The sequence below is a fragment of the Streptomyces sp. NPDC047525 genome (genome assembly GCF_040643025.1).
Taxonomy (GTDB): Bacteria; Actinomycetota; Actinomycetes; order Streptomycetales; family Streptomycetaceae; genus Streptomyces; species Streptomyces durmitorensis.
This window is the reverse complement of record NZ_JBEYTL010000001.1, coordinates 725,501-777,834: the sequence shown is the minus strand read 5'-3', so window position 1 is coordinate 777,834 and position 52,334 is coordinate 725,501. Positions and strand designations below refer to the sequence as shown.

Genomic DNA, 52,334 nt, shown 5'->3' with positions numbered 1-52,334 from the left:
TGATGTCTCTTCCGGGTCTTGGGTTCCACTGAAGGCGCGCCGCACGGGGCGCGGGGAGGAAAGACGGAAGAGGGGACGGCGGGGCTCTGGCCCGCCTCGCGCTCACGCCGAGGCCGGGCGCCTCACTCGTACGTGGCCCATGGCCGACCCGGCAGTCACCCGAGTGACCTTAATGCGCGCCACGAGGCGGGGCAATGCCGTTTCGGCCGCGCCCCCGCCGGCACAGCACCGCGCCTGGCCTGCGGCACACCATCGGCGGGCGCGCGTTAGCCTCGTCCAGGACGAGGCGGCAGTGGAAGGGAGACGGGCGTGGCGGAGCAGCGGCGGCGTTCCCGGCGGCGGGGGCAGGGTGAGCTGGAGGCGCAGGTCCTTGTCGCCCTGCGCGAGGCGGAAGGTCCCGCGACCGCGGGTTGGGTGCAGGAGCGGCTCGGCGGTGACCTCGCGTACACGACCGTCGTGACGATCCTGACCCGGCTCCTGGAGAAGGGTGCGGTGACCCGCGAGCGCGCGGGCCGCTCCTTCGCGTGGACACCGTCGTCCGACGAGGCGGGACTCGCGGCGCGCAAGATGCGCAAGGTGCTCGACGGCGAGCGCGACCGCGAGGCGGTCCTCGCCAGCTTCCTCACCGCCCTTCCGCCGGGCGACGAGCGGCTGCTGCGCGAGCTTCTGGGTCAGGCCGAGGCGGAGAAGGACGTCTGAACCGTCATGGGGATGTTCGTCCTTCTGCCGCTGGTGCTTCCGCTGACGGCCTGGCCGGTCGCCCGGCTCGCCGAGCAGCGTCTGCATCCGCGGACCGCCACCCGGCTGCTCACGACGGTCGCCGTGGTCATGGCGCTCGCCAGCACCCTGTGCCTGGGCCTCCTGATGGTCGTCGGCACGGCTCAGCTGCCCGGCAACCCCCTGCCGGACGGCTGGTCGGACCCGGAGGTGCGCGCCGCGGTCCCGTACGACGAGGTGGCCGGACGCCTGGCCATTCCCGGTCTGCTCGCCGTGGCCGTGGCCTGCGGCAGGACACTGTGGCGCCACCGCCAGGTACGCCGCCGCGCCCACCGCGCGCTGGCAGGCCTGCCCGGCACCGCCGTCGCCGTCCTGCCCGACGACGTGCCCTACGCGTACGCGCTGCCCGGCGGCGCCCGCGACCGGGTCGTGGTCACCACCGCCCTGCTCGACTGCCTCGAACCCGGCGAGCGCCGCGCCCTGTTCGCCCATGAGCGCGCCCACCTCGCGACCCGGCACCACCGCTACCTCCTTGCCGTGCAGCTGGCCGCCCGCGCCAACCCGTTCCTGCGCCCGCTGCGCACAGCCGTGTCCTACACGACCGAGCGCTGGGCGGACGAGGACGCGGCCCACGCCGTCGGCGACCGCAGGACCGTGGCCCGCGCGATCGGCAAGGCGGCCCTGCACTCCCGGGGCGCCCCGGCCCCGACCCTCGCCGGACTCGCGGCACCCGGGCCCGTGCCGCGCCGGGTCGCGGCCCTCCTGGGCCCGGCTCCCGCGGCGCGCAGCTGGCCGTCCCTGTTCACCGCGGTGGGGCTCGCGGCGTGGGCGGCGGCGGCCGGGGCCGCGGCCTCCGCCATGTCGTCGGCGAACTCCGCCGTGACGATGGTCCTCATCCTGCACGCGGCCACCCCGCTCTAGGCGCTCCGGTTTGCCGTTCCTTTACAGTGGCTGTAGAAGCACCACCGCTTCCACGCCACCGCCCCCGTACGACACTTCGTACGGGTACGAGAAGGAGCCACGGACCCGCAATGGGTGAGCCTCCCAGTACGAACCGTGCCATTTCCCGCCCGCTGTCCGAGCGCGAGGGAACGGGGGTGGCACGGTGACCGAGATCCTGCTTCTGCTGCTCGCCCTGCTCCTCACGCTCGCCTGCGCGCTGTTCGTCGCGGCCGAGTTCTCCCTGACCACCGTCGAGCGCGGTGACCTGGAGCGCGCCGCCGAGGCGGGGGAGCGGGGTGCCGAAGGCGCCCTGAAGGCGGTCCGGCGCCTGACCTTCCAGCTGTCCGGCGCCCAGCTCGGCATCACCGTCACGTCACTGGTGATCGGCATGCTCGCCGAGCCGTCCCTCGCGGCGCTCCTGAGCGGCCCGCTGGAGGCGGCCGGACTCGGCGGCGCCGCCCCGACCACGGCCACCCTGCTCGGCGTGGCCCTCTCCACCGTGATCCTCATGGTCGTCGGGGAGCTGGTGCCGAAGAACTGGGCGATCTCCCGGCCCCTCGCGGTCGCCAAGGTGGTGGCGGCGCCGCAGCGTGGCTTCACCGCCGCCTTCGGGCCGTTCATCCGGCACCTGAACAACACCGCGAACCACGTCGTACGCCGCTTCGGCCTCGAACCCGCAGAGGAGCTGGCCTCCGCGCGCACCCCCGAGGAACTCGTCGCCCTGGCCCGGCGCTCGGCCGCCGAGGGCGCCCTGGAGGCGGACTCCGCCGAACTGTTCGTCCGTACGCTGCACTTGAGCGAACTGACCGCGGAGAACGTGATGACCCCGCGCGTCGACGTACGGGCCCTCGAAGCGCACGCCACGGCCGCCGACGCCGCGAACCTGACGCACGCCACGGGCCTGTCCCGCTTCCCGGTCTTCCGCGACAGCCTGGACGAGGTCATCGGCACCGTGCACATCCGCGACGTGCTCGCCCTCGCCCCCGAGGAACGGCAGCTCACCCCGGTCACCGACCTGGCCACCGAGCCCCTGCTCGTGCCCGACAGCCTGCCCGCCGACCGGCTCCTGGAGCGGATGCGGGAGACCCGCACGATGGCCGTGGTCATCGACGAGTACGGCGGCACGGCCGGTGTGGCGACGGTGGAGGACATCGTCGAGGAGGTCGTCGGCGAGGTCCGCGACGAGCACGACCCCGTCGAGGTCCCCGACCTGCTGCCCGCGCAGGCGGCCCCGGACGGCCGCACCGTCTGGGAGGCCGACGGCGGCGTCCGCATCGACCAGCTCGCCGCGATAGGGCTCACCGCGCCCGAAGGACCGTACGAGACCGTGGCGGGACTGATCGCCACCCGGCTGACCCGCATCCCCGCCAAGGGCGACGCCGTCGAACTCGACGGCTGGCAGCTGGCCGTCCTGACCGTCGAGCACCACCGCGCCGACCGGATCCGCATCACCGAACCGGCACTCCAGGTGCCCCGCCAGGCCGTGGAGGAAGTGCGATGACCACGCTCCAGCTCGCCATCGGCGCCCTGACCCTGCTCACCAACGCGTTCTTCGTCGGCGCCGAGTTCGCCCTGATCTCCGTACGCCGCAGCCAGATCGAACCCCGCGCCCAGGCGGGCGACAAGCGCGCCCGCATCACCCTGTGGGGCCTGCAGCACATCTCCGCGATGATGGCCACCGCCCAACTCGGCATCACCGTCTCCTCGCTGGTGCTCGGCGCGGTCGCGGAACCCGCCATCGCGCACCTCCTGGAGCCCGCCTTCGAGGCGGTCCACATCCCGCACGCGCTGGTGCACCCGATCGCCTTCGTCATCGCCCTGACCGTGGCGACGTATCTGCACATGCTGATCGGCGAGATGATCCCCAAGAACATCGCGCTCGCCGCGCCCGCCAGGACCGCGCTGCTGCTCGGCCCGCCGCTCGTGGCCCTCACCCGCGCCCTCAAGCCGGTCGTCTTCGGCATCAACGCCTTCGCCAACACCCTCCTGAAGCTGCTGAAGGTCGAACCGAAGGACGAGGTCGAGTCCGTCTACACGGACGACCAGCTCGCCCGCATGGTCGTCGACTCCAGCGCGGCAGGGCTCCTGTCGGCGGCCGACGGCGAGCGGCTGCGCGACGCCCTTGAGCTCGGCACCCGGCCGGTCGGCGAGATCCTCGTGCCGACGGCCGAGATGCGCACCGTCGAGCACTCGATCACCCCGGCGCGCCTGGAGCGGGTGGCCGCCGACGCTGGCTTCTCCCGCTTCCCGGTGACCGGACCCGACGGCACCCTGCTCGGCTACCTCCACATCAAGGACACCCTGGGCATCGCCGAGCGGGACCGGCCCTTCCCGCGCGGCGTCCTGCACGTGGTCACGCGGGTGCACATCGACACCCCGCTCGACGACACCCTCACCGCGCTGCGGGCCGCGGGCAGCCACCTGGCCGCGGTCACCGGCGAGAGCGGCACGGTGCTCGGGTTCGTCACCATGGAGGACGTCCTGTCAGAGCTGGTCGGTCCTTCACCGGCGACGGTCAGCTGATGCATGGGCGGCGCTCATCTGACTCACCGGCGGCACTCAGCTGATTCTCAGGTGGCGCGACTGTACGCGCGGGGGCTTCGGTGGCTAGGGTGCCCGTGATGTTCTACACAGGTGTAGCACCCGCATTCAACGTAAGACGCGAGACCGCGGGCCCGGGTTCCCCCGGGAGGTCCCGTGAGTGAGCCTGTCCGGTCGATGAACCAGACCGGGGCACTGCGGGCGCCGCTGCCCGCCGCGCGCAGTGCCCCTCCGGCGGCGCCCTCGGTGCCCACCGTGGCGCCGAAGCCGCCGGTCAAGAGCCGGGACTCGTTCTTCGACAACGCCAAGTACCTGGCGATCGTGCTGGTCGCGATGGGGCACGCGTGGGAGCCGCTGCGCGGCGACAGCCGGGCGGCGGCCGCGCTCTACATCACCGTCTACACCTTCCACATGCCGGCGTTCATCGTCATCTCCGGCTACTTCTCGCGGAGTTTCGACGCGAGCCCGGGTCGCCTCAAGCGCCTGGTGACGGGGATCGCGGTGCCGTACGTGATCTTCGAGGTCGCGTACACCTTCTTCAAGCGCTGGGCGGGCGACGACCCGACCTATCCGATCAGCCTGCTCGACCCCTGGTACCTCACCTGGTTCCTGGTCGCGCTCTTCGTCTGGCGCCTGACCACCCCGCTGTGGAAGGTCGTGCGCTGGCCGCTGCCGATAGCGCTGGCCATCGCCGTGCTGGCCTCCGTGTCGCCGGACATCGGCGACGACCTGGACCTGCAACGGGTGCTCCAGTTCCTGCCGTTCTTCGTCCTCGGTCTGTGCCTGAAGCCCGAGCACTTCCAGATCGTGCGCCGCCGGGAGGCCCGCATCCTGGCGCTGCCCGTCTTCGCCGCGGCCCTGCTGTTCGCGTACTGGGCGGCGCCGCGCATGAACGCCGCCTGGTTCTACCGCAGGGACAGCGCACAGGAGTTGGCCGCGCCCGGCTGGTCCGGGGCCGTGATGACGCTCGGGATGTTCGGCTGCTCGGCGGTCCTCGTCGCGTGCTTCTTCGCCTGGGTCCCCGGCCGCAGGCTCTGGTTCACCGCGCTCGGCGCGGGCACGCTCTACGGCTATCTGCTGCACGGCTTCATCGCCAAGGGCTCCCGCTTCTGGGACTGGTACGAACTCGACTGGCTGCACACACCGCTCGGCGAGATCACGGTCACGCTCGGCGCCGCGACCCTCATCACCGTGCTCTGTACGCCACCGGTGCAGCGCCTCTTCCGGTTCGCGATGGAACCCGACATGGAGTGGGCGTTCAAGAAGGACGCGAAGGCCGTGGCCCGCGGGCGGGGCGGCGCGCACCGGCGCTGAGGTTCAGCCTGGCGCGGGCCCGAACCGGCGCCGGTACGCCGAGGGAGTCAGCCCCGTCTCGCGCCGCATCAGGGCGCGCAGATTGGCGGTGGTGCCGAGACCGCTGCGCCGGGCGACCGTGGCGAGGGGCGCCACGCCCCGCTCGATCAACCGGCAGGCCAGCGCCAGGCGTTCGCCGGTGAGCCAGGCCAGGGGAGTGGTGCCCAGCTGGGCCTGGAAGCGGCGGTGCAGGGTCGCGGGGCTGAGCGCGGCCCGCGCCGCGAGGTCCGGCACGGACAGGGGTGAGTCGAGCCGTTCCTGTGCCCAGACGAGGACCGGCGCCAAGGACTCGTCGGGCACATCGGGCACCGGCCGCTCCACGAACTGCCGCTGACCGCCGTCCCGATGGGCGGCGAAGACGAGACGGCGGCTCACCGCGTTGGCGACCTCGGCGCCGTGGTCGCGGCGGACCAGATGCAGCCCGAGGTCGAGTGCGGCGGCGCTGCCCGCGGCGGTGAGGATGTCGCCGTCGTCGACGAAGAGCACGTCCGGTTCGAGCCGTACGCCGGGGAAGCGGGCCCGGAAGTCGTCCGCCCACTGCCAGTGCGCGGTGGCCCGGCGCCCGTCGAGGACCCCGGCCTCGGCGAGCGTGAAGGCACCGCTGCAGAACCCGACGAGCCGGGCCCCTCGGGCGTGCGCCCGGCGGACGGCGTCCAGGACGGCCGGGCGGCGGGGGACCTCGATGTCGGGCCGGTTGGGCACGATCAGCGTGTCCGCGGAGTCGGCCGCGTCAAGGCCGGCGACGCCGGTGAGCGTGAAGAACCCGTCCCGCATCAGGGTGCGCGGCTCGGGCGAGCAGAGGCTGAACTCGTACAGCTCACGCGCGAGTTCGGGCCTGCGAAGCCCGAACACCTCGGTGGCGCAGCCGAGCTCGAAGGGATTGGAGTTCGCGTCGACGATGACGACGACGCGGTGCAGGGCCCGTCCCCCGGCAGCTTGAGAGGATCCTTGCGACATGAGCTATTCCTACCACTCACGGAGCGGGCGGCGAACGTCGGACGCTTGACCCATGAGCAACGAACCCATCGCCCTCAGCAAGGCCCTGGCCTCCTTCGACGCCCTGTGGAGCCCGCGCATCGTGACCCGCGTCAACGACTACGACGTACGCGTGGCCAAGGCGGAGGGCGACCACCTGTGGCACGTCCACGACGACACGGACGAGTTCTTCCTGGTCCTGGACGGCGAACTGCACATCGCCCTGCGCGAGCCGACCGGCGAACGCACGGTCACCCTCCCCAAGGGCGCGGTCTTCACGGTCCCGCGCGGCACGGAACACAAGCCGTCGTCCCCGGCCGGCGCCAAGATCCTCCTCTTCGAGCCGACCGGCACCCCGACCGTCGGCGACCGCCACGACGAGGTCCCGGCCCACGTCGACGCGACGACGGGGCACGGGCTCGACCTCTGAGCGCGACCCGTCGACCTCCTGGGCAACGGCACGCGACAGCGGTATGCCAGGTGTTGACCCGTCAACCACGAGAGGTGGGGTCAGACATGTGGACCGCTGGATTCTGGAAGGCCACCGCGGAGCGCGCGCTCCGTACCTTCGCGCAGTCGCTCGCCGCCGTCCTGGTCGCCGGGGCGACGACGCTTCTGGACGTCGACTGGAAGGCGGCGCTCGCCACCGCGGGGATGGCGACGCTGCTCGCCGTCCTCACGGCGGTCGGTGCCGCGAACGTCGGGGCGCGCGGGCCCGGCATCACGGAGACGCCCACCGCGCGCCCCGACGCGACCTAGGGCCGCTCGTTCGGATCAGGCAGGACCACCCGGCCCGCCTCGACCGAGAACCGATCGCCCCGGAACCGCTCCCGCAGCCTCCGGTCGTGCGACACCACCACCAGCGTGCCCCGGTATCCCGCAAGCGCCTCGTCGAGCTCCTCGACCAGGGCGGGGGAGAGGTGGTTCGTCGGTTCGTCGAGCAGGAGGAGGTCGGCCGGGCGCGTCACCAGGCGGGCGAGCGCCAGGCGTCGGCGCTGCCCCACGGAGAGCCCCTTCACCGGCACCACCAAGTCCTCCTCGCGGAAGAGGCCGAGGGACAGGAGTGCCTGCGCGTGATCCTCGGGCAGCCCAGGGAGGCCCGCCGCGAAGGCGTCGAGGAGCGGCCTCGTCGTGTCCTCGTCGTTGATGTACTCGATCTCCTGCGGCAAGTAGCCGATACGGGAGGGGAGTTGGGCATCCCCCTGGTCCGGGGGCAGCACCCCGGCCAGGACACCGAGCAGCGTCGACTTGCCCGCGCCGTTCGCCCCCGTCACCAGCGTGCGCGAACCCGGGTCGAGCAGCAGGTGGTCGACGGCCAGGCGTTCGCCCACCGTGATGTCGGTCAGTTCGACCGGGCGTACGAAGGGGTGGTCGCCGCCCTCGATGCCCTCACCGGCCGTGAAGTGCAGCGGGTCGGGCGGGCGCGGCACCGGATCCGCGTACAGCCTGCGCAGCCGCTCGCGCGCGTTGCGCACGAGGCCGGAGAGCTGGCCCTCCACCGACCGCTGGTGGCCCGCGAAGCGAGGGCTGTCGCTCATCCGCCAGCCGGTCGCGAGGCGGTCGGAGCCGCCCTTCGCGAGCCGCTCCTGGCGCGCGACCTCCTCGCTCCACTCCCGGTAGCGCTCCTCCCAGCGACGGCGGGCCGTGGCGCGCTGCTCCAGATAGCCGTGCCAGCCGCCGCCGAAGCGGGCCACGGATCGGCGGTCGCCGTCGACCTCGACGATCACATCGGCGACCCGGTCGAGGAAGACCCGGTCGTGGGTGACGGCGACGACCGTGCCCCGGTGGGCGCGCAGCCGCTCCTCGAGCCAGCCGAGCGCCTGGTCGTCCAGGTGGTTCGTCGGCTCATCCAGCAGGAGCAGTTCCGGTTGCGGGGCAAGGACACAGGCGAGTGCCAGGCGTGCGGCCTCGCCGCCGGAGAGCGACCCCAGCGTGCGGGAGCGCTCCAGGTGAGGGACGCCGAGACCGTGCAGCGCGGCGTCGAGGCGCGCGTCGGCGCGGTAGCCGTCACGTGCCTCGAAGGCGGCGATGAGGTCTCCGTACGCGGAAAGCCCGTCCGGGCCCGCCGCGCCGAGCGCGGCCTCCGCCTCCCTGATCCGCCGCTCCAGATCCCGCAGTTCGGCGAGCGCGTCGTCCACCGCGTCCTGCACGGTGGAGTGCGGCGGAAGGAGCAGGGTCTGCGCGAGATATCCGGTGCCGCCGTCCGAGACGACGGCCACCTCGCCGTCGGCGGGCGCGAACTCGCCCGCCATCAGGCGCAGGAGGGTCGACTTCCCCGAGCCGTTCTCACCGATGACACACGCCTTCTCGCCGGGCCGCACCGACAGGGAGACCCGTTCGAGCACAGGGCGCTGCGGATATCCGTACGACACGTCGCGCAGGACGAGTTGACTCACGGCGCGCATCCCCCTCGCTTGAGATCTTCCGAGACCTTCTGAGACCTTCTGAGACCTTCTGGGATCTTCGGCTTCAGCTTCAGACGGGCTGACCGAACAGCTCCCGCAGTACGTCCTCCATCGTGACCATGCCGGCCAGCCTGCCGTCCGAGCCGAGCACCGCCGCCACGTGCGTCCGGCTGCCGCGCATCGCGGTCAGCACGTCGTCCAGCGGCGTGGTCTCGCGGACCTGGGCGATCTTGCGCATGTCCGGCACCCGGAACGGCAGATCGCGCGGCATCCGGTCGAGCGCGTCCTTGACGTGCAGATAGCCGACGATGCGACGGCCGTCGTCCACGACGGGGAAGCGCGAGAAACCGGACTCCGCCGAGAGCCGCTCCAGCTCCTCGGGCGTCACGCCCACCCGGGCGTAGACCACGCTCTCCAGCGGGAGCACCACGTCCCTCACCGGACGGCGGCCCAGCTCCAGGGCGTCGTGCAGCCGCTCCTGGGCGCGGTCGTCGATCAGGCCCGCGTCACTGGAGTCCTTGACCATCCGGGCCAGCTCGTCGTCCGAGAAGGACGCGCTCACCTCGTCCTTCGCCTCGACCCTGAGCAGTTTCAACAGGCCGTTGGCGAACGCGTTGATCGCGAAGATGACCGGGCGCAGCGCCCGCGCGATCGCGACGAGCGGCGGGCCGAGCAGCAGCGCCGTGCGCACCGGCTCGGCCAGCGAGATGTTCTTGGGGATCATCTCGCCGAGCAGCATGTGCAGATACGTCGCCACCGCCAGGGCGATGACGAACGAGATCGGGTGGACCAGACCGTGCGGCACCCCGACGCCGTCGAACATCGGCTCCAGGAGATGCGCGATCGCGGGCTCGGCGACGATGCCGAGCACCAGCGTGCACAGCGTGATGCCGAGCTGCGCCGCGGCGAGCAGCGCGGAGACGTGCTGCAGACCCCACAGCACGCTCTTGGCGCGCCGGTCGCCGTCCTCGGCGTACGGCTCGATCTGGCTCCTTCGTACGGAGATGAGGGCGAACTCGGCGCCCACGAAGAAGGCGTTGACGACGAGGGTCGCCAGGCCGATCAACAACTGGACGGCGATCATCGCTCCTCCTCCAGGTGGTCGTCGTGCAAGGGTGCGTGCAGCAGGACGCGGGCCGCGCGGCGGCCGCGGGCGTCCACGACGTCGAGCCGCCAGCCGCCCACCTGGACGCTGTCGCCCTCGGCGGGGATGCGGCCGAGCTCGGTCGCGACGAGCCCGGCGAGCGTCTCGTACGGCCCGTCCGGCGCGCGCAGGCCCACGCGGGCCAGCTGGTCGGTGCGGGCCGAGCCGTCGGCGGAGTACCGCGTGCGGCCGTCGTCGTCCGTGCCGTCGGCGGCGATGTCGGGCGTCTCGTGCGGGTCGTGCTCGTCCCGCACCTCGCCGACGACCTCCTCGACGATGTCCTCCAGGGTCGCGACGCCGGCCGTGCCGCCGTACTCGTCGATGACCACGGCCATCGTGCGCTTGCCGGAGAGCCGGTCGAGCAGGCGGTCGACGGTCAGCGACTCCGGTACGAGGAGGGGCTCGCGCATCAGCTCGGCGACGGGGAAGCGGGCCCTGCGCTCGGCCGGTACCGCGAGGACGTCCTTGATGTGCGCGACGCCGACGACCGAGTCGAGGTTGCCGCGGTAGACGGGGAAGCGGGACAGGCCCGTCGCCCGGGTGGCGTTCGCGACGTCCTCGCAGGTGGCCATCACGTCGAGGGCCATGACCTGGACGCGCGGCGTCATCACGTTCTCCGCGGAGAGGTCGGCGAGGTTCAGGGTGCGGACGAACAGCTCGGCGGTGTCCGCCTCCAGGGAGCCCTGCTTGGCGGAGTGCCGGGCGAGCGCCACCAGCTCCTTGGGGCTGCGCGCGGAGGCCAGCTCCTCGGTGGGCTGGATGCCGAAGCGGCGCACCGAGCGGTTCGCGGTGTTGTTCAGGTGCGCGATGAAGGGGCGGAACAGGGAGCTGAACAGGCGCTGGGGCGTCGCCACCCGTTTGGCGACGGCCAGTGGCGAGGAGATCGCCCAGTTCTTGGGGACCAGCTCGCCGACGACCATCAGGAAGACCGTCGAGAGGGCCGTGCCGATGACCAGGGCCACCGAAGAGGCCGCCGACGAGGGGATGCCCATGGAGCGCAGCGGGCCCGCGATCAGCTTGGCGATGGAGGACTCGGAGAGCATGCCGACGACCAGATTGGTGACGGTGATGCCCAGCTGGGCCCCGGAGAGCTGGAAGGTGAGGTTCTTGACCGCCTTGAGGGCGCCGGCGGCGCCGCGCTCACCCCGTTCGGAGGCTCGCTCCAGCTCGCTGCGCTCGACCGTCGTGAGGGAGAACTCGGCCGCGACGAAGACGCCGCAGGCCAGCGAGAGCAGCACCGCCACGAGGAGCAGGAGCACTTCGGTCATCGGGTCACCTCCGTCCCATGATCGGGCAGGGACCGGGGGAATGCGCGATGTCGGGTACTGGGAGGCTCGCCCATGGGCGGACGCTCACACCTTTCGTTGACGTTCGAGTGGTCCGTCCATATTAAAGGACCAGCAAAGTCCACTCCTGCGGACTGTTCGCGGGTACCCGCGGAGCGGCCGCTCAGTCGGTGAGGTGCTTGACCCAGCGGCTCCACTGCGGCTGGGGAGCGTAGCCCGCGGCGTGCCATGTGTGGTGGGCCGGCTCGTTGCGGTCGAGGACCATGGCGTCGCCCCTGCGCCCGCCGAGGCCCAGGAAGCGCTCCTCGGCCGCGGCGAGCAGCGCCGAGCCGATGCCCTGGCGGCGGTGGTCCGGGTGCACGGCGAGGCGGTAGAGGTGGCAGCGCCAGCCGTCGAAGCCTGCTATCGCGGTCCCGGCGATGCGGCCGTCGCGCTCCGCGAGCAGCAGGGCATCGGGGTCCCGTGCGACGAGGCGGGCCACTCCGTCGCGGTCGTCGCTGATGCTCGTCCCCTCCGCGGCTTCGCGCCAGAACCGCAGCACGGTGTCGATGTCCGAAGGGGTCGCGCAGCGGATGTGGAGATCACTCATGGGGAGATGAAAGCAGTGCGGCCGCCTGTCTGGCGAGCGGTTTCCGACGGCCCGGCCGGTGCCCTCCGCCCGTGGGCGGAAACCTGCCTTGAAAACTTTTTCTAGAAAATGGCTCTAGAAAGGGTGATGGTTGGGCGAGAATCTCGGTCATGGTCAATCGTGAGTCCGAGCCGGTGCATCAGCCGGTCCCCGGCAACCCCTACGTCCTGCCGGTGCCCCCCACCGGCAGGACGCGCAGAATCGGCGTCGCCATCGGCGCCGGCGCCGTCGCCCTGGTCCTGATCGGTGTGGGCTTTTACGCCGTCACGCACAAGGATGGGGGCGGGAGCGGAAACGGTTCCCGTGAGCCCGTCGCGGGAGCGACACGGGAGTCGCCGGACGGCGGGCGTGAGTCGGCAGGACCGGATCGGGACGCCGGTGCGGAAGGCGACGCGTCGGCCGCCGTGATTGACGTCAACGCGGGGCGCAAGCCCGGTGAGGCCAAGGCCTGGGTCGCCATGAACGACATCGAGCTGCCGGGCAAGGGCGCGCAGCTCCAGGACCTCTGGCACGTGCCCGGCATCGTGGCCCAGGCCGAGTACGACGAGGTCAGCGGCTACCGGACCTCGGACGGCTCCAGGGCATGGACGGTGTCGGTGCCGGGCACGGTGTGCGACACCCCGGTGAACCCCACACCGGACGGCAAGGTCGTGGTCGCGTACACGAAGCGGAAGTCCGAGCGGAACACGGCGTGCGACCAGCTGCGGATGATCGACCTGAAGACCGGTGAGAAGGGCTGGCACAAGGAGCTCGTCGACCACGGCTTCTGGGACGACACCAGCATGACCCACGTCTCCATCACCGGCAGCACCGTGCTGGTCGACCAGAGCGCCACCATGCGCGCCTACCGGATCGGGGACGGCAAGCGGCTGTTCACGACCGAGCGGGAGCGCGAGGGCGGTTGCTCCCTCGACGGCGTCGCGGGCGGCTCGCGGCTGCTCCAGGTGGAGTCCTGCGCGCCGGGCAGCCCCGGCACCCACGGCCGGCTCAAGAGGCTCGACCCCCGCACCGGCGACGTCAAGTGGACCTACCGGACGAAGAAGGGCTGGAGCATCCAGAAGGTCCACTCCGTCGACCCCGCCGTGGTCGTCGTCCAGAACCGCGAAGAGATGGACAAGTGGGCCGTCGTCGCCGTCGACGGCAAGGGGAAGCAGCGCTCCTGGATCGGCGTCGACAAGGGACCGCACAAGTTCGCGATGTGCGCCGGGGCGGGAGACTCCGGCGAGGGCGTGCAGAACTGTCCGGGGGCCGCCGTCGCCGCGGACACGCTCTACATGGCGACCGAGCCCAAGGACGGCATCCTCGGCCCGAACAAGATCGTCGCGTTCGACCTCGGCACGGGCAAGTCCAAGTGGACCGGTGCGGTCGGGGGCGGGCGGCAGATCACGCCGGTGCCGGTGGCCGGTTCGGCACGGCCCGGGGTGATCGGCTACGCACGGGCGCAGGACGGCAAGAACGGGCAGACCGTGCGGTTCGGTCCTCGTGGCGGCAAGCCGGACGTGCTGCTGCGGCACACCTCGTCGGCCCAGGGCATGGAAGCCGGGATGTACGCCGGCAACACCCTGTACGCCGACGGCCGGTTCTTCGTGACCCCCACGCGCCTGTCCGGCAAGGGCCACGGCGGCAAGGGCGAGGAGGGCAACGCCCGCATGCTCGCCTTCGCCCGGTGAGGCCCGTCGCCGGGCGCCCCCGTGCCCCCGTCGATGAGGCCCCGGCCGCGCAGCAGACACCCGTACCCGTACCCGCAACAGCAGTGGAGCCACGATGACGCAGCCCGCCCCGCCACCTGAGCAGTCCCCGCAGTACCCGCAGGGCCCGCCTGCGCACGGTGCCTTCGGGCCGCCGCCGCAGGGACAGCCGCCGCAGGGACAGCCTCCGCAGGGGCAGACCCCCGGCTTCGGCCCGCCAGTGGCCCCGCCGCCCGGTGGCTTCGGCCCGCCGCAGCCCTATCAGCCGACACCGCTGCCCGCCCCGCCACCGGGCGGCGGCGGAGGCAGACGGCCGGGGCGCCGCACCGCGATCGTCGTCTCCGTCGTCGCCGCGATAGCCCTGATCGTCGGCGGCGGAGTCTGGTACGTGGCTTCGTCCGGCGGCGGTTCGAAGGAAAAGACGGCGGCCAAGCCGGGCGGCGACGGCGCGGCGCCCAAGTACGAGAAGCCCCAGGAGGACGTGCCGACGGATCCCAAGGCCTTCTTCACGACCAAGGCCCTGCAGCCCAAGTTGCCCAAGGGGGAGACCACTTGGAAGGCGGAGGGGTCCTGGCTCACCGACAAGGTGTACGCGAAGGCCTCGGTCGAAGCGATCGTCGGCGTCGACGCCACGTCGGGGAAGGGGCTCTGGCGGCTGCCGAAGCCGGGGGAGTCGTGCGCGGGCTCCCCGGACCTGGGCAAGGGCAACATCGCCGTCGTCGTCACCGGGTCCAAGGTGCACGACGACAGGGGCTTCAAGGACGCGTGCACCGAGGTCACCGCCTTCGACGTGGACACCGGCGAGAAGCTCTGGACGAAGTCGATCACCGTCGGGTATCAGAAGGACAAGACCGTGTTCAACCAGGTCACCATCAGCGGTGACACGGCGGCGGTCGGCGGTCTGTACGGCGGCGCGGCGTTCGACCTGCGCAGCGGGAAGGTCCTGTGGGAGCCGAAGCAGGGGGAGAAGTGCCACGACGTCGGCTACGCCGGCGGCAAGCGGCTGGTGGCGGTCAATTCCTGCGGTGAGTTCGGCTCGGAGCGCTACCGCGTCGAGGTCCTGGACCCGCGGACGGGCGCGTCGAAGGGCGGCCACAAGCTCCCCGACGGCGTCACCTCTCCCAGCGTGATCTCCGTCCAGCCGGTGGTCGTCGCCGTGGACTCCGGAAAGATCAGCGGATCGGGCGCGACGGACGTCTTCGCCTTCGAGGAGGGCAGCGATCGGCGCACGAGGATCGCGCTGCCCGACGACAAGTACCTGCACGAGTGCGGCACCGCCTCCATCGTCCAGGACTGCCGGGGCATCACGGTGGGCAACGGCAAGCTGTACGCCCCCACCGAGCAGCGCGACGGGACCAAGGAGTACTCCTCGACGAACGACATCGTGGCCTTCTCCCTGGCCACCGGGAAGACCACGGGGGAGCGGGTCTCGGCGGGCGACCACTCGCCGATCTTCCCGATCCGGATGGACGGCGGGAACGTCCTCGTCTACAAGAGCAGCCCGGTCACCCAGGTGGTCTCCCTCGACGGCAGGACCCTGAAGCAGGAGAAGGTGCTCCTTGACGCCACGACCCGGCCCAGCACGCTGTCACCCCTGCGGTCCGAGCTCGTCTTCACCCACAACAAGCTGTTCGTCAGCTCCGACCTGCTCGCCCAGTACTCCGGGAGCAAGGAAACGGTCATGATGTACGGCTTCGCCGCCAAGTAGCCCGCGGGGCCCGGCGGCACGAGCGGCCGGGCCCCCGCCCGGCGCTCACTCGTCGCCCAGCTCCTCGATGACCGGACCGAACGCCTCGAGGTACGGCTCGAGGACGGTGATGTACGAGAAGCCGTACCGCTCCCGCTGGGCGCGCAGCTGGTCGGCGATCTGCCGGACGGTGCCGACCAGCAGGAGCGGCAGGTCGAGCGCCGCGTCCTCGGTGAGATGCGGGATGTAGTCGAGGAGGGGCTTGATCGCTCTCCGGCGGTCGCCGGTCACCTCCACCAGCTGGGTCAGCAGGTTCAGCTCCGCGGGTTGGGAGCGGCCCGCGGCCAGGCGCCGGTAGGTGGCGATCCGCTCGTCCAGCTCCTCGGGCGTGAGGTGGCTCATCTTCCCGCTGCTGTCGCCTGGCGCCGCCTTGGCGCCGGTGAACGCCGCGATGTCGGCGTGCTCGGCCGTCAGCTTCAGCATGCGGTCGCCGTTGCCGCCGACGAGGAGCGGCGGCCTGGGCCTCTGCAGAGGCTGCGGCTGGTGCTCGTCGGAGCCGAGGAGCCTGTCCAACTCCTCGATGGTGCCCCGGAGATGGTCCACGCGCTCACCGGGCGTACCCCAGGGCAGGCCTGCCACGTCATGCTCCGGTCTGACGTATCCCGTGCCGAGCCCCAGCTCGAGGCGGCCGCCCGTGAGCTGGTCCGCGGTCGCCACCTCGCGGGCGAGCAGCGTGGGGTTCCAGAACCCGGCGTTCAGGACGAACGTGCCGACGCGGGGCCGCTCGGTGGCCTCGGCCGCGGCGACGAGCGAGGGGAACGGTGAGGGCATGCCGAGATGGTCGGCCACCAGGATGACGTCGTAGCCGAGCGCCTCTGCCCTGCGGCACTTCTCGCGCCACTCGTCGCCGGTGGAAAGGGCGACCATGCTGACCCCGAAACGGAACGGGCGAGCCATGAACTCTCCTCACGGGTATGGACAGTTGGGCACATCGGCCCCAGTCCATCACTCATGCGCGATGGCCGCCAGCACATTCATGCGCGATGCACGCAGCGCGGGCAGCAGCGCCGCGGCGAGGCCCACGACCACCGATCCGATCAGCACCGCGATCACCGTCGTCCAGGGGATCGCGAACGCCGTCATGCCCTGCAGCGCGAGCACTTGCTGCGCCGCGACGCCCCACACCAGGCCGAGCGCGAGCCCCAGCATGGCGCCGAACACCGCGATCACCACCGACTCGAGGCGGATCATCCGGCGCAACTGCCGCCGGGCGAGCCCGATGGCGCGCAGCAGACCGATCTCGCGGGTGCGTTCGACGACCGAGAGGGCCAGGGTGTTGATCACGCCGAGGACCGCGATGATGATCGCCAGGCCGAGCAGCGCGTAGACGAGGTAGAGCATCACGGCGATCTGCTCGCGGATCAGTTCCTTGTAGTCCGCCTGGTCGCGGACCTGCACCTGCGGATACGGGTCGAGGGTCTTCTCGAGCCGGTCGCGCAGCGTGTCGGCATCCGTGCCCGAGGCCGCGTTCACGTACAGCGCGGAGTCCTGCCCGCCCGGCACGTACTCCTCGACCGTCTCCATCCCGAAGAAGAGCCCGCCCTCGATGCCGAACCCCTCGGATCCCGGCTGGTCGGTGAGCGCGCCCACCGTCAGTTCTGTCTTGCGCCCGCCGGGGAACTCCACGGGCAGCTTGGAGCCCACCCGCGCCTTGTGGTCCCGCGCGAAGTCCCGCTGCATGGCGATGCTTCCGGGCGCGAGGGCCTGAGCGGTGCCGCCTTCGACGTACGTGACGCGGGCGACGTCGTCGAGGCGCGGGTCGTAGCCCGCAGCGGTCGTCTCCACGCTCTTGCCGTCCGGCATGGACACCTTCACGGGCGCGAACCGCTGGCGCACGACGAGCCCGGCGCCGTCGGTGTCCCGCACCTTCTCGGTGATCTCCTGCGAGAACGGCATGAAGTTGCTGTTCTGTACGACGAAGTCGGCGCCCAGCGTCTTGTCGATCTGTTCGTCGAACGACTTGGTCATCGAAGCGCTCGCCACCGACATGCCGCTCACCAGGGCGAGGCCCACCATCAGGGCGGCGGCCGTGGCACCCGTGCGGCGCGGGTTGCGCAGCGCGTTGCGCTGGCTCATCCGGCCGACCGAGCCGAACAGGGCGGGGAACGCGCCGCCGAGCACGCGGATCACCGGGCGGACCAGGAGCGGTCCCGCGATCACGGTGGCGATCAGGGTGAGGACGAGGCCGAGTCCGAGCAGGGACGCGGCCGAGGAGGTCTTCTCCGCGGTGGCGCAGCCCACGAGCGCGGCCGCGCCCGCCGCCGCGACGACCGCGCCGACCGCGGCGCGGATCCTCAACGGCCGTCCCACGCCCGCGATCTCCGCGTCGGCGAGCGCCGCCATCGGCGAGACGTGCGCCGCGCGCCGTGCGGGGAGGTAGGCCGCGACGAACGTGACGCCGACCCCGACGACGTACGAGACGACGGGAGTTCCCCACCCGATGACCATCTCGGTGGACTTCAGGTTCATCCCGAACAGGCCCATCAGCTCGATGAGCCCGGCCGCGAGCCCGATCCCCGCCGCGAGGCCGACCGTGGAGCCGACCACGCCGAGCAGGACGGCCTCGGTGAGCACGGAGCGGCGGACCTGCCTGCGGTCGGCTCCGAGCGCGCGCAGCAGGCCCAGTTCGCGGGTGCGCTGCGCGATCAGCATCGAGAAGGTGTTGACGATCAGGAAGATGCCGACCAGGACGGCGATCCCGGCGAAGCCGAGCATCACGTACTTGATGACGTCCAGGAAGCCGCCGAGTTCGGACGCCGCCGACTCGGCCTGTTCGTCGGCGGTCTTGAGGTCGTAGCCCGAGCCCAGGTCGGCGGCGATACGGCGCTTGAGCTCGGTGTCGCTCACGCCGGGGTCGGCGTCCACCGAGATGCCCGTCGCCGCGTTCTTGTCGCCCAGGAGCTCACGCTGGGCGGTCGGGGTGTCCAGGAAGACCAGGGCCGCGCCGGGGTTGGTGGTGGTGAAGGTGACGATGCCGACGACCTCGACCTTGAAGGAGCCGGGCGCGGCGAGCACCGTGAGGGTGTCGCCGATCCGCACGTCCTTCTTGTCGGCCGTGTCCGCGTCGAGCAGCGCCTGGTCCTTGCCGCGCGGGGCGTGTCCCGAGGTCAGCTCGACGGGGCTGCGGTCGGTGACGTACCAGTTGGTGGCGATGGTGGGGGCGCCGGTGGTGGAGCCCACCGGGTCGTCCTTGCTGTCGACGACCGTGAGGTTCTCGACGGCCGCGTCGATACGGGTCCTCGCCACCCCGTCGACCTCGGCGAGGCGTCCTGCGAGCTTGGCGGGGACCGTCGGTGTCTGCCCGGACGGCACCGCCTCGTCGAGGTCCTCCTTCGGCTCGACGGTCACATCGGCGGACGTCGAGGCGAAGAGGCGGTCGAAGGTGCGGGCCACCGTGTCCGAGAAGATGAGACTGCCCGCGACGAACGCGACCGAGAGGATCACGGCGAGCGCGGAGAGCAGCAGCCTGCCCTTGTGTGCGAGGAAGCTCCTGAGTGTCGCCTTCAGCATGGCCGCGGACCGCCTCAGTCCCGGTCCGGCGTGCTGTCGGCGCCCTGGGCGCCGTCGGCCCCGGGAGGACTCTCCTGTTCGGGTCGGCTCTCCTGCGGCAGCGCGTGGATCACGTCGAACCGCTTGAGGCGTTCCAGGACCGACTCGGCCGTCGGGCGCGGCATCTCGTCGACGATGCGGCCGTCCGCGAGGAAGAGCACCAGGTCGGAGTGGGCGGCGGCGCCCGGGTCATGGGTCACCATGACGACGGTCTGCTCCAGTTTGTCCACGGCGTCACGCAGGAAGCCGAGCACTTCGAGACCCGCGCGCGAGTCGAGGTTGCCGGTCGGCTCGTCCGCGAAGATCAGCTCGGGGCGCGACGCGAGCGCCCGCGCACAGGCCACGCGCTGCTGCTGGCCGCCGGAGAGCTGCGCGGGCCGGTGCTTGAGGCGGTCGCGCAGGCCGAGCGTCTCGATGACGTACTCCAGCCATTCACGGTCGGGGCGCTGGCCCGCGATGTCCATGGGCAGCGTGATGTTCTCGAGGGCGTTCAGGGTGGGGATGAGGTTGAAGGACTGGAACATGAACCCGATGCGGTCCCGCCGCAGCTGCGTCAGCTCCCGCTCCTTGAGCCCCGTGATCTCGGTGTCGCCGAGCCACACCTGACCCGCGGAGACGGTGTCGAGCCCGGCGAGCAGGTGCATGAGCGTGGACTTGCCCGAACCGGACGGGCCCATGACCGCCGTGAACCGGCCGCGTGCGATGTCCACGTCGACCGAGTCGAGGGCGAGCACAGCTGTCTCGCCGGAGCCGTACGCCTTGGTCAGCGCGCGTGCGCGCGCGGCGACCTTGATGGGCTCCGCAAGGCCTGGGGCCGGTGCCGAAGCAGGTGTGGACAAGGCCGCCTCCTGGGTCGTGGCCGTTCCAACTCCCTTAATCCTGCCGAGAGTAGAGGGTCGGGGCGGGGGCCGGTATCCCTCCAAGGTCGTGAACCGGAGACGTATGTAAGGGGCACTGGCCGGGTCCTCCCGCGCGCCCCTGCGCCCTCCGGTGCCCTCTTGCCGGTGCTAGCGCCGCGGCGCTAGCTTGAAGGCATGGCGAAGACCCAGCTGAACGTGCGGGTGGACGAAGGCACCGCCCGGGCCGCGCGTGAGCGCGCGCTGGCCCGCGGGATGAGCGTGAACCGCTACATCGAGGAACTGGTCAAACAGGACGCCGGCGAGGTCGGCCACACCTTTGTCGAGGCCGCAGCCGATTTCATGAAGCAGTACGAATCCGTCTTCGCCGAGGAGTTCGGTCCCGAGCGCGAGGGTCGTCGTTAAGCCCTTGAACCTCAGAATCGATCTTGCCTGGCTGTTGATGGTCGCCGAACACAAGACGCCGGGAGACCCACAGGTCACCGACTGGGGTGCCCTGGTGGCCGCCGTCAGCCGGCACGAGGCGGAGATATTCGGCATGCCCGTCTACGAAAGCCCGCACGACCGCGCCGCCGCCCTGCTCCAGGTCCTGCTGCACATCCCCGCCCTGGAACGCTCCAACGCCCTCTTCGCCTCGTCCGCCGCCTACGCCTATCTGGTCGCGAGCGGCCTGAAGGTCGTCACCTCGCCCGAGCAGGTGCGCGAACTGGCCCGGCTGGTGAAGGAGGACGGGGCGAGCGTGCGCGCCATCGCGGACGAGCTGCGGAAGTGGAGCCTTTAGCCGCCGGGGGAACGACCGGGAGAACGACCGGGGGAGCCGCAGCCCGGCGGGAGCTCACAGGTCGGTGGCCCGCGGGTGGCGCGGTTCGTACAGGCCGACCTCGCCGCCGCCCGGCAGCCGGAAGCGGGTGAGCAGACCCCACCCGGCGTCGGTGACCGGCTGCGTGAACCGCACGCCCTTGGCGGTCAGTTCACGCACCGTCACCTCCACGTCGTCGCACATCAGATAGAGCTCGTGCGACTCCGGCCCCGGGGTGGGATGGACCGCGGCCTCGGCAGGCGGCAGCCTGAAGATCAGCCACCCGCCGCCCGCGTCGACGTGGGGGTACTCCAGTACGTCCCGGAAGAAGGCCCGGTCCGCATCGGCGTCATTGCTGTAGATGATGAGGTGCGCGCCATTGATCATGCGGCGAGGATAGGTTCGGTGGGAGAGAGCCGCACTTCAGGAGGACGCCCATGCCTGCCGCCATCCAGCCGATGATCATCACCCCTGATCTCGACCGCCTGCTGCGGTTCTACCAGGAGCTGCTCGGGGCCCGTGAGGTGTCGAGAACTCCGGAGGAGGGGCCCGCGTTCTTCGTGGACCTGCGCATCGGCGACTCGGAGCTCGGCGTCGTCTCGGACACGAGCGTGCCGCTCGACACGCCCCAGCGGATTCTGCTGAGCGTCGCGGTGGAGGCGGTGGACGACCTCCTCACGCGGGTGGAATCCCTGGGCGGCGAGACGCTCGGGCCGGCCAACGACATGCCCTGGGGGCAGCGCGTCGCGCACGTCAAGGACCCGGACGGCAACGCGGTCAACCTCACGCAGCTGATCTGACGCCCGGAACTCCGCCGGTGCGGCGGCGCGGGGCGGATCAGTCGTTCTCCGGCCGCCGTGCCGTGCCGAGCACGCAGTAGGAGGTGGGCAGCCGCGGTCCCTTCGCCGGTACCAACAGCCTTCGGTACGGGCCGAGTTCGAAACCAGCGGCGCGCAGGGCGCCCAGGGTGTCCCGTGCGACGTGACAGCCGCCGAAGAGCAGCGGCCACACCGTGCGGTCCAGGGCGCGCTGCGCGGCCGCCATCCCCGAGCCCGGAGCCACGCCGTGCTCGAAGAACCGCAGCTCGCCGCCGGGCCGCAGGACGCGCCGCAACTCACCGAGGGCGCGGGGCACGTCACGCACGCTGCACAGGACCAGCGAGGCCACGGCGCCGTCGAAGGCCTCGCTCTTGACGGGCAGCGCCTCGGCGGCGCCGGGCACGACGTCGACCGGTACGTCGGCCCGCACGGCCGCGGAGGCCGCCAACTGCCGCAGGATGCGCTCCGGTTCGATGGCGACGACCTCGGAGACCGCCGCCGGATAGTGCGCGAAGTTCAGGCCGTTCCCCGCACCGACCTCGATCACACGGCCGGAGAGTCCGGCGAGCAGCTCTCTGCGGTACGTCGCGATCACGCGCTCGGCGGCCACGCTCTGGCGGGCGTAGAAACGGGCGAAGACGGGATGGTGCACGGCGTCCCGGGACGCGGCCTTGGCGGAGCGAGGTGACATGAGGCCCTCCTCGACGGGGCGAGCGGATACCGCAATGGTGCCCCGGCGGCGCCGCTTTCCCCCACACGAACGGCACCGAGTCTCCCGGGCGGCGAGCGCTCGCACAGCCACGGGGGCGACGGCGCGCCCCCGTGGCTGGCGGGCGCGCCTGGGGGGGCTGGTTCCTCAGCCCTCCCTCACCGCCGCCTCCCGCGCCGTGAAGGCCGCCCCGTCCCATGTACCGCCCAGCTCCGGACCCAGCCAGCCCCCGGCCCGAGCCCGGAAGTCGGCGCGTGACAGGGCGCCCGCCCGCTCGGGCACCGCGCCCAGGAGCGGGGCGTCTGCCTGTTCCGGCAGGTCCGCGAGGTTGCAGCGTGCTGCCAGATCCGGTGCGGCGGGCCAGCTGCCGATCGTCACGCCCAGGGGGGTCAGGCCGCGGGCCCGCAGCGCCTCCGTGGTGAGCGCCGTCATGTTCAAGGTGCCCAGGCCCGCCGGCGTGACCACCAGGACCGGGGCCGCGAGGAGGCGGGCGGCGTCGGCGAGGGAGGAGCCCTCGTCGTCGAAGCGCACGAGCAGGCCGCCCGCGCCCTCGACCAGGACCAGATCGTGCTCCGTCGCCAGCTTCTGTGCCGCGTCGGCCACTTCGTACGGACGGACCGGCGCCATGCCGGCCCGTCGCGCCGCCGTGTTCGGAGCCAGCGGCTCCGGGAAGCGGGCGAGTTCCAGGGTGGTGATCTCGTCGCCCGCGAGACGCGTCACCTCCTGCGCGTCACCCGGCTCGCCGGGTGCCACCCCCGTCTGCGCGGGCTTGAGCACCGCGACACTGCGCCCCGCGGCCAGCCCGAGTGCGGCCACGGCGGCCGTCGTGACCGTCTTGCCGATCTCGGTGCCGGTACCGGACACCACGATGACCGTCATCTCAGCCCTCCTTCGCCGCCGCGCACACCGCGCGCCCGATCCGTGCCACGTCGTCGTCGCTCGTGATGAACGGCGGCATCGTGTAGATGAGGTCGCGGAACGGCCGCACCCACACCCCCTCGCGCCTCGCCGCGCTCGTCGCCGCCGCCATGTCCACGTCGTGGTCGAGCTGGACGACGCCGATCGCGCCGAGCACGCGTACGTCCCGTACGCCCGGCAGTGCGGACGCCTCGGCCAGCGTGCCGCGCAGGCCCGTCTCGATGCGCTTGACCTCGGTCTGCCAGTCCTGCCCGAGCAGCAGCTCGATCGAGGCACAGGCCACCGCGGTGGCGAGCGGGTTGCCCATGAACGTCGGGCCGTGGGCCAGGACCGGCACCTCGCCCCGCGAGATGCCGTCCGCGACCCGCGCCGTGCACAGCGTCGCCGCCAGCGTCAGATAGCCGCCGGTCAGCGCCTTGCCCAGGCACATCACATCGGGCGTGACACCCGCGTGGTCCGCGGCGAACAGCGCGCCCGTGCGGCCGAACCCCGTGGCGATCTCGTCGAACACCAGCAGTACGTCGTGCTCGTCGCAGGCCTCCCGCAGCACCCGCAGGTAGGCGGGGGAGTGGAACCGCATACCGCCCGCGCCCTGCACCACCGGCTCCACGATCACGGCGGCCAGCTCGTCGGCGTGGCGCCCGATCACCTCGCGCAGGTGATCGGCGTACGCGTCGTCGTACGCCTCGAACCCCGCGGGCGGCGCGTCCGCGAACACCTGCTGGGGCAGCGCCCCCTGCCACAGCTCGTGCATGCCGCCCTGGGGGTCGCACACCGACATGGGTTGCCAGGTGTCCCCGTGGTAGCCGCCCCGCCAGGTCAGCATCCGCCGCTTGTCCGGTCGGCCGAGCGAGCGCCAGTGCTGCAGGCACATCTTGACCGCGACCTCGACCGACACCGAACCGGAGTCCGCGAGGAAGACATGCTCGAGGCCGTCCGGCGATATGTCGACAAGGCGCTTCGTCAGGCGGACGGCGGGCTCATGGGTGAGCCCGCCGAACATGACGTGGCTCATCCGGTCCAGCTGATCGCGGACCGCGTCGTTGAGCACGGGGTGGTTGTAGCCGTGGATCGCCGCCCACCAGGACGACATCCCGTCGACCAACTCGCCCCCGTCGCCCGCCAGGTGGAGCCGCACGCCGCTCGCCGACTCGACGACCAGGGGCTCCTGGCGGCCGGGCATGGGGCCGTACGGATGCCACACATGACGTCGGTCCAGGTCGAGCAGTTCGGGCACGGAGAGGTCAGGCATTGGGCGCCAGATCCGTTCCCGCGCCCCGGCGGCGTACCGCCACCAGGTCCGTGCGCGCCTCCGAGGACTCCGAGGGCCCCGAGGCGTCCGACGACGCGGACTGCTCGGGCACGGCAGCAGGTTCGGCCGGTTCGGACGAGCCGCAGGGCCCGCAGCCGCCCCCGCCGTCCCCGTGCGATCCGCACCCCGCCGCCGCGAGCGCGTCCGCGCGGTGCTCCGGCAGCGTCACCGTGTCCGTGCCCTCGACCTCGAAACCGGCGTCCGCGATCATGTCCAGGTCGGTCTTGCCGGCCTGGCCCTCACTGGTCAGGTAGTCGCCCAGGAAGATGGAGTTGGCCAGGTGCAGCGCCAGGGGCTGCATCGAGCGCAGATGCACCTCGCGGCCGCCCGCGATGCGCACCTCCACGTCGGGGCAGACGAAGCGGACCATCGCGAGAATGCGCAGGCAGCGCTGCGGGGTGAGGTTCCACTCCTTGGCCAGCGGGGTGCCCTCGAAGGGGATCAGGAAGTTGACCGGCACCGAGTCGGGGTCGAGGTCGCGCAGTGCGTAGACCACGTCCACCAGGTCGTCATCCGTCTCGCCCATGCCCGCGATCAGACCGGAACAGGCGGAGAGGCCCGCGGCCTGCGCCTGCTGCACGGTGTCCACGCGATCGGCGTACGTGTGGGTGGTGGTGATCTCGCCGTACGTCCCCTCGGACGTATTGAGATTGTGGTTGTACGCGTCCGCGCCCGCTGTGCGCAGTTTGTCCGCCTGGCCCGCGGAGAGCAGCCCGAGGCACGCGCACACCTCGACGCCTTCGTTCTGGTCCTTGATCGCCTCGATGGTCTGCGACACCCGGTCGACGTCGCGGTCGGTCGGACCGCGGCCGCTCGCGACCAGGCAGACCCGCTTGGCGCCGCCCGCCACCCCGGCCGCCGCGGCCTGCGAGGCCTCGTCGGGCTTCAGCCAGGTGTACTTGAGGATGCCGGCCGTCGAGCCCAGACGCTGCGAACAGTACGAGCAGTCCTCCGGGCAGAGGCCCGACTTCAGATTGACCAGATAGTTGAGTTTGACCCGCCGCCCGAACCACTGCCGCCGTACCTTCCCGGCGGCGGAAACCACGTCGAGAAGCTCGTCGTCGGAGGTGGCCAGCACGGCCAGCGCTTCTACACGGGTCGGCAGCTCGCGCCGAAGCCCCTTGTCCACCAGCGTGTTCAGCAGATCCATGGCGCTGATCCTTACGTACGAGAGCCTCCCTTTCCAAGGAGACTTCGCACAACAGAAACGCTGAGAGGTGTGGGTATTGCCACATCCTGGCCCGGTGGCCGGACGGCTAGGGTCTGTGCACTGTCTACAAACCGGCCAGTGATGACGACCCGGAGGAACCCTCATGGTGAGCGCGCCGTTCGACTGGATCGACGAGCAGGCGAGCCAGCGCGCCCGGGCCGGACTCGTCCGCACCCTGCGCCCCCGCCCCGCCGACTCCGGCGGCCTCCTCGACCTGGCGAGCAACGACTACCTGGGTCTGGCCAGGCACCCCGAGATCACCGAGGGCGCCGCGGCCGCGGCCCGCCGCTGGGGCGGCGGGGCGACCGGATCCCGCCTGGTGACGGGCTCCACGGAGCTGCACGCGGAACTGGAGCGGGAGCTCGCCGAGTTCTGCGGCTTCGAGGCCGCCCTGGTCCTCTCCTCCGGATACGCCGCGAACCTCGCCGCCGTCACCGCCCTCGCCCCGCACGGCTCGCTCATCGTCTCGGACGCGGGCAACCACGCCTCGCTGATCGACGGCTGCCGCCTCGCGCGCGGGACGACGCAGGTGGTGCCGCACGCCGACCCCGAAGCGGTGCGCAAGACGCTGGACTCTCACACGGGTCCCGCGGTCGTCGTGTCGGACACGGTCTTCTCGGTCGACGGCGACGCGGCTTCACTCATCGAACTGTCCTCCGCTTGTGACGAGTTCGGCGCCGGGCTCATCGTCGACGACGCCCATGGACTCGGCGTGCTCGGCGACGGCGGACGGGGCGCACCACAGGCGGCCGGGCTCGCGGGCTCCGCCCACACGGTGGCCACGGTCACCCTGTCGAAGTCGTTCGGCAGCCAGGGCGGCGCGGTCCTCGGCCCCGCCAAGGTGATCGACCACCTGGTCAACGCGGCCCGCACCTTCATCTTCGACACCGGGCTCGCCCCCGCCGCCGCGGGTGCGGCACTGGCCGCTCTGCGGCTGCTCGTCCGGGAGCCGGAGCGCGCCGCCCGGGCCCGCGCTGTCGCGGCCGAGCTGCATGAACGCCTCACGGCGGAGGGTCTCTCGGCGGTACGTCCCGACGCCGCCGTCGTCTCCGTGCGCGCACCGTCACCGGAAGCGGCCGTGCGATGGGCCGCCGACTGCCGGGGCGCCGGTCTCGCCGTCGGCTGCTTCCGTCCGCCGTCGGTGCCCGACGGCATCTCGCGGCTGCGGCTGACCGCACGCGCGGATCTCACCGGCACACAGATCGCCGATGCCGTACGAGTGATCAGCCGCACCGCACCCCGGTAGTCACCGGAGGCCGTGGACGAAGGCCTCCCATGTGGCGGGTGAGAAGAGCAGGGCGGGCCCTGCCGTGTTCTTCGAATCGCGCACGGCGAGAAGCCCCTGCTTCGGCCCTGAAGCGAGCGAGGCTGTCTCCACGCAGTTGTTCATGCCGTTGCTGCGGCTGCTGCGATGCCACTGTGCGCCGTGCAGAGAAGTGCTTGAGGGTACGTTCCGAGGCAGTGCAGTCATGGTGCCCCCTTACGCGCCGTCACCTATCCCGGCGATGTGATCCGTTGATTCCTCGGGTGAAAGTGCTTTTTCTTGAAGGGAGTTGAAGGCATCCGTGTATGCCTGGAGGTCTTCTCTCCGTTCGAGGTAGAGGCTACTCGTCAAGTGGTCTAGAACAACCACATCCAGATCAGCAATGTTCGGAAAGGAGAAGATAACGAAAGATCCGATGAGGCCCACGTGCTCTCCGGCGGCGAACGGCAACACCTGAAGTCGTACATGGGGCAACTGTGCGGCTTCTAGTAACCGTTTCAACTGACCGGCGAGCACATGATTCCCGCCCACCGGCCGGTGCAGGACCGCCTCGTCCAGGATCACGCTCAGTCGCAGCGGCGGAGCCGCGCGCAGCACGTCCTGACGGGCCAGACGCACCTCGACCAGCGTGTCCACCTGGTCGTCAGGCAGTCCGTCGAGCGCCGCCCGCGTCACCGCACGCGCGTAGTCCGGCGTCTGCAGCAGGCCGGGTACGACGGTGGTCTCCAGGGTGCGCATCCGACAGGCCTGTGACTCCAGGCTGATGAAGTCGCGGTAGGCGGGCGGCAGCAGCTCGCGGTAGGCGTGCCACCAGTGACGGCGTCCGCCGTCGTCGTCCGAGCCCGCCAGCGCCACCAGCAACTGGCGCAGTCGGGGGTCCCGCACCTCGTACGCCTCGAGCAGCAGGCGTACGTCGGCCGCCTTGACGCTGCTACGCCCCGTCTCGATCCGGCTCACCTTCGACTGATGCCAGCCGACCCGGTCCGCCGCCTGGCCACTGGTGAGCCCGGCGTGCGTGCGCAGTGCACGCAGTTCGGCACCGAGTTTCCTTCGGCGCACCGCGGGACCGTACCGCATGTCCGTCTCCTTTCGGACGGAGCCTCCTTTTTCGGCCTCCCTCCGCCCTCTTCCCGGCGACAGTAGAGGAAGCGCCAGCCTGCCGCCCAAATACGGTCTCTCGTAGCAGAGTTCACCGCTTCGAGCGACAGATATATGCACATCTTGGTGGATGGCCACCTCTGAGCACCCCAAGAGTGGCAGGCTGGCGCGAAGCACCATTCCGGGACTGTCCTCGTGCCTTCCGCTACGAGTCGGAGCCGAGCCCCGGTGGGAAAGGGACACGTCGCCATGGCAGACCTTCAGGAAGCATCCGTCACCCTGCCGAGCGCTCCTGCCTCGGTCTCCGCGGCCCGGAAATTCGTCTCGAACATCCTCAGCGAGTGGGGCCTGCCAGGTGATACCGAAGTGGCCGACACGGTCCGGCTCATCGTCTCCGAACTCGCCACGAACGCCGTCCAGCACACCCGGGGCCAGTCGCCCACCTTCACGGTGGACATCGAGCTGGACCGGGAGGAGCAGCTGCGCATCGGCGTCACCGACAGCCACCCCCGCTACCCCAAGCGGCTGCCCGCCGCCGTCCAGCAGGACAACGGCCGCGGCCTGGTGATCATCCGCTGGCTGACGATGGAGTGCGGCGGCAGGCTTTCGGTCACGCCCACCCCCGAGGGCGGCAAGACGGTCTGGATCGCGCTGCCGTGGACCGCGCCGGTCCGCGGCGGGACAGCGGCCTCCTCGCCCTCACCCCGGTGAGCGTCCGAAGGCCCCGCGGAGCAGGGCCCTGAAGGTGTCCGCCGCGGGGTGCGACTCGTCGGTGCGGTGGACGACCGAGATCGTGCGGCGCAGATCCCCCGGCTCCAGCGGCCTGACCCCCACCGGGGTGGCCGCCGTCCTCGCCACCATCTCCGGTACGACGGCGACGCCGAGCCCGGCGCTGACCAGCGCGCACACCAGCGCGTATCCCGGGGTCTCGACCAGGACCGCAGGTGTCGCCCCGGCCCGGACGAGCGCGGACTCCACGCCCTGGCGCGGCGGATGCGTCGGCGCCATGCTGATCAGCGGCTGTCCGGCGAGCTCGGTCAGGGGCAGCCGCGACGACGCGCTCGCGAGCGCGTGGCCGGGCGAGGTCACCAGGACCAGCTCCTCCACCAGGATCGGCTCCGCGGTCACGGACGCGGGCAGCGCCACCGGCTCTGCGGGCTCGTACGTGTGCGTGAGGGCCAGGTCGACATCTCCCGCCGCCACGGCCGCGACGCCGAGCGGCGGTTCATAGCCCCGTACCGTCAGATCGACGTCCGGATGGGCGCGGCGGAACGCGGTCAGCGCGGGCGGCACCAGATGGATCCCGGCGGTGGTGAAGGTCCCCACGCGCAGCCTGCCGCCGGACAGGCCCGCCAGCTGGGCCAGTTCGTGCCGGGCCTGCTCCATCTCGTCCAGGACCCGGCGCGCCCGCGCGAGCAGCAGCTCGCCCGCGCCGGTCAGCCGCGCCCCGCGGTGGTGGCGGACCAGGAGCGGGGTGCCCGCCTCCCGTTCGAGCTTGGCCAGCTGCTGGGAGAGGGCGGGCACGGTGTAGCCGAGGCGCTCGGCCGCGCGAGTGATCGACCCGGCCTCGGAGACCGCCACCAGTGCGGCGAGCCGCGTCGGGTCGTACATGGTGTCTCCCGGTGCAGGAGCCGACGGGCGGTGGGGCTGTCCGGCGGCGTGGGGCTAAACGCCTGCTTAAGGCAGACCCAGGATATTCCACATACCCGCTGAAGGCAGAAGAACGGCAGGCTGGCGGCCATGGACGCTCAACTGGTCGCCTTCACCGGAGTCGCCGCGGGCATGGTCGCCATGCCGGGCGCCGACTTCGCCGTCGTGGTGCGCAACTCCCTCGCCTCCCGCCGCGCCGGGGTCACCTGCGCGATCGGTGTCGCGGGCGGGCTCCTGGTGCACACGGCGCTCGCGGTGGCCGGGGTCGCCGCGGTCCTCACGGCGGTTCCCACGCTGTTCCGGGCGCTGCAGGTCCTCGGCGGTGCCTATGTGCTGTACCTCGGGTATCGCGCGCTGCGGTCGGCGGCGCGGCCCCTGGCGAGTTTCGGGGTGCCGGACGGCGTGGAACAGCCGGCGGCCGGGGGCAGCCTGCGGCAGGGCTTCCTCACCAACGCCCTCAACCCCAAGGCGCCCATCACCTTCCTCAGCGTCCTTCCCCAGTTCGTGCCCGCGGGCAGCCCCGCGATGCCCAGGACGCTGCTGCTCGCGTCGATCATCGTGGCCCTTGCCCTGGTGTGGTTCCCGGTCGTCGCGCTCCTGGTGGACCGTCTCGGCCGCTGGCTGCGCAAGCCGCGTACGGCCCGCGCGATCGAGGGCGGCACGGGCCTCGCGCTGAGCGTCCTCGGCCTGGTGCTCCTCACCGAGGCCCTGACGGCCTGACGTCGTCCGACGCGCCGGTGTCCGATTCCGGGTCCCGGTCCCTGCCCGCGCCGCGCACCAGAACGGGAAGCAGACCCCACAGGCCCGCGCACACCACCAGCGTGCCCGCGCTCGCGATGATCCCGCCGGTGCGGCCCACGGCCACGTCCACGACCAGGAGTACGGAACCGGCGAGCGCGAACACCAGGACCACCATGCCGATGCCGGCGAGGCGGGACGAGACCCGCACGATCCGGGGCTTGGAGTGCTGCCCGAACAGCGACCTGTGCACGGCGGCCGGCGCGGTGAACAGCGCGGCGGACAGGACCGCGAGGAGCAGCGTGGTCACGTACGTGGTGCGCTGCACCGTGTCGAGCGAGGGAAAGCGCTCGGTGAAGGCGAGGGTCAGCAGGAACGCGAAGAGGATCTGCACCCCGGCCTGCGTGACGCGCAGTTCCTGGAGGATCTCGGAGAAATTGCGGTCGGCGCGTTCCAACGTCGTCTCGTTGCGGGCGTCGGAGGACTCGCCCGTGGAGCGGGAACCGTGGTTTTCGGACATGGCGACCGAGTATCCGCGTCGACGCGCCCCAGGCCTGGCGGGCGCGCCGACCGGAGGGCCGGTCGAGCGGCGGCGGCGGCCGTGAGGCCACCGCCGCCGCCCTCCGACAGGTCTGCGGTCGACGGGCGGTGACGGGCTGTCAGCGCACCCGGCCGTACGAGACGCTCTTCGTCCAGATCTTCTCGAGGCGCACGACGGTCCCCCTCTTGGGCGCGTGCCAGATCTTGCCCTTCCCGGCGTAGATGCCGACGTGGTAGACGCTCCGGCCGGAGTGGAAGAAGACCAGGTCGCCGCGGGAGCGCTTCGAGGCCGAGACGTGGCGGGTCTTGTTGTACTGCTGCGCGGCGGTGCGCGGCAGCTTCTTGCCCGTGCGCTTGAACGAGTAGAGCGTCAGGCCCGAGCAGTCGAACCGGTTCGGCCCCACAGCTCCGTATCCGTACGGAGAGCCCTTCTTGGAGGCAGCGATCCTGAGCGCTTTGGTCCCGTGTGTCGCGGCCTCTGCTTCCGACGTGAGCCCTGGGGCCACGAGGGTGCCGCCTACGACGGCGAGCGTGAGGGCCGATACGGAACCGGCCCTGGTGAGCAGCGACGGAACATGATTCAGCGCGGTCATGCGCAACCCTTCGTCAACCGCCTGTGAAGGATGACCTGTCGGATTCGGGCTGGCGAAGTTGCCCGGCCGCGGTGTGCGGCTTCACCCCAAGGGTCGGCGTCCGGACCTTCCGGACCGACCCGTCATGCCTGGGTCCTCCACTCCTGCCGATGCACCGATGTCGACCGGTCATCCGGGCGGCGGCAGGACTCGGCGTCCGCCCGGACCGCCCCGCCGCTGTGGCGGGGGCTTGTCGTCGGAAGGGATCTTGACCCGTCAAGGGGTCGAATTCCGAGCCGAAACGGCGTTTTGTGAGGCTCCTCACGGCTGAACCGTTCGGGTGGACAAGGTCGGATTCGGGATCGGGCCGGGCACTCCGACGATCGTTCGACCAGCACCGGAACGAGTAATTCCGGCACTCGCGTACACATCTGACGCAACTGAAGAAGTCCCAAATGACGACGATCGTCTACGCCGAACGAGGTAGCCCGTTTGGTTCGTTTGAGACCGGCCCCGGACAGTTCGGGCGTCAGGTGCCGGGGTGACGGATGCTCAGGATGGCGACGGAGGCGGCACGGTGACGCGTTCCGCACGACGCTCCCCGTCGAGCACACGGAGCGCTCGGGCCAACGTCGGCGCACACACGGCGCTCTCGCCCCGCTGGTGCATCAGCGTGAGCGCGTCCCGCAGGGCGGTCGCGCTGCCGATCAGGGCCTGGGCGGCGCGCAGTCCGCCGTAGGTGTCCGAGGCGCGGGCGGGGTTGATCCGGCCCACCAGATCGACCACTTCGAGATACCGGTCGATCAACTCGCCCTCGGCGCGGGTGAGTGCGGGCAGCGGAGGGAGTTCGGGTGGCAGCATCGGCTGATCACCGCGCGTCCGGGATGCGCAGGGACGACTTGCGGCTCGTGATGAGCCTGTCCACCAGGCCGTAGTCGACGGCCTCGGGGGCGCTGAGGATCTTGTCCCGCTCGATGTCGGCCGCGACGCGCTCCGGGCTCTGGCCCGTGTGTTGGACCAGCAGCCTCTCCAGCGCTGCGCGGGTGCGCAGGAGTTCGTCGGCCTGGATCGCCAAGTCGGTTGCCTGGCCGTGGATCGGTTCGGCGAGCGACGGCTGGTGGATCAGCACGCGGGCGCCGGGCAGCGCGAACCGCTTGCCGGGGGTGCCCGCGGCAAGGAGGACGGCCGCCGCCGACGCCGCCTGGCCGAGGCACGTCGTCTCCACGTCGCAGGTGACGAACTGGATCGTGTCGTAGATCGCCGTCATCGCGCTGAACGAGCCGCCGGGGGAGTTGATGTAGAGCGCGATGTCGCGGTCCGGCGCCGCGTGTTCGAGGTGCATGAACTGCGCCATCACGTCGTTGGCCGAGGTCTCGTCGATCGGGGTGCCCAGGAAGACGATGCGCTCCTCCAGCAGCTTCGAGTACGGATCGAGGGTCCGCTGGCCCGCGCTGGTGCGCTCGGTGAACTCGGGCAGGACGTGGCGGGCGAAGGGTCGGTTCATGGCGCGTCTCTCCTCTGCCGGGGTCGGATGCTCCCCAAGGCTTCCTGAAGGCTTCCTGAAGGCTTCCTGTAAAAAATGTACAGGACGTACGTAACGGCGTCTGGGGAGCATGTTCGCGTGATCCGCCGGAGTCAACAGATGCGACGTGGTTCAGCCGCTCGCTGAAAGCGTGGGCCGCGGCGCGCGGGACCGGATGGCCGACGCGGTGACGTGGGCATACTCCGCCTCGTCGCGACCTCAGCCGCGAGCCGTCAGCCGCCCCGACCGGCTGCCCCGACCAGCCCCCCGAGCCGAAAGCGTCGTATGAGTCCTGAAGCCCATCGAGCCCACCGAGCCCGCCAAGTCCCTGAAGACCCGGGCGCGCGGCAAGTGCCCGAAGCCGCCGAGCTCGTCCGGCTCACCGCCCGCGAACTCGCCGCAAGGATCCGCACCCGCGAGCTGTCCGCACGCGAGGTCGTCCAGGCGCACCTGGACCGGATCGAGCAGGTCAACGGCGCCGTGAACGCCGTGGTGACCCTGGTGGCCGAGCGCGCGCTCGACGAGGCGCGCACCGCCGACGAGGAAACCGCGCGCGGCGCACCGCTCGGCCCGCTGCACGGTCTGCCCGTCGCCCACAAGGACACCCACGACACCCGCGGCATCCGGACCACCTACGGCACGCCGCTCCTCGCCGACAACGTCCCGGACCACGACGAGCTGATCGTCGAGCGCATCCGCGCCGCCGGGGCGATCACCATCGGCAAGACCAACGTGCCCGAGTTCGCGGCCGGTTCACACACCTTCAACCCGGTCTTCGGGGCCACCCGCAACCCGTACGACCTCCGGCGGTCCGCCGGCGGTAGCAGCGGGGGAGCGGCGGCCGCGCTCGCGTGCGGCATGCACCCCCTGGCCGACGGCAGCGACATGGGCGGTTCGCTGCGCAACCCCGCGTCGTTCTGCAACGTGGTGGGCCTGCGCCCCTCGCCGGGCCGCGTGCCGAGCTGGCCGGACACCGCCCCGTGGTCGACGATGGCCGTGCAGGGGCCGATGGCGCGCACGGTCGCCGACGCGGCGCTGCTTCTTTCCGTCGTCGCCGGGCCCGACCCGCGCTCGCCGATCGCCCTGGAGACGCCGGGGAGCGCGTTCGGAGGGTCACTGGAACGGGATCTGACAGGCCTTCGGATCGCCTGGTCGCCGGACCTGGGCGGAGCGGTGCCGGTCGACCGGGAGGTCACCGACGTGCTCGCGCCCGCTGTCGCCGTCTTCGCCGACCTGGGGTGCGCGGTGGAGGAGGCGTGCCCCGATCTGTCCGGCGCCGACGAGGTGTTCAGGACCTTCCGTGCCTGGCAGTTCCATCTGGGGCTCGGGGCGCTCCTGGAGACCGACGGCGACCGGATGAAGCCCAGCCTGGTCCGGAACGTACGGCAGGGGGGCGCGCTCACCGGCATGGACCTGGAGCGGGCCACCGTGCTGCACGCCGAACTGTTCCACCGGGTAAGGGAGTTCTTCGAGCGGTATGACGCCCTGGTCCTGCCGACCAGTCAAGTCGTGCCGTTCCCTGTCGAGTTGGAATATCCGGCCGAGGTCGACGGGGTGTCGATGGTGGACTATCTGGACTGGATGCGCTCGGCGTACCTGGTGTCCGCGACCGGCAGTCCGGCGCTGTCCGTGCCCGCCGGATTCACCCCGGACGGGCTGCCGGTGGGGCTGCAGATCGTCGGACCGCACCGCGGCGATCTACGGGTTCTGCAGATCGGTCACGCCTTTGAACAAGCCACCCGGCACGGCGAGCGCGGGCCGGGGCGCCGCGTTACGCGCACGGACGGCCGGGTACTCGGGCGCCATGAATCGTTTGGAGCATCTTGACCATCTGGAGAAGAGCCTCGTCGATGAACTGACGCTTGCCGCCCGCGAGGCCGTACGCGACGAACTGCGGGAGCAGACGCGGAAACAGCGCCGCACGGCCGCGCTGTATGCGGGGGCGGGCGCCTTCGGTCTCTACGCGGGTGCCGCGCTGGCGCTGGCCTTCGGCCTGGCGCTCGCGCTGGGGCTGCCCGACTGGGCGGCCGCGTTGATCACCGCGGTGGTCCTGGCCGCCGTGGCCTATTTCCTGCGTGAGGCCGCCCGCCCGGCAAAGGGTCGGCCCTCCACGGACGGCCCGGCCGTGGACCGCCCTGCCATGGACACCAAGGACGCCCCGTCCGTGCCCCCTCCGCCCGTGTCGCCGCCGACCGTGGACGCGGACGATCCGGGGGTGGACGCGACGGATCCGAGCGTGGATCCCGAGATGCCGCACCGTTGGGGCCGGTGAGCCGAGACAACTGGCCTGAGATGTTTGGCCAACGGCTTACGGGCCACCCGGGAGTTCGAGGTGGCCATATTGAACACATCGCCAGATCCAGCGAAGAAGAAGACGACCTCGAGTTCGCAGAACTCGAGGAACTCATCCGACGAACACGCGGAAAGCGGCGGCAGGGCGAAGCGTCGGCCGGGCCCCATGGAGGTGCTGCGCACGGCGCGCACCCAGCTCGCCGAGCTCACCGGGATGGCCGCCGAGTCGGTGTCGTCCTTCGAACAGACCGATGACGGCTGGACGTTGGAGATCGAGGTCTTGGAACTCACCCGGGTTCCGGACACGATGAGTCTCCTCGCCAGCTACCAGGTGGAGTGCGACCCGCAGGGCGAACTCCTTGGCTACAAACGAGTCCGCCGCTACGAGCGCGGGCGCGCCGACTCCCATAAGGGCGGCGGCCGATAGAGCCCGCCCCGCACAGAGCTTCCGCACTTCTTTCCACAGACTTCCCAGACAAGGAGGGCCGGTCGGCATGACCGTTGTCCCTGCACAGCAAGCCGGCGGATCGGGCGGCACCAGTGGCCTGTACGACGTCCTGGAGCTAGTCCTCGACCGCGGTCTCGTCATCGACGCCTTCGTGCGTGTCTCGATCGTGGGCATCGAGATCCTGAAGATCGACGTGCGAGTGGTCGTCGCCAGCGTCGACACCTATCTGCGCTTCGCCGAGGCGTGCAACCGCCTCGACCTGGAGGCGGGCCCGCACAAGAGCCCCGGACTCCCCGACCTCGTGGGCGAGGTGACCGAATCCGGTGCGCGCGGCAAGTCCAAGGGTGCGCTCTCCGGCGCCGCCGAGACCATCTCCGACGCGTTCAAGCAGTCCCGTGAAGAGAGCCAGTCGGAGTCCCGCCCGCGCGCCCGCAAGAGCACGTCCGCGCGCAGGAAGGAGGAGCAGGAATGAGTACGTACGTCTATGGCATCGCCGCGAGCTCGCACCCTTCGCTCCCCGAAGGCATGAACGGTGTGGGAAAGCCGGCGCGCCAGGTGCGCATCCTCAAGGAGGGCGACCTGGCGGCGATCGTCAGTGACGCACCCGACGGGCTGCGCGCCAAGCGCAACGACCTGCTGGCTCATCAGAACGTCCTGAACGAGGCGGGCGCGGCAGGTCCGGTCCTTCCCATGCGGTTCGGCAACGTCGCCCCGGACGACACGGCCGTCACGAGCGTGCTCGCGGAACGCGCCGAGCACTACCGCGAGCGGCTCACGACACTGGCCGGCAAGGTCGAGTACAACGTCAAGGCCAGCCACGACGAACAGGCCGCCCTGCACCGCGTGATGGCGGACAACCCCGAGGTGCAGGCGCTCGCCGAGGCCAACCGGCAGGCGGGCGGCGGCAGTTACGAACAGAAGCTGCAGCTCGGCGAGATGGTGGTGGCCGCGCTGCAGGCCCGGGAGCGCGAGGACGCGGCGGAACTGCACCGCGCCCTGGAGGCGACGGCGCACGCCGTCAGCGTGGGCCCCGAGTCCACGGGATGGCTGGCCAACCTGTCGTTCCTCGTGGAGCGCGACGCGTCCGCGGTGTTCCTCGCCGCCGTCGATGAGGTCCGCAAGGGGCATCCGCACGTCGAACTGCGGGTCAACGGCCCGCTGCCGCCCTACAGCTTCATCGAACCCGGACCCTCGGAGCCGACGGGAGCCACGTCGGAGGCCATGGGCTCGAAGAGCGGCCGGGAGTAGGCGCATGGGACTGATCGGCGAAGTGCTGATGCTGCCGTTCGCGCCCGTGCGCGGCGGCCTCTGGGCGGTGAGCCAGGTACTCGCCGAGGCTGAGCGCCTGTACTACGACCCGGCCACTGTCCGGACCGAACTGGCCCTTCTCGAGCAGCGCCTCGAGTCGGGGGAGATCGGCGAGGAGGAATTCGACCGCCAGGAGGACGAGCTGCTCGACCGCCTGGAAATCGGCCTGCGCGCAGGCGCGGGAACTGACAACGGGACCACACGATGAATCGACTGGGACTGGGCCTCGCCGTAGGGGCCGGATACGTCCTCGGACGTACGAAGAAGATGAAGCTCGCGTTCGCGGTCGGCACCATGGTGGCCGGCAAGCGGATGAACCTGAGCCCGCGGGCCCTTGGGGACCTGCTGTCTCAACAGCTGCAGAACAACCCGCAGTTCAAGGAGATCGGCGACCAGCTGCGCGGGGATCTGCGCGGGGTCGGGAAGGCCGCCACCGGAGCGCTGGTGGAGCGGCAGATCTCCGGACTCGCCGACCGGCTGCACGGAAGGACGGCGGATGTCCGCGACCAACTCGCGGGCGTGAAGCCGGACATACCGGGGCGCGGCAGCGAGCGCGAGGCAGAGGAGCCGGACGACGCGTACGAGGAGTACGAGGAGTACGACGACCAGGACGACCGCGGCGACAGGGATGACCGCGGCGACCGGGACGACCGGGACCACGAGTCCGCAGAGGCGGAGTCCGAGGAGGAGCCCGAGGAGAGGCCCCGGCCGAGGAAGAAGGCTCCTGAGCAGAAGACCGCCCCCAAGAAGGCGGCAGCCAAGAAGAGCCCCGCCAGAAAGGCGGCGGCAAAGAGCCCTGCCAGGAAGACGCCGGCGAAGAAGGCCCCCGCCAGGGCCGCGGCGAAGACTTCCGCACGCCGCGCCACCGGGGCCCGGTTGCCGAAGGAGGGTGGCCGCGATGAGTGACACGCTGAAGTCCGCGACGGGACGGGCGAAGGACAACCCCATCACCGGCGTCGTGCAGAGCGAGGCGGCGGACCGGCTCAAGGCGGAGGTCCAGGAGTATCTCGCCGCCCAGGCCCAGCGGCTGCTGGTCGGAGTGGGCCACAAGCTCGGCGAGACGACCGGCAAGCTCAACGACATCGCCGACGGCAGCAGCCCCGGCTTCGCGAAGCTCGCCCTCGACGGCGGCCGCAAGATGGCCGAGGGCAAGGGACCGCTGCGGTCCGCTATCGAGGTCGGTGCGGGGCGGGCCAAGGACAGTGTGGTCGACGCCTTCAAGAACATGACCGGAGGCAAGGGCCGCCGCAAGGGCGGGGCCGGCAAGAAGCCGACGGTCATCATGGAGTTCGTGGACGTCGGCGTGCCGCTGCGCACGGCGTACGACCAGTGGACCCAGTACCAGGACTTCAGCAACTTCGCCAAGGGCGTCAAGAGCGCGAACCGCGCCGACGACACCACGTCCGACTGGCAGGCCAAGGTCTTCTGGTCGAGCCGGAGTTGGAAGGCGCACACCACCGAACAGGTGGCGGACGACCGGATCGCCTGGACCTCGGAGGGCGCGAAGGGCACGACGAAGGGCGTCGTCTCCTTCCACACGCTGGCCGAGAACCTCACGCGCGTCCTGCTGGTTCTGGAGTACTACCCCAAGGGTCTCTTCGAGAAGACCGGCAACATCTGGCGCGCCCAGGGCCGCCGGGCACGGCTCGACCTGAAGAACTTCGCCCGCTTCATCACCATCAAGGGCGAGGCGGAGGACGGCTGGCGCGGCGAGATCCAGGACGGCGAGGTCGTCGTCAGTCATGAGGACGCGCTCGCGGAGGAGCAGGACGAGGACGTCGCGCAGGACGAGGACGAGCGCGACGAGGAGCAGCCGGAGGAGTCCCCGGAAGGGTCCTACGAGGAAGAGGACGAGGAAGAGGACGAGGACGAGCGGGACGCCTACGGCGAGGCGGACGAAGAGGAGGAGGACGAGTACGAGGGCGAGGATCACGAGGCGAAGTACGAGGAGGACGAGCCGGAAGAGGCAGAAGAAGAGACCGAAGAAGACGCCAAGTACGACGAAGAGCCCGCGACGAGCGGGAGTCGCCGATGACGATGCCTGGTCGGATGCCGGAGCCGTACGGGCAGGGCGGCGGCGCGAACCTGGCCGACATCCTGGAGCGCGTGCTCGACAAGGGCATCGTGATCGCGGGTGACATCAGGATCAACCTGCTCGACATCGAACTGCTCACCATCAAGCTGCGGCTCATCGTCTGCTCCGTCGACAAGGCGAAGGAGATGGGAATCGACTGGTGGGAGGACGACCCCGAGCTGTCCTCCCGTGCGCGCAGCAAGGAACTCACGCGTGAGAACGCCGAGTTGCGTGCCCATGTCGCCGAGCTTGAGCAGCTGGAGCAAGGCAGGACGGAGCGGCGGAAGCCGGCGCGACGCAAGGTGGAGCAAGGCAAGGCGGAGCAGGGCAAGGCGGAGGAAAGCACATGAGCGGACTGCGGTACGTCTACGCCATCTGCCGGCCCTTCGACGCGGCACTCCAGGCGCAGGTGACCGGGGTGGACGGCGCGCCCCCCGGTCAGCTGTCGCACCACGGCCTGATCGCCGTGGTCGGCACCGTGCCGGAGAGGGACTTCGCCGAGGAGCCCCTCCGGCACCATCTGGAGGACCTGGACTGGCTGAGCGCGACCGCGCGTGCCCACCAGGCGGTGATCGACGCGCTGACCGTGGTCACCACGCCGCTGCCGATGCGGCTCGCCACCGTGTTCCGGGACGACGCGGGCGTGCGCGTGATGATGGAGGAGCGGGAGGCCGCGTTCCTGCGGACGCTCGACCGGCTCGACGGCCGCGTGGAATGGGGCGTCAAGATCCATGCCGAGGCGGAGCCAGCCCCCGCGGCCGAGAAGCCGGAGAAGGCCGCGTCGGGCCGGGACTATCTGCGCCAGCGCCGGCAGCGGAACAGGGCCCACGAGGAGATGTGGGAGAGCGCCGAGAAGTTCGCGCGCCGACTGCACGACACGCTCTGCGGACACGCCGAGGACGCCAGGCTGCACGCACCCCAGAACTCCGCGCTCTCCCAGGAGTCGGGCCGCAACGTACTCAACGCCGCCTATCTGGTGCCGCGTTCGGAGTCGGAGGCCTTCGTCGAACTGGTGGAACGCGTGAAGGGCGAGGAGTCATCCCTGCGCGTTGAACTCACCGGACCGTGGGCGGCGTACTCCTTCGCGGGCCTGGAGGAAGACGCGGACGACGCGGTGGGGGAGGCGGGGTCGTGACCGTCGTCGAACGCCGGGAGGTGGCCCTGGTCGACCTGCTCGACCGGTTGCTCGCGGGCGGGGTCGTCATCACCGGGGACCTCACCTTGCGCATCGCGGACGTCGACCTCGTCCGTATCGACCTGAACGCACTCATCAGCTCGGTGAACGAGCAAGTGCCCTCCCCCTTTGAGGAGTTGCTGTGAGCGAGCGGACTCCGGGAAAGAACCGCCTCGAACTCGAGCCGGACACGGTGGAACGCGACCTGATCAAACTCGTCCTGACCGTCGTGGAGCTGCTGCGCCAGCTCATGGAGCGACAGGCCGTGCGCCGGTTCGACACCGGGGAGCTCAGCGAGGACCAGGAGGAGCGCATCGGACTCACACTGATGCTCCTCGACGACCGCATGACCGAACTGCGCGAGCGCTACGGCCTGCGGCCCGAGGACCTGAACCTGGATCTCGGGCCACTGGGACCGCTGCTGCCGAGGGAGTAGCCCCGTCGCCAGCTCTTCCCGTCCCCTTCAAGGTCAACCGGCTTGACTGACGCGTGGCCTGATGGGTACTCAGAGTCACATGCGATTGAGTGTGATGGATGTGGGTTCCCATGCGGTCCGGCTGGTCGTCGTGGACGCCGAGGGCGGTGTGCCGTTGCCGGTTCACACCGCCAAGTGGAGACTGAGACTCTCCGAAGAGGTCGGGCCGACGGGGGTGATCCCCGAAGAATCCGTGGGGCAGCTCGTCACCGCGGTCTCCGAGGCCGCGAGGACCGCCCGGCGGTGGGGCTCGGCGGAGCCGCTGGCCTTCGCGACGACCGTCGTACGCAGTGCACCCAACCGGCTGGACGTGCTGCGGACGATAGGCGAGGAGACCGGCGTGGCGCTGTGCACCATGCCCGGAGAGGTGGAGGCCGAACTCACCTTTCTGGGCGCCCGCCGGTGGATGGGCTGGCGAGCCGGGCCCCTCGCGCTGTTCGACATCGGCGGTGGCTCGCTCGAGGTGGCCTTCGGGCGCGGAAGGCTGCCGGACTACGTGGCCTCGCTGCCCCTCGGCGCGCGCCGGCTGACCCGGGAGTTCTTCGAGGGCGAGGATCCGCCGACCGAGCAGAGCGTGAAGGCGCTGCGGCGCAAGGTGCGCCATCAGCTGCGGGACGTCGCCGCGCGGATCCGCTGGGAGGGGCCGCGCACCGCCGTGGCGACGTCCCGGACGTTCCAGCAGCTGGCGCGGCTCGGGGGCGCCGCCCCCGGCCGCCACGGACCGTTCATGGCGCGGCAGCTGAGCCGCGCGGAGCTGCGCCTGTGCCGTGACCGGCTCGCCGCGCTGCCGGCGGCCGAGCGCGCCCGGCTGCCCGGGGTGTCGGCGCCGCGGGCCGTGCAGAGCCTGGCGGGCGCGATCGTGGGGCACACGGCGATGAAGCTGACGGGCATCAAGACGGTCACCATCTGCCCCTGGGCCATCCGTGAAGGCGTGCTTCTGCGGCACATGGAGGACGGCGGGGCGTGGTGGGCAGAAGTCAGTCAGCGGGAGGCGGTGCCGGATTCGACGGCGCATCCGATGGCGCTGCGGATCGCGGCTCTGCAGAACTGAATCGCGGCTCTGCGGAAGTGAGATGTGCGGGTGCGGAGCTGCCGGCCTTCTGGCGCAGCACCGCGCGCTGCTCCGCGTTGGTCCCGCCCCAGACGCCGTACGCCTGACCGCTGTCGATGGCCCAGGTGAGGCAGGGGCGGAGCACGGGGCAGCGCAGGCAGATCCGCTTGGCGGCCAGCTCCTCGCGCAGCGCGGGGCCCGTCGCGGTGACGGGGAAGAAGAGCTCGGGGTCCTCGCGCGCGCAGAGCGCGCTGGTCATCCACTCCATCAACGCCTCCCTCGGGGGTGGAGTTCGCCTCCGTCCGGTCCGGCACCGGGGCACGAGTGCCCGTGCCGCGCGGACGGAAACCGAAGAGAGCCGGGAGGAGGGAGGGGCCCGTGTTCGGTCGGGCTCATCCCTCGTCGGTGAGGGGTGCCGTCGGCGGCTCCTGGAGCCGGGCGACCGTCGCGGCCAGTTGCCGTCGGAACGGCTTCGGGATCTCACCTCCCGTGGCGGCATCGACGAGTTCGGCCGCCACGAGATGCAGCTTGGTGTTCGTGTTCTGGGAGACCGAGACGAGGACGTCCCACGCGTCATCGGCGCTCAGTCCGAAGGACGCCATCAGGACTCCGCGCGCCATGTCGATGACGGGCCGCGTCCGCATGGCCCGCCGCAACTGACCGAGTTCGACCCGCGGGTCCTGCTCGACGTGACCGTTCGTCGAGCAGGGGGACGCGTCGGTCGGGGTTTCACTGCCCTCCGCGAGCTGCGCGGGAAGTGCGCGTTCTGTCATGGCGGCCACTCCGTAGGCATCCGTGGGTCGTCACCTCACTCAGCGTCGGCCCGGCGAGGTTAACCCGTCAAGAGATACCGGAAATGTAGTTCGTCTTTTTGAATGCGTGAATCAGACCCCCTACCTTGGAGGGATGGGTGCAGTACCTGAACCACACATCGGTTGGACCTTCCTCACCAACCACGCCCGTGTGCTGGCCGCGATCGCCGACGACCCCGCCACCCGCATCCGGGACATCGCCGCGCGCTGCCGACTCACCGAGCGTGCCGTGCAGAAGATCGTCGCGGATCTGGAGGGGGGTGGATATCTCTCCCACACGCGCCAGGGCCGCTCCAACGCGTATCGCATCGAAGCGGGGACCATCCTTCGCCACCCGGCCGAATCAGGTCTCGAGGTGGCGGAACTCCTCACGTTCCTCGTCCAGCACGACGACGAACGCAGCGAAGGGTCCCGGCGGTTGCAGGCCGCGCCTTCGCACACGTCCGACCCGGATACCGCCCCCTGACCTGCGGCGCATCCGTTTCGCGCGGGCCGGATGACCGTGCCGCGCGACGGTTAAGCTGGGGAGCATGGCCTACGAGATTCCGGTGACGCAAGCCCGAGCAGAGCTCGCCGATCTGATCAACCGCGTCGTCTACGGCGGCGAGCGGGTGGTCGTCACCCGCCATGGCAAGCCACTCGTGGCCCTTGTCTCCGCCGCCGACCTGGAACGGCTCGAGGCGTTGCCGGACGTGGACGAGGAGCAGGTGGTCAGCTCCGTCTCGTCGTTGCGCTCCACCTCGTCACCGTCGTCGGGTGCGGGTGAACGGCAGCGCTTCGGTATCGCCGCCGAACACCGGGGGCCCAACGCGACGTAGCCGTACGGCGGTACACGACGTAGCCGTACGGCGATCGAGCGCGGAAAGGGCCGTACGCCCCCGTCCGCTACAGCGGAGGCGTACGGCTGTCTCTGTGGGCTGCCGGGTCAGGCGACCTGCACCGTTTCCCGCGCCGCCGGTACCTCGTCACGTGCCGCGGCGGCGGGGCGCCGGAGCGCGCCGAGCAGTACGGCGGTCAGGCCGAGCAGGGCCCAGACGGCGAGGGTGACGAGGGGGCCCGTGATGCGCGCGCCGTCGAAGAAGGAGACCGAGCGCAGCAGGGTGCCGCCGGCGCCGGGCGGCAGCAACTGGCCGATGAATCCGACCGGTTCGGGCAGCAGCCGAGGCGCGGACGTCACTCCGGAGAAGGGGTTGCCGAGCAGCACCATGGTCAGCGCGCCGACCCCGATGCCCGCGGGGCCGAGGAGCGCGGCGCACCCGGCCACGGTGGCTCCCACCGCGAGCGTCGAGAGCCCCAACACCCCTGCTTCCGCCCACCAGTTGCCCGTCAGCACGCCCAGCCAGCTGTGCGTCACGGCGGCGGCGACCACGCCGACCAGCGCGGCGGCCAGGACGAGGGAGGCCACCGCGCGGATGCCCCGCAGGCCGAGCATCGTCACGACCGCACCGGCCGCGACACCCGCGATCGCCAGCGGCAGCACGCTCGCCCCGAGAGCGGAGCCCCGGGGGTCGTCGGCGGGCGCTGCCACCACATCGGTGGTGGTCACCTTGGCCCCCTCCGGGGCCTGACCGGCCACCGCCTGCTCCAGGAGCTGGGCGACCACCGGGCTCGCCGCGGTCGCGGTCAGCAGTTTCGTTCCTTGCGGCGTGACGACGACGGCTCCGTACACGGCCCGGTCCTCGATGGCGTCGCGGGCCGCGGCCTCGTCGGCGTACCGATGGATCTCGAACGCTCCCTTGTGCTGCTCCAGTTGGGACTGGAGAGGCGCCGTCGCGGCGGCGGGTCCCGCGACGCCGAGCGGCAGATCGCGGGGGGCGGTCCTCGCGGCGGGCCAGGCGAAGGCCCACAGGGCGAGGGCCACGAGCGCGGAGACCAGGATGGCCACCGCCGCCATGCGGCGGCCCTGCGGAGGCGGTGTGGCGACCGACGTGGACATGGGCTGAGCTCCTTCTGGAGGTTCGAAGGCTGAGGGGCTGAGGGTCGAAGGGCTGAGTGGACCAAGGGCTGAGTGGGCGAAGGGGTGAGTGGGCGAAGGGGTGAAGCGTCGGAGATTAAAGAGAAGGATCGTTCGTTTTACGGGATGCCCACACTGTGCTTCCGGGCGCGTCTCTTGTCAAGAATGAATGTTCGTTTTAATTTGGCTGTATGGCCCGCGTATCCCAGGAGCATCTCGACGCACGCCGCCGCCAGATCATGGACGGCGCCGCCCTCTGCTTCGCCCGCAATGGCTTCCACGCCACCTCGATGCAGGACGTGCTCAAGGAGGTCGGCCTCTCCGCCGGGGCGGTCTACCGCTACTTCCGGGGCAAGGAGGAGCTGATCGGGGCGATCGTCGGTGAGGTACTCGAATGGCTCCAGGCGACCTTCGAGGCGGCCGCCCAGGAGACCCCGCCGCCACCGCCGGACGTGCTGGTCGGCCGCGCGCTGACCCAGGTGCTCGCCCAGAAGCAGGGCGGCGGCGAGGGGGAGGCCCCGTACTTCCCGCGTCTGATCGTCCAGGTGTGGGCGGAGACCCTCCGCAACGAAGAGCTCGCCACCCTGATGAAGCAGGGGTACGCCAAGGTGCGGGTGGCCTGGGTGAAGATCGTCGAGGGGTATCAGGCGGCGGGCATGATGCGTGACGACGTCCCGGCCGACCATGTCGCGCGGGTGATGGTCGCCACGGCTCAGGGATTCGCCGCGCAGCTCGCGCTGTTCGACGAGGTTCCGGTCGAGGCGCTGCAGGACGGACTGCGCGGTCTGATGAGTATGGGGAAGCCCAGCTGAAGGTCATGGAGCGGTCAAGCGCTGGTTAACCTCGTTGAAACTCCTCCCAACTAGCCTGCGATGCCACGTCACCAGGGGATTTCGTAACCGGGGTGCGCAAGATCAAGCGCACTGTCTGTGTGTTACATCTATATCCGTCGCGGTGGCCGCGGCAGCCGGACCCCGCACGGTCCGGAGCGAGGACTGTGAGGTGGGACGCGTGCAACTGACCCCGCACGAGCAGGAGAGACTGCTCATCCATGTGGCCGCGGACGTGGCCGAGAAGCGAAGGGCGCGGGGGCTGCTGCTCAACCACCCCGAGTCGATCGCGCTCATCACGTCCCACATCCTCGAAGGGGCCCGCGACGGCCGCACCGTCGCCGAACTCATGTCCTCGGGGCGCAAGGTGCTCACACGCGACGACGTCATGAGCGGCATCCCCGAGATGATCCACGACGTCCAGGTCGAGGCCACCTTCCCGGACGGCACCAAGCTCGTCACCGTCCACGACCCGATCGTCTGACGGGGGCCGGCCAGATGAGTCCCGCGCAGCCCGTGATCCCCGGCGAGATCCTCTTCGCCGACGAGCCCGTCGCCTACAACGTAGGCCGCGAGGTCACCGCCCTCACCGTCCTCAACGCCGCCGACCGCCCCGTCCAGGTCGGCTCCCACTACCACTTCGCCGAGGCCAACCCCGGCCTCGACTTCGACCGTGCCGCCGCGCACGGCAAGCGGCTCAACATCGCCGCCGGCACCGCCGTGCGCTTCGAGCCCGGAATCCCCGTCGACGTCGAACTCGTCCCCCTGGCCGGACTGCGCATCGTGCCCGGACTGCGCGGCGAGACCGGAGGTGCCCTCGATGCCTGAACTGTCCCGCGCCGCATACGCCGATCTGTTCGGCCCCACCACCGGTGACCGGATCCGGCTTGCCGACACCGACCTCCTCGTCGAGATCGAGGAGGACCGCTCCGGCGGCCCCGGACTCTCCGGCGACGAGTCGGTGTTCGGCGGCGGCAAGGTCATCCGGGAGTCGATGGGCCAGTCGCGCACCACGCGCGCCGAAGGCGCCCCCGACACCGTCATCACCGGCGCCGTGATCATCGATCACTGGGGCATCGTCAAGGCCGACATCGGCATCCGCGACGGCCGCGTCACCGGCATCGGCAAGTCCGGCAACCCGGACACGATGGACGGCGTACACCCCGACCTCGTGATCGGCCCGGAGACCGAAGTCCTCGCGGGCAACGGCAAGATCCTCACCGCGGGCGGCATCGACACCCACATCCACTTCATCTCGCCGACCATCGTCGACGAGGCGCTGGCCTCCGGCGTCACCACCCTCATCGGGGGCGGCACCGGACCGGCCGAGGGCAGCAAGGCGACCACGATCACCCCCGGATCGTGGCACCTGGCCCGGATGTTCGCGGCGATGGAGTCGAGCCCGGTCAACATCGGCTTCCTCGGCAAGGGCAACACGGTCTCCAGCGAGTCCATGCACGCCCAACTGCGGGCCGGAGCCGTCAGCTTCAAGATCCACGAGGACTGGGGCGCGACGCCCGCCACCATCGACGCGTGCCTGAACGTCTGCGAGGACACGGGCGCCCAGCTCGCCGTCCACACCGACACCCTCAATGAGGCGGGCTTCGTCGGCGACACGTTCGACGCCGTCGCGGGCCGCACCCTGCACGCCTTCCACGTCGAGGGCGCGGGCGGCGGGCACGCCCCGGACATGATCACGGCGGTGTCCCTGCCCAACATGCTGCCGAGCTCCACCAACCCGACCCGGCCGCACACCGTCAACACCATCGAGGAACACCTCGACATGCTGATGGTCTGCCACCACCTCAACCCGGCGGTCCCCGAGGACCTCGCCTTCGCCGAGTCGCGGATCCGGCCCACCACCATCGGGGCCGAGGACATCCTGCACGACCTCGGCGCCATCTCGATCATGTCGTCGGACTCGCAGGCCATGGGGCGCATCGGCGAGGTCGTCATGCGGACCTGGCAGACCGCGCACGTGATGAAGCGGCGGCGCGGCTACCTGCCGGGGGACACCCGGGCAGACAACCGGCGCGCGCGTCGCTATGTCGCCAAGTACACGATCAACCCGGCGGTCGCACAGGGCGTCGACCACGAGATCGGCTCCGTCGAGACCGGCAAGCTAGCCGACCTGGTGCTGTGGGACCCGAAGTTCTTCGGCGTGAAGCCCCAGCTGGTCATCAAGGGTGGTCAGATCGCCTACGCGCAGATGGGCGACGCCAACGCCTCCATCCCGACGCCGCAACCGGTGCTTCCGCGCCCCATGTTCGGAGCGCACGGGACCGCGCCGAGCCTCAACTCCTTCAACTTCGTGACGCAGTCGGCGCTTGACGACGGGCTGCCCGAACGGCTCGGCCTGGCCAAGGAGTTCACCGCGATCCGCTCGACGCGCGGACGCACGAAGGCCGACATGTACGAGAACGACGCCCTGCCCAGGGTGGAGGTCGCGCCCGACAGCTTCGCCGTCACCATCGACGGGGAGCTCGTGGAGCCGTCCCCCGCCGCCGAACTGCCGCTCGCGCAGCGGTACTTCCTGTTCTGACGGGCGCCGTCATGTCCAGTGCCGCACTACTCGTCCTGGCCGACGGCCGCTTTCCCGCCGGAGGGCACGCGCACTCCGGCGGGGCCGAGGAAGCCGTCAAGGCGGGACGCATCACCGGTGGAGCCGACCTGGAGCAGTTCTGCCGGGGGCGGCTGCACACCACGGGCCTCGTGTCCGCCGCGTTGGCCGCGGCCGCCGCGCTCGGCATCGACCCGCTGGAGCTGGACGAGGCCGCCGACGCGCGGACACCCTCGGCCGCGCTGCGGGTCGCCGGGCGGCGGCTCGGGCGGCAGATGATGCGGGCCGCGCGGTCGGCGTGGCCCGATCCCTCGCTGGACCAGCTCGCCGCCGCCCGGCCCAAGGGGGCACACCAGCCGGTCGTGCTGGGTCTCGCCGCCCGCGCGGCGGGTCTGGGGGCACAGGACGCCGCGTACTGCTCCGCGTACGAGTGCGTCAGCGGGCCCGCGACGGCGACCGTGCGGTTGCTGAGCCTGGACCCCTTCGACGCGACGGGTGTCCTGGCCCGGCTCGCACCCGAGCTCGACCTCGTCGCCCGGGCCGCGGCGGACGCGGCGCGGGAGGCGCTGACCGACGGGATCGACGCGCTGCCCGCGGCGTCCGCGCCGCTGCTCGAGGTGGGGGCCGAGGCGCATGCTGCTTGGCCCGCGCGGCTGTTCGCCTCGTAGAGGGCCCCGCCGCCCCGCGCGAGCCGCACCCCGCACGAGCCGCCACAGAGCAGGCTGCACGCCGGGCCGAAAGAACTGAAGCACTGAAGCACTGAAGCACCGAGGAACTGCTGAACCATAGGAGTCGCACCATGCACCTCGATCACTCCCACGACGAATCCGCCGCCGTGAGCGCCGACGCCCACCGTCCCGACGGCCGCCGCCGCGCGCTGCGGATCGGGCTCGGCGGGCCCGTCGGATCCGGCAAGACCGCCACCGTCGCCGCGCTCTGCAAGGAGCTGCGGGCCGAGCTGTCCCTCGCCGTCGTCACGAACGACATCTACACCCGCGAGGACGCCGAGTTCCTGCTGCGCGAGGCCGTCCTGCCGCCCGAGCGGATCACCGCCGTGGAGACCGGCGCCTGCCCGCACACCGCGATCCGCGACGACATCTCCGCCAACCTGGAGGCCGTCGAGGACCTGGAGGACGAGGTCGGGCCGCTGGACCTGATCCTCGTCGAGTCCGGCGGGGACAACCTCACCGCCACCTTCTCCAAGGGACTCGTCGACGCGCAGATCTTCGTCATCGACGTCGCGGGCGGCGACGACATCCCGCGCAAGGGCGGCCCCGGTGTCACCACCGCCGATCTGCTCGTCGTCAACAAGACCGACCTCGCCCCGTACGTCGGCTCCGACCTCGCGGGCATGGCCGCGGACGCCAAGGCCCAGCGTGCCGAACTCCCGGTCGTCTTCCAGTCGTTGAGGTCGGACGAGGGCGTCGGTCCCGTCGCCGCCTGGGCGCGCGCCCAGTACGCCGCCTGGACCGCGTCCGCATGACCGTGCACGCCGTCGCGGCATCCGGGGTGCGCGGTATCGCCCGTATCACCGCGCGAGGCAACGGGCGCGGCGGCACCGTCCTGCCCGTGCTCGACGGGGAGGGGCCGCTCGCCCCGCGCCGCACCCGGGCGGCCGGAGCAGGCGCCCAGGTCACCCTCGTCGGCGCGATGAGCGGCCCCCTCGGGGGCGATCACCTCACCGTCGAGGCCGCCGCCCACGAGGGGGCCCGGCTGCAGATCGGTTCGGCCGCCGCCACGCTCGCCCTGCCGGGGCAGTCGAAGGAGGCGGCACGCTACGACGTGCGCCTCACGGTCGGTGACGACGCGGAACTGTGCTGGCTGCCCGAGCAGTTGATCTCCGTGCGCGACAGCGATCTGCGGGTCACCACGCGGGCCGAGCTCGCCGGGAGCGCCAGCCTCGTGCTGCGCGAGGAGCAGGTGCTCGGGCGGACGGGCGAAGCTCCGGGGCGCCTCACCAGCCGCCTCACGGTGCGCCGCGCGGGCCGGCTCCTCCTCGACCAGGAGCTCGCCTGCGGGCCCGGAGCGCCCGGCGGATGGGACGGCCCCGCTGTCCTCGCGGGGCACCGCGCGATCGGTCAACTCGTTGTCGTACGACCGCAATTCGAGCAGCACCGGCCCGAGCCCGCACTGCTCGGCGAAGCAGCCGCCCTCACCCCGCTCGCCGGCCCCGCCGTGCTCGTCACGGCCGTCGCCCCCGACGCGCTGCGGGTGCGCCGCGTCCTCGACGAGGCATTGCGCACTCTCACCTGAACAGGGGCATAACCGCTCAGCGGAGTTCCGTGCACCGTCTATCGGATTGGTAAAGAAACCCCTGCTCCGTCTGTCGCACTGAACCCTCCGACCGACAGGATCCTCCTACTGTTCGAAAATCGACAGGTAAATCGACAGGGGGAGGAACCAGTTGAGACGCACCACAGCATTCGGCGCAGCCGGCACGCTGATCACGGGCTCGCTCATAGCGGGCGCGATCTTGGCGCCCGTCGCCAATGCCGATGCCCGCCGGAGCGGCGGCAGCGCTGACGCCCGTCAGCGCACCAGCGCCGAGGCACGCGGTGTCGCGCTCGCGGCGCAGCGCGCCGCCAAGGCCGGCATCGACTGGCAGGCATGCCCTGCCGACTGGGGCCTGGACAAGGCGATCAAGTGCGGCTGGGTCACCGTCCCGCTCGACTACGCCAAGCCCAACGGCAAGAAGATCAAGCTCGCCGTGGACCGCATCGGCAGCACCGGGACGAAGAAGGAGCGCCAGGGCGCTCTTCTCTACAACCCGGGCGGCCCCGGCGCCTCCGGCCTCCGCTTCCCCAACCGCGTGGTCACCAAGGCACCGCTCTGGGAGAAGACGGCGAAGGCGTACGACTTCGTCGGCTTCGAGCCGCGCGGTGTCGGTCACTCGGCGCCCATCTCCTGCGTGGACCCGCAGGAGTTCGTCAAGGCCCCCAAGCTGGACCCGGTGCCGGACTCCGAGGCGGACAAGCGCGCCCAGCGCAAGCTGGCCGCCGAGTACGCGGACGGCTGCGCCGAGCGCAGCGGCGAGATGCTGCCGCACATGACGACGCCGAACACCGCACGCGACCTGGACGTCATCCGGGCCGCGCTCGGCGAGAAGAAGCTGAACTTCCTCGGCGTCTCCTACGGCACCTACCTCGGCGCGGTCTACGGGACGCTGTTCCCGTCGCACGTGCGCCGCATGGTCGTCGACTCGGTGGTCAACCCGTCGAAGAAGAAGATCTGGTACGAGGCCAACCTCGACCAGGACGTCGCCTTCGAGATCCGTCTCAAGGACTGGATGAAGTGGGTCGCCAAGTACGACGCCACCTTCCACCTCGGGGACACCGCGGGGAAGGTCGCCAAGAACTGGGACAAGCTCCGCGCCGCCGCGAAGAAGGAGCCCCTGGGCGGAGTGGTCGGCCCCGCCGAGCTCATCGCCTACTTCCAGAGCGCTCCGTACTACGACTCCGCCTGGGTGGAGATCGCGACGAACTTCAGCAAGTACGTCGCCGGTGACGCCAAGCCGCTGATCGAGGCAGCCAGCCCCGACCTGTCGGACACCGCGGGCAACATCGCGTCGGAGAACGGCAACGCCGTCTACACGGCCGTCGAGTGCGCGGACGCCAAGTGGCCCACCAGCTGGAAGAAGTGGGACCGCGACAACACCCGCATCCACCGTGACAACCCGTTCATGACGTGGTCCAACGCCTGGATGAACCTGCCCTGCGCGACCTGGAAGAGCAAGCAGCACGAGCCGGTCGAGGTCAAGACCGGCAAGGGCCTGCCGCCCGTCCTGATCGCCCAGTCGACCCGCGACGCGGCCACCCCTTACGAGGGCGCCGTCGAGCTGCACAAGCGGTTCAAGGGCTCGCGTCTGATCACGGAGAAGGACGCCGGCTCGCACGGCATCACGAACCTGGTCAACCCGTGCCTCAACGACCGTGTCGAGGCCTACCTGCTGACCGGCAAGCTGGACAGCAAGGACGTGACGTGCGCGCCGCACGCCACGCCCAAGCCGTAGTGGCCTGCCGCTAGGCAGCCGAGCAAGGGGCGACCGGGACCTCCCGGTCGCCCCTTCGCTATGCCGCCTCCTTCGCTATGCCGCCTCCTGCGCGATCGCGGCCCTGCGCGGCTCGGCGATCGCCTCGTAGTCCGCGGTCCGCAGCGCCAGCGAACGGTCCAGGCGCGCCGCGTTGAAGAACAGCTCGTCGTGGGCGAGCAGCGCCGGATCCACGACCAGTTCGAGCTCGGGGTCGAAGGAGAACGGCAGGATCGTGCCGCTCACGCTGCCCGCGAGCCGCTCGGCCGCCTCCTGCGTGGCGAACCCCGCGTACGTGCCGCCCAGGAGCTGCTTGACGGCGTTCAGGTCGACGCGGCGGTCGCCGG

62 protein-coding genes and 1 riboswitch (1 of these 63 cut by a window edge) are annotated in these 52,334 nt (G+C 71.0%); of the genes, 38 read left to right on the top strand and 24 right to left on the bottom strand.

Annotation, left to right across the window (positions count from 1 at the left end):
- The first annotated feature begins 309 nt into the window (after positions 1 to 309).
- The 5 genes from ABZ833_RS03745 to ABZ833_RS03725 all read left to right on the top strand — a co-directional run bounded on the left by ABZ833_RS03745 (position 310) and on the right by ABZ833_RS03725 (position 5,514).
- Positions 310 to 699: a BlaI/MecI/CopY family transcriptional regulator gene (locus ABZ833_RS03745; protein WP_361040528.1), complete on the top strand. Its 390-nt coding sequence runs from the start codon at positions 310 to 312 to the stop codon at positions 697 to 699.
- A gap of 6 nt (positions 700 to 705) precedes the next feature.
- Positions 706 to 1,638, top strand: a complete 933-nt coding sequence (locus ABZ833_RS03740; RefSeq protein ID WP_361040526.1) for a M56 family metallopeptidase — start codon at positions 706 to 708, stop codon at positions 1,636 to 1,638.
- Positions 1,639 to 1,822: 184 nt separating this feature from the next.
- The gene (locus ABZ833_RS03735) at positions 1,823 to 3,160 is read left to right on the top strand and encodes a hemolysin family protein (protein ID WP_361040523.1); all 1,338 of its coding nucleotides are present in this window, start codon (positions 1,823 to 1,825) and stop codon (positions 3,158 to 3,160) included.
- The gene (locus ABZ833_RS03730) at positions 3,157 to 4,182 is read left to right on the top strand and encodes a hemolysin family protein (RefSeq protein WP_361040521.1); all 1,026 of its coding nucleotides are present in this window, start codon (positions 3,157 to 3,159) and stop codon (positions 4,180 to 4,182) included. Before ABZ833_RS03735 ends, ABZ833_RS03730 begins: the two co-directional genes overlap by 4 nt.
- Positions 4,183 to 4,377: 195 nt before the next feature.
- Positions 4,378 to 5,514: an acyltransferase family protein gene (locus ABZ833_RS03725; protein WP_361041334.1), complete on the top strand. Its 1,137-nt coding sequence runs from the start codon at positions 4,378 to 4,380 to the stop codon at positions 5,512 to 5,514.
- A gap of 3 nt (positions 5,515 to 5,517) precedes the next feature.
- Here the strand turns inward: ABZ833_RS03725 and ABZ833_RS03720 are convergent, their stop codons facing one another.
- Positions 5,518 to 6,510: a helix-turn-helix domain-containing protein gene (locus ABZ833_RS03720; RefSeq protein WP_361040519.1), complete on the bottom strand. Its 993-nt coding sequence runs from the start codon at positions 6,508 to 6,510 to the stop codon at positions 5,518 to 5,520.
- A gap of 52 nt (positions 6,511 to 6,562) precedes the next feature.
- On the opposite strand from ABZ833_RS03720, the gene ABZ833_RS03715 reads away from it, so the two are divergent.
- Both ABZ833_RS03715 and ABZ833_RS03710 read left to right on the top strand, forming a co-directional pair.
- Positions 6,563 to 6,958 (top strand): cupin domain-containing protein, encoded by a 396-nt coding sequence (locus tag ABZ833_RS03715; protein ID WP_361040516.1) that lies wholly within the window; start codon positions 6,563 to 6,565, stop codon positions 6,956 to 6,958.
- An 86-nt stretch (positions 6,959 to 7,044) separates the two neighbouring features.
- On the top strand, positions 7,045 to 7,287 hold the full coding sequence (locus ABZ833_RS03710; RefSeq protein ID WP_361040514.1) for a holin: 243 nt from the start codon (positions 7,045 to 7,047) through the stop codon (positions 7,285 to 7,287).
- Here the strand turns inward: ABZ833_RS03710 and abc-f are convergent.
- From abc-f to ABZ833_RS03690, 4 genes are all read right to left on the bottom strand, one after another.
- Entirely contained in the window at positions 7,284 to 8,933 is a 1,650-nt protein-coding gene (abc-f, locus tag ABZ833_RS03705) for a ribosomal protection-like ABC-F family protein (RefSeq protein ID WP_361040512.1), read from the bottom strand. The two genes, ABZ833_RS03710 and abc-f, sit on opposite strands and share 4 nt — an antisense overlap.
- 70 nt (positions 8,934 to 9,003) lie before the next feature.
- On the bottom strand, positions 9,004 to 10,017 hold the full coding sequence (locus tag ABZ833_RS03700) for a hemolysin family protein (protein ID WP_361040509.1): 1,014 nt from the start codon (positions 10,015 to 10,017) through the stop codon (positions 9,004 to 9,006).
- Complete coding sequence (locus ABZ833_RS03695) at positions 10,014 to 11,345, bottom strand: hemolysin family protein (RefSeq protein WP_361040507.1); 1,332 nt, start codon at positions 11,343 to 11,345, stop codon at positions 10,014 to 10,016. The genes ABZ833_RS03700 and ABZ833_RS03695 overlap by 4 nt, the downstream gene beginning before the upstream one ends.
- A 181-nt stretch (positions 11,346 to 11,526) precedes the next feature.
- Entirely contained in the window at positions 11,527 to 11,952 is a 426-nt protein-coding gene (locus tag ABZ833_RS03690) for a GNAT family N-acetyltransferase (protein WP_361040505.1), read from the bottom strand.
- Positions 11,953 to 12,101: 149 nt separating this feature from the next.
- Here ABZ833_RS03690 and ABZ833_RS03685 point away from each other — a divergent pair, with 149 nt between their 5' ends.
- Together ABZ833_RS03685 and ABZ833_RS03680 are read left to right on the top strand one after the other, a co-directional pair.
- Positions 12,102 to 13,661 (top strand): PQQ-binding-like beta-propeller repeat protein, encoded by a 1,560-nt coding sequence (locus tag ABZ833_RS03685; protein WP_361040503.1) that lies wholly within the window; start codon positions 12,102 to 12,104, stop codon positions 13,659 to 13,661.
- Between the two features lie 94 nt (positions 13,662 to 13,755).
- A complete protein-coding gene (locus tag ABZ833_RS03680) occupies positions 13,756 to 15,387 on the top strand; it encodes a PQQ-binding-like beta-propeller repeat protein (protein ID WP_361040501.1) in 1,632 nt (543 codons plus the stop codon).
- Between the two features lie 45 nt (positions 15,388 to 15,432).
- On the opposite strand, the gene ABZ833_RS03675 is transcribed toward ABZ833_RS03680, so the two are convergent.
- From ABZ833_RS03675 to ABZ833_RS03665, 3 genes are read right to left on the bottom strand one after another with little or no spacing between them, the layout of a single operon-like run.
- Positions 15,433 to 16,323 carry a TIGR03621 family F420-dependent LLM class oxidoreductase gene (locus ABZ833_RS03675; RefSeq protein WP_361040499.1) on the bottom strand — a complete coding sequence of 297 codons (891 nt, stop codon included), beginning with the start codon at positions 16,321 to 16,323 and terminating at the stop codon, positions 15,433 to 15,435.
- A 48-nt stretch (positions 16,324 to 16,371) separates the two neighbouring features.
- Complete coding sequence (locus tag ABZ833_RS03670) at positions 16,372 to 18,936, bottom strand: ABC transporter permease (protein WP_361040496.1); 2,565 nt, start codon at positions 18,934 to 18,936, stop codon at positions 16,372 to 16,374.
- Positions 18,937 to 18,950: 14 nt separating this feature from the next.
- Positions 18,951 to 19,814: an ABC transporter ATP-binding protein gene (locus ABZ833_RS03665; protein ID WP_361040493.1), complete on the bottom strand. Its 864-nt coding sequence runs from the start codon at positions 19,812 to 19,814 to the stop codon at positions 18,951 to 18,953.
- Positions 19,815 to 20,009: 195 nt separating this feature from the next.
- Between ABZ833_RS03665 and ABZ833_RS03660 the strand changes: the two genes are divergently transcribed.
- Both ABZ833_RS03660 and ABZ833_RS03655 read left to right on the top strand, forming a co-directional pair.
- Positions 20,010 to 20,237: an antitoxin gene (locus tag ABZ833_RS03660; protein ID WP_190078868.1), complete on the top strand. Its 228-nt coding sequence runs from the start codon at positions 20,010 to 20,012 to the stop codon at positions 20,235 to 20,237.
- A 4-nt stretch (positions 20,238 to 20,241) separates the two neighbouring features.
- Positions 20,242 to 20,613 carry a fic family toxin-antitoxin system, toxin component gene (locus tag ABZ833_RS03655; protein ID WP_361040490.1) on the top strand — a complete coding sequence of 124 codons (372 nt, stop codon included), beginning with the start codon at positions 20,242 to 20,244 and terminating at the stop codon, positions 20,611 to 20,613.
- Between the two features lie 54 nt (positions 20,614 to 20,667).
- Here ABZ833_RS03655 and ABZ833_RS03650 read toward each other — a convergent pair whose 3' ends face one another.
- Positions 20,668 to 21,018 carry a VOC family protein gene (locus tag ABZ833_RS03650; RefSeq protein WP_361040488.1) on the bottom strand — a complete coding sequence of 117 codons (351 nt, stop codon included), beginning with the start codon at positions 21,016 to 21,018 and terminating at the stop codon, positions 20,668 to 20,670.
- 50 nt (positions 21,019 to 21,068) lie between these two features.
- On the opposite strand from ABZ833_RS03650, the gene ABZ833_RS03645 reads away from it, so the two are divergent.
- Positions 21,069 to 21,431 carry a VOC family protein gene (locus ABZ833_RS03645; RefSeq protein ID WP_361040485.1) on the top strand — a complete coding sequence of 121 codons (363 nt, stop codon included), beginning with the start codon at positions 21,069 to 21,071 and terminating at the stop codon, positions 21,429 to 21,431.
- Positions 21,432 to 21,468: 37 nt separating this feature from the next.
- Here the strand turns inward: ABZ833_RS03645 and ABZ833_RS03640 are convergent, their stop codons facing one another.
- The 4 genes from ABZ833_RS03640 to bioB form a co-directional block, all read right to left on the bottom strand.
- Positions 21,469 to 22,140, bottom strand: coding sequence for a class I SAM-dependent methyltransferase (locus ABZ833_RS03640; RefSeq protein WP_361040482.1), 672 nt, complete (start codon positions 22,138 to 22,140; stop codon positions 21,469 to 21,471).
- A 165-nt stretch (positions 22,141 to 22,305) separates the two neighbouring features.
- Positions 22,306 to 23,037: a dethiobiotin synthase gene (gene bioD, locus ABZ833_RS03635; RefSeq protein ID WP_361040479.1), complete on the bottom strand. Its 732-nt coding sequence runs from the start codon at positions 23,035 to 23,037 to the stop codon at positions 22,306 to 22,308.
- Between the two features lies 1 nt (position 23,038).
- Positions 23,039 to 24,328 (bottom strand): adenosylmethionine--8-amino-7-oxononanoate transaminase, encoded by a 1,290-nt coding sequence (locus tag ABZ833_RS03630; protein WP_361040477.1) that lies wholly within the window; start codon positions 24,326 to 24,328, stop codon positions 23,039 to 23,041.
- Complete coding sequence (bioB, locus tag ABZ833_RS03625; RefSeq protein WP_361040474.1) at positions 24,321 to 25,538, bottom strand: biotin synthase BioB; 1,218 nt, start codon at positions 25,536 to 25,538, stop codon at positions 24,321 to 24,323. Before bioB ends, ABZ833_RS03630 begins: the two co-directional genes overlap by 8 nt.
- Positions 25,539 to 25,701: 163 nt before the next feature.
- On the opposite strand from bioB, the gene ABZ833_RS03620 reads away from it, so the two are divergent.
- Complete coding sequence (locus ABZ833_RS03620; RefSeq protein ID WP_361040472.1) at positions 25,702 to 26,844, top strand: 8-amino-7-oxononanoate synthase; 1,143 nt, start codon at positions 25,702 to 25,704, stop codon at positions 26,842 to 26,844.
- On the opposite strand, the gene ABZ833_RS03615 is transcribed toward ABZ833_RS03620, so the two are convergent.
- Together ABZ833_RS03615 and ABZ833_RS03610 are read right to left on the bottom strand one after the other, a co-directional pair.
- Positions 26,845 to 27,069, bottom strand: a complete 225-nt coding sequence (locus ABZ833_RS03615) for a DUF397 domain-containing protein (protein WP_361040470.1) — start codon at positions 27,067 to 27,069, stop codon at positions 26,845 to 26,847.
- A gap of 9 nt (positions 27,070 to 27,078) precedes the next feature.
- Positions 27,079 to 27,939 carry a helix-turn-helix transcriptional regulator gene (locus tag ABZ833_RS03610; RefSeq protein ID WP_361040467.1) on the bottom strand — a complete coding sequence of 287 codons (861 nt, stop codon included), beginning with the start codon at positions 27,937 to 27,939 and terminating at the stop codon, positions 27,079 to 27,081.
- A gap of 270 nt (positions 27,940 to 28,209) precedes the next feature.
- On the opposite strand from ABZ833_RS03610, the gene ABZ833_RS03605 reads away from it, so the two are divergent.
- Positions 28,210 to 28,671 (top strand): ATP-binding protein, encoded by a 462-nt coding sequence (locus ABZ833_RS03605; protein WP_361040464.1) that lies wholly within the window; start codon positions 28,210 to 28,212, stop codon positions 28,669 to 28,671.
- Here ABZ833_RS03605 and ABZ833_RS03600 read toward each other — a convergent pair.
- Positions 28,660 to 29,571, bottom strand: a complete 912-nt coding sequence (locus ABZ833_RS03600) for a LysR family transcriptional regulator (protein ID WP_361040462.1) — start codon at positions 29,569 to 29,571, stop codon at positions 28,660 to 28,662. The two genes, ABZ833_RS03605 and ABZ833_RS03600, sit on opposite strands and share 12 nt — an antisense overlap.
- Before the next feature lie 129 nt (positions 29,572 to 29,700).
- On the opposite strand from ABZ833_RS03600, the gene ABZ833_RS03595 reads away from it, so the two are divergent.
- Positions 29,701 to 30,330 (top strand): LysE family translocator, encoded by a 630-nt coding sequence (locus ABZ833_RS03595; protein ID WP_361040459.1) that lies wholly within the window; start codon positions 29,701 to 29,703, stop codon positions 30,328 to 30,330.
- On the opposite strand, the gene ABZ833_RS03590 is transcribed toward ABZ833_RS03595, so the two are convergent.
- From ABZ833_RS03590 to ABZ833_RS03575, 4 genes are all read right to left on the bottom strand, one after another.
- Positions 30,308 to 30,868, bottom strand: coding sequence for a DUF6328 family protein (locus ABZ833_RS03590; protein ID WP_361040457.1), 561 nt, complete (start codon positions 30,866 to 30,868; stop codon positions 30,308 to 30,310). The genes ABZ833_RS03595 and ABZ833_RS03590 overlap by 23 nt on opposite strands.
- A 139-nt stretch (positions 30,869 to 31,007) precedes the next feature.
- Complete coding sequence (locus ABZ833_RS03585) at positions 31,008 to 31,481, bottom strand: C40 family peptidase (protein WP_361040455.1); 474 nt, start codon at positions 31,479 to 31,481, stop codon at positions 31,008 to 31,010.
- A gap of 3 nt (positions 31,482 to 31,484) precedes the next feature.
- Positions 31,485 to 31,657: riboswitch (cyclic di-AMP (ydaO/yuaA leader) on the bottom strand.
- 355 nt (positions 31,658 to 32,012) lie between these two features.
- Complete coding sequence (locus tag ABZ833_RS03580; RefSeq protein WP_361040452.1) at positions 32,013 to 32,321, bottom strand: hypothetical protein; 309 nt, start codon at positions 32,319 to 32,321, stop codon at positions 32,013 to 32,015.
- Positions 32,322 to 32,328: 7 nt separating this feature from the next.
- Positions 32,329 to 32,964: an ATP-dependent Clp protease proteolytic subunit gene (locus ABZ833_RS03575; protein ID WP_361040450.1), complete on the bottom strand. Its 636-nt coding sequence runs from the start codon at positions 32,962 to 32,964 to the stop codon at positions 32,329 to 32,331.
- Positions 32,965 to 33,333: 369 nt separating this feature from the next.
- Here ABZ833_RS03575 and ABZ833_RS03570 point away from each other — a divergent pair, with 369 nt between their 5' ends.
- The 13 genes from ABZ833_RS03570 (at position 33,334) to ABZ833_RS03510 (ending at position 41,804) form a co-directional block, all read left to right on the top strand.
- On the top strand, positions 33,334 to 34,809 hold the full coding sequence (locus ABZ833_RS03570; RefSeq protein ID WP_361040447.1) for an amidase: 1,476 nt from the start codon (positions 33,334 to 33,336) through the stop codon (positions 34,807 to 34,809).
- On the top strand, positions 34,787 to 35,254 hold the full coding sequence (locus ABZ833_RS03565; RefSeq protein WP_361040444.1) for a phage holin family protein: 468 nt from the start codon (positions 34,787 to 34,789) through the stop codon (positions 35,252 to 35,254). Before ABZ833_RS03570 ends, ABZ833_RS03565 begins: the two co-directional genes overlap by 23 nt.
- A gap of 69 nt (positions 35,255 to 35,323) precedes the next feature.
- Entirely contained in the window at positions 35,324 to 35,701 is a 378-nt protein-coding gene (locus ABZ833_RS03560) for a gas vesicle protein (RefSeq protein ID WP_249585979.1), read from the top strand.
- Positions 35,702 to 35,768: 67 nt separating this feature from the next.
- A complete protein-coding gene (locus ABZ833_RS03555) occupies positions 35,769 to 36,194 on the top strand; it encodes a gas vesicle structural protein GvpA (RefSeq protein ID WP_249585978.1) in 426 nt (141 codons plus the stop codon).
- A complete protein-coding gene (locus tag ABZ833_RS03550) occupies positions 36,191 to 36,970 on the top strand; it encodes a GvpL/GvpF family gas vesicle protein (RefSeq protein WP_361040441.1) in 780 nt (259 codons plus the stop codon). Before ABZ833_RS03555 ends, ABZ833_RS03550 begins: the two co-directional genes overlap by 4 nt.
- 4 nt (positions 36,971 to 36,974) lie before the next feature.
- Entirely contained in the window at positions 36,975 to 37,238 is a 264-nt protein-coding gene (locus ABZ833_RS03545) for a gas vesicle protein GvpG (RefSeq protein WP_361040439.1), read from the top strand.
- Positions 37,235 to 37,936, top strand: coding sequence for a DNA primase (locus ABZ833_RS03540; RefSeq protein ID WP_361040437.1), 702 nt, complete (start codon positions 37,235 to 37,237; stop codon positions 37,934 to 37,936). The genes ABZ833_RS03545 and ABZ833_RS03540 overlap by 4 nt, the downstream gene beginning before the upstream one ends.
- Positions 37,929 to 39,065, top strand: a complete 1,137-nt coding sequence (locus ABZ833_RS03535; RefSeq protein WP_361040435.1) for an SRPBCC family protein — start codon at positions 37,929 to 37,931, stop codon at positions 39,063 to 39,065. Before ABZ833_RS03540 ends, ABZ833_RS03535 begins: the two co-directional genes overlap by 8 nt.
- A complete protein-coding gene (locus ABZ833_RS03530) occupies positions 39,062 to 39,454 on the top strand; it encodes a gas vesicle protein (RefSeq protein ID WP_361040432.1) in 393 nt (130 codons plus the stop codon). The genes ABZ833_RS03535 and ABZ833_RS03530 overlap by 4 nt, the downstream gene beginning before the upstream one ends.
- Entirely contained in the window at positions 39,451 to 40,239 is a 789-nt protein-coding gene (locus ABZ833_RS03525; protein ID WP_361040430.1) for a GvpL/GvpF family gas vesicle protein, read from the top strand. The genes ABZ833_RS03530 and ABZ833_RS03525 overlap by 4 nt, the downstream gene beginning before the upstream one ends.
- Positions 40,236 to 40,424, top strand: coding sequence for a gas vesicle protein (locus ABZ833_RS03520; protein WP_160509195.1), 189 nt, complete (start codon positions 40,236 to 40,238; stop codon positions 40,422 to 40,424). The genes ABZ833_RS03525 and ABZ833_RS03520 overlap by 4 nt, the downstream gene beginning before the upstream one ends.
- The gene (locus ABZ833_RS03515; RefSeq protein WP_361040428.1) at positions 40,421 to 40,714 is read left to right on the top strand and encodes a gas vesicle protein K; all 294 of its coding nucleotides are present in this window, start codon (positions 40,421 to 40,423) and stop codon (positions 40,712 to 40,714) included. Before ABZ833_RS03520 ends, ABZ833_RS03515 begins: the two co-directional genes overlap by 4 nt.
- 79 nt (positions 40,715 to 40,793) lie before the next feature.
- A complete protein-coding gene (locus ABZ833_RS03510) occupies positions 40,794 to 41,804 on the top strand; it encodes a Ppx/GppA family phosphatase (RefSeq protein ID WP_361040425.1) in 1,011 nt (336 codons plus the stop codon).
- On the opposite strand, the gene ABZ833_RS03505 is transcribed toward ABZ833_RS03510, so the two are convergent.
- Positions 41,731 to 42,072: a WhiB family transcriptional regulator gene (locus ABZ833_RS03505; protein ID WP_361040422.1), complete on the bottom strand. Its 342-nt coding sequence runs from the start codon at positions 42,070 to 42,072 to the stop codon at positions 41,731 to 41,733. The two genes, ABZ833_RS03510 and ABZ833_RS03505, sit on opposite strands and share 74 nt — an antisense overlap.
- A 124-nt stretch (positions 42,073 to 42,196) precedes the next feature.
- On the bottom strand, positions 42,197 to 42,577 hold the full coding sequence (locus ABZ833_RS03500) for an ANTAR domain-containing protein (RefSeq protein WP_361040420.1): 381 nt from the start codon (positions 42,575 to 42,577) through the stop codon (positions 42,197 to 42,199).
- Positions 42,578 to 42,710: 133 nt separating this feature from the next.
- On the opposite strand from ABZ833_RS03500, the gene ABZ833_RS03495 reads away from it, so the two are divergent.
- Complete coding sequence (locus ABZ833_RS03495) at positions 42,711 to 43,082, top strand: helix-turn-helix domain-containing protein (RefSeq protein ID WP_361040417.1); 372 nt, start codon at positions 42,711 to 42,713, stop codon at positions 43,080 to 43,082.
- 64 nt (positions 43,083 to 43,146) lie between these two features.
- Complete coding sequence (locus ABZ833_RS03490; protein ID WP_361040414.1) at positions 43,147 to 43,434, top strand: type II toxin-antitoxin system Phd/YefM family antitoxin; 288 nt, start codon at positions 43,147 to 43,149, stop codon at positions 43,432 to 43,434.
- Between the two features lie 107 nt (positions 43,435 to 43,541).
- On the opposite strand, the gene ABZ833_RS03485 is transcribed toward ABZ833_RS03490, so the two are convergent.
- Positions 43,542 to 44,552 carry an ABC transporter permease gene (locus ABZ833_RS03485; RefSeq protein ID WP_361040412.1) on the bottom strand — a complete coding sequence of 337 codons (1,011 nt, stop codon included), beginning with the start codon at positions 44,550 to 44,552 and terminating at the stop codon, positions 43,542 to 43,544.
- A gap of 209 nt (positions 44,553 to 44,761) precedes the next feature.
- Here ABZ833_RS03485 and ABZ833_RS03480 point away from each other — a divergent pair, with 209 nt between their 5' ends.
- The 8 genes from ABZ833_RS03480 to ABZ833_RS03445 all read left to right on the top strand — a co-directional run bounded on the left by ABZ833_RS03480 (position 44,762) and on the right by ABZ833_RS03445 (position 51,969).
- Complete coding sequence (locus tag ABZ833_RS03480; RefSeq protein ID WP_361040410.1) at positions 44,762 to 45,382, top strand: TetR/AcrR family transcriptional regulator; 621 nt, start codon at positions 44,762 to 44,764, stop codon at positions 45,380 to 45,382.
- 199 nt (positions 45,383 to 45,581) lie between these two features.
- Positions 45,582 to 45,884, top strand: a complete 303-nt coding sequence (locus ABZ833_RS03475) for an urease subunit gamma (protein WP_361040408.1) — start codon at positions 45,582 to 45,584, stop codon at positions 45,882 to 45,884.
- Positions 45,885 to 45,916: 32 nt separating this feature from the next.
- Positions 45,917 to 46,228 (top strand): urease subunit beta, encoded by a 312-nt coding sequence (locus ABZ833_RS03470; RefSeq protein WP_361041332.1) that lies wholly within the window; start codon positions 45,917 to 45,919, stop codon positions 46,226 to 46,228.
- Entirely contained in the window at positions 46,221 to 47,942 is a 1,722-nt protein-coding gene (locus ABZ833_RS03465) for an urease subunit alpha (protein WP_361040405.1), read from the top strand. The genes ABZ833_RS03470 and ABZ833_RS03465 overlap by 8 nt, the downstream gene beginning before the upstream one ends.
- A gap of 11 nt (positions 47,943 to 47,953) precedes the next feature.
- Complete coding sequence (locus ABZ833_RS03460; RefSeq protein WP_361040402.1) at positions 47,954 to 48,628, top strand: urease accessory UreF family protein; 675 nt, start codon at positions 47,954 to 47,956, stop codon at positions 48,626 to 48,628.
- Positions 48,629 to 48,759: 131 nt separating this feature from the next.
- Positions 48,760 to 49,443, top strand: a complete 684-nt coding sequence (gene ureG / locus ABZ833_RS03455; RefSeq protein ID WP_361040400.1) for an urease accessory protein UreG — start codon at positions 48,760 to 48,762, stop codon at positions 49,441 to 49,443.
- Positions 49,440 to 50,213, top strand: a complete 774-nt coding sequence (locus tag ABZ833_RS03450) for an urease accessory protein UreD (protein WP_361040397.1) — start codon at positions 49,440 to 49,442, stop codon at positions 50,211 to 50,213. Before ureG ends, ABZ833_RS03450 begins: the two co-directional genes overlap by 4 nt.
- Positions 50,214 to 50,364: 151 nt before the next feature.
- A complete protein-coding gene (locus ABZ833_RS03445; protein WP_361040394.1) occupies positions 50,365 to 51,969 on the top strand; it encodes an alpha/beta hydrolase in 1,605 nt (534 codons plus the stop codon).
- A 75-nt stretch (positions 51,970 to 52,044) separates the two neighbouring features.
- On the opposite strand, the gene ABZ833_RS03440 is transcribed toward ABZ833_RS03445, so the two are convergent.
- A protein-coding gene (locus tag ABZ833_RS03440) for a YbaK/EbsC family protein (RefSeq protein ID WP_361040391.1) crosses the window boundary here: on the bottom strand, positions 52,045 to 52,334 show its 3' portion. Its footprint extends 205 nt past the window's final position; 290 of the gene's 495 nt are visible here — the last part of the coding sequence; the start codon falls outside the window, past its right edge; the stop codon is at positions 52,045 to 52,047.

Excerpts from the sequence above, each read along its gene's own strand:
- ABZ833_RS03740 (WP_361040526.1), top strand. The coding sequence starts at position 706 with ATGGGGATGTTCGTCCTTCTGCCGCTGGTGCTTCCGCTGACGGCCTGG.
- ABZ833_RS03730 (WP_361040521.1), top strand. The coding sequence starts at position 3,157 with ATGACCACGCTCCAGCTCGCCATCGGCGCCCTGACCCTGCTCACCAAC.
- ABZ833_RS03725 (WP_361041334.1), top strand. The coding sequence starts at position 4,378 with ATGAACCAGACCGGGGCACTGCGGGCGCCGCTGCCCGCCGCGCGCAGT.
- ABZ833_RS03720 (WP_361040519.1), bottom strand. The coding sequence starts at position 6,510 with ATGTCGCAAGGATCCTCTCAAGCTGCCGGGGGACGGGCCCTGCACCGC.
- ABZ833_RS03715 (WP_361040516.1), top strand. The coding sequence starts at position 6,563 with ATGAGCAACGAACCCATCGCCCTCAGCAAGGCCCTGGCCTCCTTCGAC.
- ABZ833_RS03710 (WP_361040514.1), top strand. The coding sequence starts at position 7,045 with ATGTGGACCGCTGGATTCTGGAAGGCCACCGCGGAGCGCGCGCTCCGT.
- abc-f (WP_361040512.1), bottom strand. The coding sequence starts at position 8,933 with ATGCGCGCCGTGAGTCAACTCGTCCTGCGCGACGTGTCGTACGGATAT.
- ABZ833_RS03700 (WP_361040509.1), bottom strand. The coding sequence starts at position 10,017 with ATGATCGCCGTCCAGTTGTTGATCGGCCTGGCGACCCTCGTCGTCAAC.
- ABZ833_RS03695 (WP_361040507.1), bottom strand. The coding sequence starts at position 11,345 with ATGACCGAAGTGCTCCTGCTCCTCGTGGCGGTGCTGCTCTCGCTGGCC.
- ABZ833_RS03690 (WP_361040505.1), bottom strand. The coding sequence starts at position 11,952 with ATGAGTGATCTCCACATCCGCTGCGCGACCCCTTCGGACATCGACACC.
- ABZ833_RS03685 (WP_361040503.1), top strand. The coding sequence starts at position 12,102 with ATGGTCAATCGTGAGTCCGAGCCGGTGCATCAGCCGGTCCCCGGCAAC.
- ABZ833_RS03680 (WP_361040501.1), top strand. The coding sequence starts at position 13,756 with ATGACGCAGCCCGCCCCGCCACCTGAGCAGTCCCCGCAGTACCCGCAG.
- ABZ833_RS03675 (WP_361040499.1), bottom strand. The coding sequence starts at position 16,323 with ATGGCTCGCCCGTTCCGTTTCGGGGTCAGCATGGTCGCCCTTTCCACC.
- ABZ833_RS03670 (WP_361040496.1), bottom strand. The coding sequence starts at position 18,936 with ATGCTGAAGGCGACACTCAGGAGCTTCCTCGCACACAAGGGCAGGCTG.
- ABZ833_RS03660 (WP_190078868.1), top strand. The coding sequence starts at position 20,010 with ATGGCGAAGACCCAGCTGAACGTGCGGGTGGACGAAGGCACCGCCCGG.
- ABZ833_RS03650 (WP_361040488.1), bottom strand. The coding sequence starts at position 21,018 with ATGATCAATGGCGCGCACCTCATCATCTACAGCAATGACGCCGATGCG.
- ABZ833_RS03645 (WP_361040485.1), top strand. The coding sequence starts at position 21,069 with ATGCCTGCCGCCATCCAGCCGATGATCATCACCCCTGATCTCGACCGC.
- ABZ833_RS03640 (WP_361040482.1), bottom strand. The coding sequence starts at position 22,140 with ATGTCACCTCGCTCCGCCAAGGCCGCGTCCCGGGACGCCGTGCACCAT.
- bioD (WP_361040479.1), bottom strand. The coding sequence starts at position 23,037 with ATGACGGTCATCGTGGTGTCCGGTACCGGCACCGAGATCGGCAAGACG.
- ABZ833_RS03630 (WP_361040477.1), bottom strand. The coding sequence starts at position 24,328 with ATGCCTGACCTCTCCGTGCCCGAACTGCTCGACCTGGACCGACGTCAT.
- bioB (WP_361040474.1), bottom strand. The coding sequence starts at position 25,538 with ATGGATCTGCTGAACACGCTGGTGGACAAGGGGCTTCGGCGCGAGCTG.
- ABZ833_RS03620 (WP_361040472.1), top strand. The coding sequence starts at position 25,702 with ATGGTGAGCGCGCCGTTCGACTGGATCGACGAGCAGGCGAGCCAGCGC.
- ABZ833_RS03615 (WP_361040470.1), bottom strand. The coding sequence starts at position 27,069 with ATGACTGCACTGCCTCGGAACGTACCCTCAAGCACTTCTCTGCACGGC.
- ABZ833_RS03610 (WP_361040467.1), bottom strand. The coding sequence starts at position 27,939 with ATGCGGTACGGTCCCGCGGTGCGCCGAAGGAAACTCGGTGCCGAACTG.
- ABZ833_RS03605 (WP_361040464.1), top strand. The coding sequence starts at position 28,210 with ATGGCAGACCTTCAGGAAGCATCCGTCACCCTGCCGAGCGCTCCTGCC.
- ABZ833_RS03600 (WP_361040462.1), bottom strand. The coding sequence starts at position 29,571 with ATGTACGACCCGACGCGGCTCGCCGCACTGGTGGCGGTCTCCGAGGCC.
- ABZ833_RS03595 (WP_361040459.1), top strand. The coding sequence starts at position 29,701 with ATGGACGCTCAACTGGTCGCCTTCACCGGAGTCGCCGCGGGCATGGTC.
- ABZ833_RS03590 (WP_361040457.1), bottom strand. The coding sequence starts at position 30,868 with ATGTCCGAAAACCACGGTTCCCGCTCCACGGGCGAGTCCTCCGACGCC.
- ABZ833_RS03585 (WP_361040455.1), bottom strand. The coding sequence starts at position 31,481 with ATGACCGCGCTGAATCATGTTCCGTCGCTGCTCACCAGGGCCGGTTCC.
- ABZ833_RS03580 (WP_361040452.1), bottom strand. The coding sequence starts at position 32,321 with ATGCTGCCACCCGAACTCCCTCCGCTGCCCGCACTCACCCGCGCCGAG.
- ABZ833_RS03575 (WP_361040450.1), bottom strand. The coding sequence starts at position 32,964 with ATGAACCGACCCTTCGCCCGCCACGTCCTGCCCGAGTTCACCGAGCGC.
- ABZ833_RS03565 (WP_361040444.1), top strand. The coding sequence starts at position 34,787 with ATGAATCGTTTGGAGCATCTTGACCATCTGGAGAAGAGCCTCGTCGAT.
- ABZ833_RS03555 (WP_249585978.1), top strand. The coding sequence starts at position 35,769 with ATGACCGTTGTCCCTGCACAGCAAGCCGGCGGATCGGGCGGCACCAGT.
- ABZ833_RS03550 (WP_361040441.1), top strand. The coding sequence starts at position 36,191 with ATGAGTACGTACGTCTATGGCATCGCCGCGAGCTCGCACCCTTCGCTC.
- ABZ833_RS03545 (WP_361040439.1), top strand. The coding sequence starts at position 36,975 with ATGGGACTGATCGGCGAAGTGCTGATGCTGCCGTTCGCGCCCGTGCGC.
- ABZ833_RS03540 (WP_361040437.1), top strand. The coding sequence starts at position 37,235 with ATGAATCGACTGGGACTGGGCCTCGCCGTAGGGGCCGGATACGTCCTC.
- ABZ833_RS03535 (WP_361040435.1), top strand. The coding sequence starts at position 37,929 with ATGAGTGACACGCTGAAGTCCGCGACGGGACGGGCGAAGGACAACCCC.
- ABZ833_RS03530 (WP_361040432.1), top strand. The coding sequence starts at position 39,062 with ATGACGATGCCTGGTCGGATGCCGGAGCCGTACGGGCAGGGCGGCGGC.
- ABZ833_RS03525 (WP_361040430.1), top strand. The coding sequence starts at position 39,451 with ATGAGCGGACTGCGGTACGTCTACGCCATCTGCCGGCCCTTCGACGCG.
- ABZ833_RS03510 (WP_361040425.1), top strand. The coding sequence starts at position 40,794 with ATGCGATTGAGTGTGATGGATGTGGGTTCCCATGCGGTCCGGCTGGTC.
- ABZ833_RS03505 (WP_361040422.1), bottom strand. The coding sequence starts at position 42,072 with ATGGAGTGGATGACCAGCGCGCTCTGCGCGCGCGAGGACCCCGAGCTC.
- ABZ833_RS03500 (WP_361040420.1), bottom strand. The coding sequence starts at position 42,577 with ATGACAGAACGCGCACTTCCCGCGCAGCTCGCGGAGGGCAGTGAAACC.
- ABZ833_RS03495 (WP_361040417.1), top strand. The coding sequence starts at position 42,711 with ATGGGTGCAGTACCTGAACCACACATCGGTTGGACCTTCCTCACCAAC.
- ABZ833_RS03490 (WP_361040414.1), top strand. The coding sequence starts at position 43,147 with ATGGCCTACGAGATTCCGGTGACGCAAGCCCGAGCAGAGCTCGCCGAT.
- ABZ833_RS03485 (WP_361040412.1), bottom strand. The coding sequence starts at position 44,552 with ATGTCCACGTCGGTCGCCACACCGCCTCCGCAGGGCCGCCGCATGGCG.
- ABZ833_RS03480 (WP_361040410.1), top strand. The coding sequence starts at position 44,762 with ATGGCCCGCGTATCCCAGGAGCATCTCGACGCACGCCGCCGCCAGATC.
- ABZ833_RS03465 (WP_361040405.1), top strand. The coding sequence starts at position 46,221 with ATGCCTGAACTGTCCCGCGCCGCATACGCCGATCTGTTCGGCCCCACC.
- ABZ833_RS03460 (WP_361040402.1), top strand. The coding sequence starts at position 47,954 with ATGTCCAGTGCCGCACTACTCGTCCTGGCCGACGGCCGCTTTCCCGCC.
- ureG (WP_361040400.1), top strand. The coding sequence starts at position 48,760 with ATGCACCTCGATCACTCCCACGACGAATCCGCCGCCGTGAGCGCCGAC.
- ABZ833_RS03450 (WP_361040397.1), top strand. The coding sequence starts at position 49,440 with ATGACCGTGCACGCCGTCGCGGCATCCGGGGTGCGCGGTATCGCCCGT.